Source organism: Methylobacterium sp. E-046 (assembly GCF_022829625.1).
Lineage (GTDB): Bacteria > Pseudomonadota > Alphaproteobacteria > Rhizobiales > Beijerinckiaceae > Methylobacterium > Methylobacterium longum.
Window position 1 is genome coordinate 1 of sequence record NZ_JAKSYP010000243.1, and the last position, 56,343, is coordinate 56,343.

The following is a 56,343-nucleotide window of genomic DNA, read 5'->3' on the forward strand; positions in this document are numbered from 1 at the left end:
GTGACGACCGGGCCCGGCCGCACCGCCAGGATGTCGCCGCGCACCCCGAAATCGCCCAGCGTCGCCTCGAGCAGCGTGGCGTTCTGTTCCAGGGAATCCGCCGAGACCAGGCTCGCCTGCGAGGGACCGCGGGGGGCGGCGAGCAGGTCGAGGGCCGGCAGGGTGTAATCCTCGGGATGGACCGGCGGCGCGGGTGCGCGCCGCGCCGGCACGGGCGCGGCGGCCGGCGGGGCGACGCGCGAGGCGGCCGGCTCCGGCCGGAGCGCGGCCGGGCTCGGGGGTGCGAGGGCGTCGGTCTCGTCGTCGTCGTCGTGCGCGAGGATCGCGCGGCGGTCCGGTTCGGCCGCCGCCGGGACCTCGTCGTCCCGGCCGAGGACGGGCTCGCGCCGGCTCGCAGGCCGGGTTCCCTCGGGCCGGTGCTCGGCCCAGGGCAGGTCCGCGTCCGTGAAGGCGCGCCGCGCCGCCAGGGCCGGCGAGGCCCCGTCGAACGGCTCGGCCCGGCCCCGGCGCCACGCGGCGATCCGGTCGCCCACGGCGAGGCGGAGCCCCATCAGGCCCTGCGCCAGGGTTCCGATGCCGACGAGGCCGAGGCCCGGCTCGTCGGCATCCTCGCGCTCGTCGCGGCCCCGCGCCGGCACACGCCGGACCGGGTAGGGCTCGTCGTGCAGGGACTCCTCCTCGACGACGCCGAAGCGGCAGGCGCCGGTCAGGCTGAGGATCGCCACGGCGGCGTAGCCGAAGCCGACGAGGTGCGCCGCCGCCGACGAGACCGCGCCGACGATCACCCGGGCCATCGACAGCAGCCCGTCGCCGGCCACGCCCCCGAGGCCGGTCGGGAGCGGCCAGCGCGTCGTGGGCGGCAGCGCGCTCGCCACCGCGCTCGCCGCGCAGAAGCCGATGATCCACAGAGCGATGCGCAGGCCGCCTTCCGGCAGGTCCCGCTCGCGCATCAGCCGCACGCCCCAGAGGGCCGGCGGCAGCACGAAGGCGAGGGAGCCCAGGCCGAGGATCTGCATGGCGAGATCGGCCACCACGGCGCCCGGCTGGCCGAGCACGTTGTGGGCGGCATGGTTGGTGGCGTGGTTCAGGCTCGGGTCGTCGATCGACCACGTGGCGAGCGCCACGGTGAACGCCACCGCGCCGGTGAAGAGCACGAGCCCGCCGAGTTCCGTCAGGCGCTTGCCCAGGAATGGGCGCACGCTGTCGACGAAGGTATCGTAGGGCGATGCGGGACGGCGAAGCGAGCGCATGCGGGACCGGACGCAGGACGGGGACTTGCCTGCGAGGCTAGGCATGGCCCCCTTAACGAGCCGCTAAGGTTGAGGAAGGCTGACCGGCCCGCGGCCCGGCATCCCCAAGCCGAGGCCGCCCCGGTCGCGGCGACCCTGTCGACCCGACCGGTCACCGGCGCCGGCCGCGGAGCGCGACCGGGGGCTCCCTCCCGCACGGGAGGGGGCCTCGCGCCATCCCGCCGCGTCGCCGATCATGCCGCGTCGATCCGCCGGCCGGTCCGGGAGGGTGCAAAATCCGTCCCGCTGTGGCACAGGACCGGCCATGAATATCGACGGCCAGCCCTACCGCACGATCTTCCCGGACCCGGACGGGCTCAGCGTCCACGTGATCGACCAGACGCGCCTGCCCTTCGCCTTCGAGCTGAAGCGCCTCGCCACCCTGGACGACGCCGCGGTGGCGATCCGCACCATGATCGTGCGCGGCGCGCCGCTGATCGGCGTCACCGCGGCCTACGGGCTGGCGCTGGCCATGCGGGCGGATGCCTCGACGGACGGGATCGACCGGGCGGTGGCGGTGCTCGCCGCCACGCGTCCGACCGCGGTCAACCTGCGCTGGGCGCTCGAGCGGGTCTCGGCCAACCTGCGGCAGGTGGCGCCGGACGACCGCTTCGCCCGCGCCTTCGCGGAGGCCGGCCGCATCGCCGAGGAGGACGTGGCGAGCTGCCGCTCGATCGGCGCCCATGGCGGCCGGATCATCGCCGACCTGCACAGGGCCAAGGGGAACGGGCCGATCACCGTGCTGACCCATTGCAACGCCGGATGGCTGGCCACGGTCGATTGGGGCACCGCGCTGGCGCCGATCTACGCCGCCCACGCGGAGGGCGTGCCGGTGCACGTGCTGGTCGACGAGACCCGGCCGCGCAGCCAGGGCGCGGCACTGACCGCCTTCGAGCTGAACGGCCACGGGGTGCCCCACACGGTCATCGCCGACAATGCCGGCGGACACCTCATGCAGCACGGCGAGGTCGATCTCTGCATCGTCGGCTCGGACCGGACGGCCGCGTCGGGCGACGTCTGCAACAAGATCGGCACCTACCTGAAGGCGCTGGCGGCCCACGACAACGGCGTGCCGTTCTACGCGGCCCTGCCATTCTCCACCATCGACTGGACGCTCGACGACGGCGTCAGGGAGATCCCGATCGAGGAGCGCGACGGGCGCGAGGTCACCCACATGACCGGGCGGCTCGCCGACGGCGGCTTCGCCACCATCGAGGTGGTCTCCCCCGGAAGCCCCGTGGCAAATCCCGCCTTCGACGTGACTCCGGCGCGCCTCGTCACCGGGATCATCACCGAGCGCGGCGTCTGCGACGCGAGCCACGAGGGCCTGTACGGGCTCTACCCGGAGCGCCGGAAGGCGGCGTGAGGGGGGCGGGTCCGGGGTTGGCCCCGGCCGAGCCAAGACAGTCCTGACCACGCCAAGAGAGTTCCTGGCCCCGCCAAGAGAGTCCCTGGCCAAGCGGGTGACGGCCTGCGCGGAACCCTCCGGCCCGCCCCCGCATCCTGAGGCGCCGGGAGCCCGGCGGAGCCCACGGAAGCGGCCCTCCGCCGGCCGCGCGACCTCTGAACGTCCCCCCCAGGTCGGCCGCGCGGCATCCCGGGATGGGTGCAGGCTCAATAGCGCCCGACTTCGATCCGGGTGACCGGGAAGCGCTCCGTCCTCCTTGCCGCCGCGACATCCCGGATCCGCGTGCGCGGTGTGGCCGAAATGGCAGCCCTGGACTCAATCCGTGCGCTGTATTCCCGCCTGCACTTTACCCGAGCGTACCGTGTCCGGCAGAACGGACACTGCACTGTCCCGGGATTGAGAAAGTCCAGGCCGGCGAGGGACTGTTCATCCCGTCAGGCCTGGTGGCTTTCGAGGTGGCCGTCATGGCGAAATTTCACTTCGTCGAGGATTACGAGACCTACGTACGGCAATTGAAGCGCGATCTGCCCCTCGATGAGGCGATGAGCGTTGCCGTGGGCGGCGATTACCAGCGTATCGGCGCGATCGAGTGCGAGATCCTCCAGCATCTCGGGCTCCGGGACGGCGACAGAATCGTCGATTTCGGCTGCGGCTCGGGGCGTCTCGCGGTCAACCTCGCGCAGACCTGCACGGTCGACTACCTCGGACTGGACGTCGTCCAGGATCTCCTCGACTACGCCAGGAGCCGGTGTCCCGGAACGTATCGCTTCGCCAGGAACACCGCGCTGGCGCTGCCGGTCCCCGAGGCGAGCGTCGATGTCTTCGCGGCCTTCAGCGTCTTCACGCACCTCCTGCACACGGAGTGCTACATCTACCTGGAGGAGATGTACCGGGCGCTGAAGCCGGGCGGGCGGGTCGTGGCCTCGTTCCTCGAGTTCAGCATGCCCTCGCACTGGGGGGTCTTCACCAAGACCGTGGGCGAGCAGCGCACCAGCACGGTGCCGCACCTCAACACCTTCATCGAGCGCAGCGTCTGGCAGACCTGGGCCGCCCATCTCGGCTTCGAGACCGTCCGGTTCATCGACGGCACGGCGGCACCGTGGCCGTCGGGCGTATATCTGGGTCAGTCCCTCGTGGTCCTCGGCAAGGGGGCGGCGTGACGGGCCCGCTCACGGCTCCCACTGGTGGAAGACCGCGCTGTCGAAGGAGAAGACCGGCTCGCCGCGCTGGTTCACCCCGGTGTTGCGCGCGAAGGCCAGCCCCCAGCCGGGCCGCGAGGTCGAGGCGCGCTTGTCGGTGAGCTTGGTGCTGAACCGCACCGTGTCGCCCGCGTAGACGGGCTTCAGCCATCGCAGGTTCTTGAACCCGGGGGAGGGACCCGCCTCGGGGACCCGGCCCCGGGCCGCCGTGCGGGCGGTGTCGCGGGCGCGGGTCGTGAGCATCCGGTTCATGTAGGCCGCCGCCGTGTGCCAGCCGGAGGCGCAGAGGCCGCCGAAATGGCTGCGCCGGGCCGCCGCGGGATCGAGGTGGAAGGCCTGCGGGTCGTAGGCCCGCGCGAAGGCCACGATCGCCTCGGCGCTGAACGGATAGGCGCCCAACTCGCGCACGGCGCCGATCTCGGCGTCCCGCAGGAACGGCAGGATCTCGGCATCGTCCGGCTCCGCGACCGGCCCGGGTACGCCGGTCTCCACCGGCCGGGGCGGCAGGGGATCGGTGCCGCGACGGGCCAGCATGAAGGTGAAGCGCTGGGTCAGCACCGTCTCGCCGCGCTGGTTGTCGAGGGCGATTTCGGCGGTCACGAAGCCGAGCCCGGGCTTGGAGGCGGAATCCCGCAGGCCCGCGACCCGGAAGGTCAGCGTCAGGGCGTCCCCCGGCAGCACCGGGGCGAGCCAGCGCAACTCGTCGATCCCCGGCGCGCCCAGCGACGAACCGCCCTGGAACGGTCCCTGCTGGAGCAGCCGCATGCCCAGGGCCGCCGTGTGCCAGCCGGACGCGATCAGCCGGCCCGCGAAGGTCGCCTCAGCGGCCGCCTCGTCGAGGTGGAAGGGCTGGAAGTCGAAGGCCTTCGCGAAGCCCACGATGGCGTCGCGGGTGACGGTGAGGGGCTCGCCGACGATCACGTCGCCGACGGCGAAATCCTCGAGGGCGGGATCGGGCATGGCGGGCTCGTCTCGGTGACCGGCAGGGGAACGGGGTACGGGGGAACGGGACAGGTCGTCCCGGCGCGCGAAGCGAAGCGATCCCGTCGGCGCGACGCTCGCCCGTGTCGCGCTGCCCTGGCTTGCTTCATCCCCCTCGCCGGGACGGCGGGCGGCCCAGGGCTGAGCGCGACCGAACTCACGTGGCGAAGCGGAAATGCAGCACGTCGCCGTCCTGCACCACGTACTCCTTGCCCTCCAGGCGGAGCTTGCCGGCATCCCGGGCGCCGGACTCGCCGTTCAGCGTGGTGTAATCCTTGAACGCGATGGTCTCGGCCCGGATGAAGCCCTTCTCGAAATCCGAGTGGATCACCCCGGCCGCACCGGGGGCGCGGGTGCCCTTGGTGATCGTCCAGGCGCGGGCCTCCTTGGGGCCGACCGTGAAGTAGGTCACGAGGCCGAGGAGATCGTAGCCGGCGCGGATCACCCGGTTGAGGCCGGGCTCGGCGAGCCCCACCGCCTCCAGGAACTCCGCCTGATCGGCCTCCGGCATCACGGCGATCTCGCTCTCGATCTTGGCCGAGACCACCACCGCCACGGCGCCCTCCGCCTTGGCGCGGGCGAAGACCGCGTCCGAGTAGGCGTTGCCCTTGTCGGCGTCGCCCTCGTCGACGTTGCAGACGTAGAGGACGGGCTTGGCGGTCATCAGGCCGAGCGACTGGAACAGCTTCTCCTCGTCGGGCTTGCGCTCCACCAGCCGCGCCGGCTTGCCCTCGCGCAGGAGCGGCAGCGCCCGGTTGACGAGCTCGAGGCTCTCCTTGGCCTCCTTGTCGGCGCCCTTGGCCTTCTTCTCCAGGGCGACGGCCCGGCGCTCCAGGCTGTCGAGGTCGGCGAGCATCAGCTCGGTCTCGATGGTCTCGATGTCGGCGGCCGGATCGACCTTGCCCTCCACGTGGGTGACGTCGCCGTCCGTGAAGCAGCGGACCACGTGGGCGATGGCGTCGACCTCACGGATGTTGGCCAGGAACTGGTTGCCCAGACCCTCGCCCTTGGAGGCGCCGCGCACCAGCCCGGCGATGTCCACGAAGGTCAGCCGCGTCGGGATGATCTCCTTCGACGCCGCGATCCGGGCGAGGTCGGTCAGCCGGGGATCGGGCACCGCCACCTCGCCGACATTCGGCTCGATGGTGCAGAACGGGTAGTTCGCCGCCTGGGCGGCCGCCGTCTGCGTCAGCGCGTTGAAGAGGGTCGACTTGCCGACGTTCGGCAGGCCGACGATGCCGCATTTGAAGCCCATGGATCGGTTCCGTGATCAGTTCCGTCGCAGCACTTCGTCGGGCGACGCGCGGAAAGGGTTGATGAGAATGAGACCTTCGAACACGGCGCCCCGCGCCATGGCCTCGGTCGGGACGTAGGGGCAGCCGGCGTCGCGCCGATGGATCGGCACGGTGGTGTCCACGAAGACTGGGTCAGTCATCGGAGATCCGGTCGCGCGTCGGTGCGCGTCCGTTCTCGTCGGTCAAGTTCATCGAGGGGCCGGCCAGGGATCGCTCGATCGCCTCGAACTGCGTCGGCGGCCGGCCGACGCGCCGCTCGACCGAATCGGCCACGAAGCGCGACAGGCGCTCGCCGTCGCGCACGGCGGCGACCGGCGCCCGCCGCAGCAGGGCCTCGCTCATCGGCCCGGTGACGTTCTTCATAGCAGCCTCTGCGGCCTATATCGTGTCCTCGTGTTTTCGTGTCAATTTCGCGCGCCCAGCGTCTTCACGTCGTCCCAGCCGCGGCCCGCCATGGCGAGGTGAACCTTGTTCTGGAAGCTCGCATCCTCGCCGGCGGCCAGCAGCGCGGCGTGGTCGGCCACGGCCCGGCAGAGGTCCTCGACCCAGGGCTGCTCGGCCTTGCCGAAATCGTTGAGCACGTACGAATGCACCAGCGCCTTGTCTCCGGGATGGCCGATGCCGAGGCGGACCCGGCGGTAGTCGTTGCCGCATTGCGCGGTGATCGAGCGCAGGCCGTTATGGCCGGCATTGCCGCCGCCCAGCTTCACCCGGAGCTTGGCCGGGGCGAGGTCGAGTTCGTCGTGCAGCACGATCACGTCGGCGAGCGCGATCTTGTAGAAGCGCTGTGCCTCCGAGACCGCGCGGCCGGACTCGTTCATGAAGGTCGAGGGCTTCAGCAGGATCGCCCGCTCCGGACCCAGCACCACCTCAGCGGCCTCCCCCTGGAAGCGGTGGCGGAACGGGCTCGCCCGGTGCTGGCGGGCGATGGCGTCGACGGCGAGGAAGCCGATATTGTGCCGGTTGCCCGCGTAGCGCGCGCCCGGATTGCCGAGGCCGACGATCAGCCGCATGGTGGTGCATCCCTTTCAGGCCGCGGTCTGTGGCACGCTTCGGCGCGGGACGCATCCCCGGCCATGTCCCGGCCATGTCCCGGCCATGTCCCGGCTTTGCCCCGGCCGTGCCCCCCGCGCGTTCGGTCTTCCGGCCCGCGGCCCGCACCCCCCGTGCGCCACCGCACGGCAGCGGGCGAACCCGGGGCGCAGTATCGCCGTTGAGAGGTCACATTCGGCCAAGCAAAGCCGGAGCGATCAAGACCGCCGACAGCACATCGCGACGACGATCTTCCTCACTCGACAGGATTGACCGGATGACTTCCCGATGAAGTCATACGAGAACGCTAGGAGATCATCATGACCGTCCGCATGCTCGCCGCCGCCGCCCTGGTCGCCGCGGTCGCCACGCCCGCCCTCGCGCAGGGCCTGGATTCGAAGCACGCGCCCTACCCGGCCTCGGCCTATTCGGGCTGGGTCGGCAACGCCCCGCTGGCGTCGCGGGTCCCGGCCGCCTACGGCCGGCCGCCCGCCTACCGCTACGCCGGCTCGCATGCCGGCGGCCCGGCCAACGCCCTGCCGCGCTACTGAGCCGGACCGGGGCCGCGGATCCTCCGCCCGCGATCCGCGGCGCATCACCGGGCCCGTGAGAGCTCGGAAGGCCCGGGGGGATGCCCGTCGCGGTCGGTCATCCTCGGCTCGGGATCGGGCGCCGGCCCGCCGGCCGCGCGAAGTTCCGCCGGGCGCAGGGTCCCGACCAGGAGTTCGACCTGGCTGACCAGCCGGACGAGCGATTGCCCGCGATCCCGGGCCGGCCGCTCCGGCACAGGCCGATCTTCGCTCACGGCCGCCAGGGTCGCGGCGATCCAGTCCCGCCAGGTCTCCGCCTTCGGATCGGCGGCCTCCGGCGCGTGCCGCAGCACGGTGAGCCGGGCGCTGATCCGGCGTAAGGTGGCGTCGGCCACGAGGGCGGCCTCCACCTCCGGATGGTGTCCGGCCCGGGGCTGCTGCAGGGCCCGCGACAGCGCCGCCTCCAGGTCGTTGAGGGCGAGGCCGGCCGCGCGGGTGGTGGCCAGGATCGCGGCCTCCCGCTCCGGTCCGGGCGGCATGCGCAGGACGGCCTCCGCGAAGGCCGCGTGGCCCCCGAGCGCCCGCCGCAGCTCCTGGCGGACCTGATCGGGCTCCCAGATCGGCCAGAGCACGAGGCAGCTCGCCACCGCGATCAGCCCGCCCAGCACCGTGAAGCCCGCCCGCATGGCGACGATCTCCCAGGAGCTGTGGCCGGGCTCGAGCAGCTCGACCAGCAGCACCACGAGGGGCGTCAGGCAGGCGACGAAGAAGCCGTAGGAGATCTGGCGCGCCGCGAAGCCCACGATGCTGAGCACCAGGATCAGCCCGGCCTCGCTGAGCGGGGTGGTGGCGTAGTAGGCCAGCACCGCGCCCACGAGGCCGCCCAGCACCGTGCCGCCGATCCGCTCCAGGGCCCGCTGCCACGTCGCCGCGTAGAAGGGCTGCATGGTCAGCACCACGGTCATCACCAGCCAGTGCGTGAAGGCGCCCGCGTAGGTCAGGGTGGCGGCCAGGGCCGGCGCCGCCACCGCGCTCGCCCGCAGGGCGTGCCGCAGGTTCGGCGAGGCGAGGGTGAGGTTCTGCCGCAGGGGCCCGACGTAGCGGGTCCACCGGTCGAGGCTGCCGCCCTCCGTGAGGGTTCCGCCGGGCCGGTAGCCCTCCGGCGTCGACAGCTTGGCGCCGATCCGCACCCGCCCGACGATCCGCTCGGCGAGGCGGGCCAGGGTCGGATCCGTCGACAGGCCCTCCGCGGCCCGGGTGATCGCGGGCTCCAGGCGGGCGAGGTCGAGGCTGGCATCGTCGCGGATGGCCCGGGCGATGGTCACCAGGAGGGGGCGCAGGCGCCGCAGGAAGATCTTGGCCAGCGCCCGGCGCTGTGGCTCGGGCCGGCTGTCGATCAATTCGCCGACGGCGATCAGGGCCGAGAAGATCTGCTCGGCGCTCTCCAGGCGCAGCAGGGCTTGCCCGGTGCGATCCGAGACGCGCTCGCGGGAGCGGGCGAGGTCGAGGATCATGGTCCGGGCGGTCTCGATGCTGGTCCGCACGCCCCGCCGGTGATCGCGGGCATGCCCGTCGAAGGCCTCCGCGTCGGGCTCCGGCAGGGCGACGAGCCGCTCGAGATCGCCGCAGAGCCGCGCGAGGCCGCGCCAGACCTCCGCCACGGCCCGGTGGGCCGGCCGGTAGGGGTGCAGCCGCCAGATGACCAGGGCCAGGAACGTCGCCCAGAGGCCCCCGGCCGCGAACATCAGCACGGTGGTTGCGGCCTGCCCCAGGGTGAGCGGCCGGTCGAGGGCGATGCACAGGACGACCACCAGCACGTTGCCGGCCGCCTGCGCCTGCACGCTCCAGACGCGGGCGTACGAGCAGGCGAAGATCAGCGCGCAGGCGACCGGGACCACGACGGGCAGCCCCAGGGGTTGGATCAGGCCCAGCCCCGCCCAGAGGAGGCCGCCCAGGAAGGAGAACGCGGTGAGGACCCGCAGCCGCGTCCGCGTCGGCCCGCCGTTGTCGCAGAAGCAGGCGAGGTTGGCGGCGAGCGCCATGGTCAGGAGCGGCGGCCACTGTGCCCAGATGTTGATCAGGATGACGGTGCCGAACGCGAAGGCGGCGCGCACGCCCTCCACGAGCCGCACGCCGCGCAGGTCGAGGCCGGTCGGCAGCCGCCGCAGGTCCGCGCCGGGCCGGCTGAGGCTGCCCCGTCCGGCCGCGAACCGGCGCCGGGCGCGATCGGGCGGCGATGTCGAGGGACTCGGCGCGGGCAACCTCGGTCTCCAGTCGGGGGCCCGCCGCGGGCGCGGTGGCCGGGCGTGAACCGCGCCCCGACCTGTCCGGATCCGCCGCGCCGCGCAACCCCGAATGGGCGGACGCGCGAGCGCCGGGCGCCCGCAGGGACCGGCGCGGATCCGGACTGGCCGGGGCGGCCACCCGACACCACGGCGCAACCGGCCCGGGCGGCAATCCTTTCAGAGGGGCGGTTCGGGACTCATCGCCCTCACTCCCGTCCGTCCGATGCAGGGACGGATCCCGCCCGACGGCGCCCGCCGACTGGTCCTGCGGTCGGCCGCGTCGGCCCCGGTGGAGGCGAATCCCATGGGGACGATTCGGCCGAGGCGGCCGATCGGCAGGCGGTCCGGGGGGGCGAGATCTACGCCGCCGTGCTCAGCCATTCGAGGAATCTGACGCGGTAAGATCGCTGGATAGCTCAGATATCGAAATATTTGATTATTATTCCAGATCCATTATGAGCGACATCATATCATATATTTACTTGTCAAGGAGCGATTTCCGTCTCGATTCATGTCCAACGCAGATCGATATGAGTATTAATATATCTATAATGATCATTATACAGAAATAGATTGTAAACAAGCTCGGCCGCATGTCTACTGGCATGAGATGTGCTCTATTCGGGGGAGAGGTGACTTGTGGCGATCCGACAAGGGGCTCCCGATGGAGCCGACACATTCGACCTGTGCGTCGTCGGATCGGGCCCGGCAGGTCTCGCCGTCGCACTTGCCTGCGGAGGCCGTGGTCATTCCGTCATTGTCTTGGAGGCCGGCGGCGGAGGAACGGGATCACCGGCGACGCACCCCGTCCTTATCGTGGACACGATCACCCACGCCCCCCTCAACATCTCGACCCGCGCAGGTCTGGGGGGCACGTCGTCGGCCTGGGGAAGGCTTTGCGTTCCCTACGACCCGATCGATTTCGTGGAGCGCCCGTGGGTCCCGGCCGCCGCATGGCCGGTCACCTACGCCGACGTAGCCAGGTGGCATGCCGAGGCCGGTCGGTTCCTCGATTGCGGGACCGTCTTCGAGGAGGCCGAGTCGGCACCGGCTGCAATCGACGCCGTCGATACCGGGCAACTCGGGCAACTCGCCCGCGATGTCGGGCTCGGTACGGCCTATCACCGTACGCTCGCCGCCTCACGACAGATCACGGTCTGCCTGGGAACCCGGGCCGTCGACGTCGTCTGCGACCCGACCGGGGGGCACGTCATCGGCGTCGATGTCAGTTCCGCGCAGGGCGCGAAGCGGGTTCTCGCGCGGCGCGTCGTGCTGGCCGCCGGTGGCCTGCGGACCACCCAGATGCTCCTCGCGCTCGCCCGGGCCTGGCCGCTCCACTTCGCGGCCGGTCGGGCTCCGCTGGGGAAATACTACATGGGACACCTGACGGGCGAGATCGCGACGCTCGTGTTCCGCGATCCGGGACGGGCCTCGGCCTTCCTGTACGGCTGCGACTCGCAAGGCCGGTGGGCCCAGAGACGCCTGAAGGTGCCCCCCCGATGTCAGACGGCGAACAGGCTCCTGAACATCGCGTTCACGCTCAGGGCGCCGCCGCTCGACGATCACCGCCACCGCGACGGCGCGCTCTCCCTGCTCGTGTTGCTGGCAGCCTGCCCGGGATTGGCCCGCCTGGTCCGGTCCGAGCGACTGCACGAGTCCCTCGCCGCCCTGCGCCGTGAGGATCGCCTGCACCATCTGCGCAACATCCTGCGCCAACCGGCCGCGACGCTGCGCGGCATCTCCCTATTGGCCGGGCTCCGAGCGAGAAATCTTCCGATCACGGCCCTGAATGGATCCGGCCGGTACTCGCTTCGCTACCATGCCGAGCAACTGCCCAATCCCGAGAGCCGGGTCTCTCTGGAACAAGACGCTTCGAGCCTCGTCGTGGATTTCCGCTACCATCCCGACGACTTCACGTCGGTCGTCCGCGCCCACGAACGTCTCGACGCCGCGCTGCGTACCGCGGGGGTCGGACACCTGGAGTATCATGCCGCGCGCGGTCAGCCGCTCGACCTCGTGCGGACCCTGGCCAGCGACGGCTACCACCAGATTGGAACCACGCGCATGTCGCGTGATCCCGCCTCCGGCGTCGTGGATCCGGATTGCTGCGTCCACGGATTTCCCAATCTGTATGTGGCCTCCGCAAGCACGTTTCCGACGTCGGGGAGCGCCAACCCGACCTTGCCGATCGTCACGATGGCCCTCCGCCTCGCCGACCACATCTGTGCAACGATCGGCCGGGACGCCGTCGCGGCGAGCCTGCCGTCGTGCAGACTCCTGGTCCCGGAACCCGCAACCGGCGCCGTCTTCTAGGGTATCCCGGCTAAGCCGCGGCCTCGGCGTCGATCCGGCCAAGCCACGGGCGTCCGGGGGCGTGGTTTGGCCTTGGCTCGGGCTTGACTCGGGCTTGGCAGGGCTTCCCGAAGGCTGGACGGCGTGTGGTGGCGGGTACGCTTGACCGCGGACCAAACCCGTGGCCTTTAACCCGCCTGGCTCTCAGACTCCGTAGCTCAGCTGGATAGAGCAGCCGCCTTCTAAGTGGCAGGTCTCACCTGGGCCGATCGTTGATTTCCCCTACGTAACAGCGGCGTAGGTCGTTCTGAGAACGGCTCGTCGGACGGCACTCGGACGGCCTTCGCGCCGTCATAGGGCGGAAAGGCTGTTTTGAGTGGCGCTTTCGCGGCGCGAGCCGTTTTCCGAGACGAGGGCGACGATGGCGGCCAGCCTTGGCGACATCGCTCGGTGATGGTCGGATCGATCGTTCCTTGCGGGGCAGCTTCGGGGGGGCGGCGCGCAACATCGCGATGGTGCGGCCCGCGCCTTCCGGAGCTTCGGCGTAAGCGATAGCTTCCTAACCCGGCACAGCGCCGCGCCCCGGAGACCCCAAGGTGGATCGACGGTTCACCCTGCATCCCGCCTCGAACCGATTTGAGCCTGTCCATCTTCGGAAGCGAGGCGGACGCGACGGAGAGTCCGGTCGCATACGTATGCGATGCTTGACGCCGATCGGCGGTCTCCCAAGGGCCGCGGCAAGGCGGCGTTCGTAGACATCAAGGAACTCACCGAGGAACCGCTTCTCCGTATCCTGACGATGAACGGCGTGAAGGCGGTCGTGGACCTGCGTCCGCTCCCGATCTTCGAGCGACCCCGCTTCCGGCACAGGCAGGTGGTCTTCTACCTGCATGATCGTGACATCAGGTACGTCGAGTTCGCCTTGATGGTGCGGCACCCCATGCGGATGGGGACCGCGTTGGCGGCGATGCACGCATCGGATCTTTATGGGAAGATCGAGCCTGCACTCGAAAACGGTCTGTCCCTCTGCCTGTACGACAAGGCTTCCGGGGACCTGAGCTGGTTGGACGAGATGCGACGCCTCGTGCGACTTTCGAAGGCGCGCCTGTCCGAGCTTCACCCCCGTGCGCTGATCGGGATGCCCCTTTGACCCCCTGGGCGTGACCAGCCCCCGCCTCGGCCCGATGCGAAATCGCTCCGAAGCGATTCCCGGCCTCGCGTGTTCGCCCGAGAAGCCGGCAATGCGTCGCGGACGTTTCTCGCCGTGGGGAAGGGCGACCATTCCATTGGGTGCGACACTACCGAAGCACGCCAAGCCGAACGCGTGTTTTCAGGCACCCCGGAGCAAGGGCAGGGACATGTGCCGGCGGGACCGTGCCTTGGACGTTCGCGGTCTTCGCGCGGGACCCGACAGGTTCGTCCCACGACGCCCACGGTTCATCGCATCGGCTCACCGAGCTGGTAACGCCACGATATTGGCGCCTTGTCTGGATCCCGCATCGAAATTGATGACCGAGCATGCGAGTTCCCGGTCGCGGAATACCGCGCGTCGGTAGCGAAGTGTTGTGCTTCGGCTTGCCCTCGTACTCTGTTCTGCCGATGCATGGCCTCGGCCACGACCGAAGGCTCGCTTCACGGGTCCGCGCATGCCGTCCGTACTTCGCCTGACCGCCTTGGCCGCCGGCGCCGTCCTGTCGCTGGTCGTGACGTCCGTCCACGGCCAGCAATCGGTCCTTACCCTTGCCGATTGGACGGCAACCGTTCCGATCGAGGGACCACGCACCTCGCATGCTGCGTTCGTGTCCGGGAATCGCCTCTACGTGCTGGGCGGCTTATTCGTCACGGGGAACGTGCCGACCTTGCTCGACGATGTGCAGGTCGCTGAGTTGGGCAACGACGGTTCGGTGCTCGGATCGGGATGGCGCGACGCCGGTCGCATCCCGGTCGCACGCTCCGGCCACGGCCTGATTGCCTTCGACGGTCGCGTCTACCTCGTGGGCGGATACTCCGCGACCGGGACGCTGGGCGATACGAACGTCGCCGCGCTTCGAGAGGACGGGAAGCTCGGTCCCTGGGTCCCGAGCCCCAATCGTCTCAACATCCCCAGGTCCAATCTCAGCCTGCAGATGTGGAAAGCTCCCTCGGGCCAGGCGCACCTGCTCGCGATAGGAGGGGTCAACCAAGTCGGATCCGACACGGTCCATTTCGACGAGGTGGAGGTCGCGACGGTTTCCGGCGACGGGTCCGTCGGGCCCTGGCGCGTCTGCCCCTTCCATATGAAGGGCGGTCGATCCGCACCCGGCACCGCGGTGCAGGGCGATGTCCTGATCGTGCTCGGCGGCTGGGGCGACCTCCTCGACGACGTCTTCGGGGATATCCAGACGAGCCCTCTCGGCGAGGATGGTTGTCCAGGCCCGTGGGCGACCTCGCCGCGCGCCTTGCCGCTGCCTGTCTATGGCCATTCGGTGGTCGTCATGGGCGCCACGGGTCCGATCACCGCGTTTGTGCTCGGCGGTAACGCGGGCCAAGGCAATTACTTGAAAACGGTGCAGACCGTATCCCTCGGGAAAGACGGCCGACCGGGAGGCGTCGGTCTCGACAGCCATCTTTTCGCGACGGCCCGCTGGGGCCACGCCACGGTTCGCTACAACGATTACGTCTACGTGATCTTAGGTGCTCGACGCGGTGAGGGCGGGTTCCTGTCCGACGTGCAATATACCCGCGTCCCTCACCCCTGAGATGGCGATCCGACCGACCTCCGTCGAATCGGAGAACTAGCCGGTGACCCTGGAGAGACGGTGTCCGGGGGGCAGGTCGCGAGTGGTGTTCGCGATGGTCCACAGGGCCTCGTTGGCCGCCGGTTCACGCGTGATGGTCCCGAATGGATCGAAGGCGCAATACATCAGGCCCTCCTCCTCGTCCTCATGGCAGAAGAGCAGCCCGATTTCCCTGTCCTCGCTTACCAGAACCGAATAGGCGACGGTCAGTGGCCGCGATAGGGCCTCCGCGATCTCCGCGGGCAAGCTATCGGGCATCGCGTAGGAAGCCCGATCCGCGATCTCCCGCAGGTCGCAATAGAAGGACATGTCATCGTCGGCCGTCGGGGAAAAGCTCGGCGGCGAGGTCGATATGCGGATCGGCAGACGCATGGTGAAATCCCGTGGTTGGAGGGTATCGGCGACCTGAAGGTCGGTCGCGAGAACAGGAAAAATTCTGGGTGTGGGAGCCTGGCGTCCGATTTCGACCTGAAGGGTTTGCTTCTTCAACTCGCGCGCTCGCAGAAGGCCCGGAAAACGACCTCGTCCCGCTGATCCGTGGTGGTCCATGCCGAAAGCCGTCCCAGGATGTGCAACGCCGCGTGACAGTCCATCTCGACGACCTTGTGCGGCCAGGCGCGATCGAGCGAGACGGTCAGCGCCAACGTGCCGTCCTCGGTATGGAAGCTCATGAGCGCCACGGGACCGACGATGCAGACGGCGACGACGAAACCACCGAGCGTGCGTAAACGGATCGAGGGATCGGTCGGCATTCCCTCGCCGTGAGCAACGATGGTGGCCGCGAGGCGCAGAGCTGCAAAACGGCGAACCGAGCGTCCCGTTCGGTGGATCGGGACATGTCTGCCGTACACCGGCCGCCCGATGCGTCGGGCGTTCCCCACCCGTTGTCCGGGTGCGGCCAGACCGTGCTTCCAGGACAGTACCAGGCAGGTGACCTGCGTGACCCAGTCTCCCGGCACATAGGTCCGGACTCGGACATGGTCATCTCCAGCATCCCCGTCCAGGACAAGATTACCATTCCACCACAGCCGGTGGCGGTCGATGCCATGCCTGTAACGCCGGCTCTTCAGAACGATCTCTGGACCGATCCGGCGCACTTCCACACCACGGTGTTTCTGGATCACCCCGGTGACGTCCGAAAGTTCTTCGACGAGGGCCAAGATCCTGCGTCCGGCCGGAAGATTATCGACCGATGATCTGACCATGACCAAATCCACTTGAAGATTGTCGGGCGCCGGAAGATCAGTCGATAGCCCGCCGATAAAGCGAACCGTCGAAGCGGACCATCTTGTCTCGCCGTAGCCGTCTGAGTGCTTTCGAGACCGTGTTGTCCCTCTGTCCACCATGAGGGGCGTCCCCGCGGAGCTTCACCAGGATTTCCGCGGCGGCGATTCCGGCGTCACCGGCGCGATCGATGACCGCAAGAGCGTCGTCCGCCGTGCTGGGCCGCTTCGTGCCGGCACGGCGCAGCACCGTCCGGGCCCGCCTAGGCTCGGCGGAGGCGTCCGGGGCGAGTGCGACGGGATCCGTGGTTCGTGGCTGGGCCGCCGCTTCGTGCCGCGCCATATCAGGCTCGGACGGACGTCCGTCCTTTCCTTCAAGCCTGCGAATGATGGCGTTACGTTCCCACTCCGCCCCGGCCAGGAACACCGCCTTCAAAACGTTGTGGAGCTGGTCGCCGAAGGATCGAGCGGCAGCGTCCGCAGCTCGATCGCGAAATTCCTCGTCTGTCATCCGCGGTGTCCTCCACGCCTTGTCGAGATAGGCCGCAGCACAGCCCATGTCCAGGAAATAACACATCAAGGAAGGAAGGGAATGCGCAGGCCGATCCCTTAAGGACATGCTTCGGCTTCAGGCCGTGTTCTCGGGCCCTGCAAAACACCGCTGCGACGGGACTTGACGACCTCCGGCCACGCCCAATTCGACGATACTCCGCAGCGATCGCGCCGCGGACATCGGACGCGTTCAGGCATCGGTCTGGCCGGGGGGACCGAAAGCGCGTCGGCGCCGGTCGACCGAGAGCGCAAAACGCCTTGACAGAAAGCTGTAGGCATGAATCCGTGGTGATTCTGCTTCGAGGAGGCTTGTCCGTGTTCACTCCGCCAGACCACCTTTACGCCGCCAGGAAGGTCGCACTGACCAAGCGGATGTTCGAAGAAGCGGGCCACCCCCTGTCGCAGGACGATTGTCGGCGCATCGTCGCTCTGGCGTGGGGGTACGCCAGTTGGAACCACGTGAAGACGGCGATGGATGAGGGGTATGCCCCAGGCCCCTTCGACGAGGCCCTCGCGGGCGAGGACTTCTTGATGGCGCCTGCGGATGCCCCGGGCGCCATGATCGTGGCCCGACGGCGCGGATCCACCGGCAACGCCGTACGGGCCGTGACCCGACTTCCCTTCAACGTGTGCGATTCCTTCTCCTCTCATGTACGCCTGACGAACGACCCGACCGCTCGGTCGGGAAGGAAGGAAGCGGCCCCGTCGTCGGAGGCATGGCTCACGCCGGTTCAGTTCGCCGAGAAAGTGAAGCGCGGCTCGCAACCGCCTCCGGCGATCCTTGCCGAATTCGCGCGGTCGCTTGCTTCGGCCACCCGCGACATCGCCCCGTTCGTTCCCCTCCTTCCCGGCCAGCGTCCCCACCGGTGAAGGCGGGGGCCGGCCAGGACGGCGTGTGATCGGTTGGCCCGCGGCACCGCCTAGCAGGTCCTCCGGCTGCGTCCGACGGCCCCGCCCTCCTTGCTGGGCGGACGCAACTCGGCGGGCGCTACGCCACCGTGACGTGCGTACCGAGACCTCTTGGGCGTCGAACCCCGCCATTCGGCCGAGCCGCGTTTCCGCTTCGCAAGGCGATCCACGTCGAGCCCATCGACCAGTGCGGGAAAGCTTTCGCGCCACATCGCGACCAGTCTGTCCCAGCTGCCGCTCGACACGAGCCGGCGCATGGCGTTTTCCACCACGCGTCCGTCGCCGAAACGCTGCGGCAGCCGCCGCCACGACATGCCCGTCCGCAAGGCAAGGATAACGGCCTCCAGAAGCAGGCGGGCGGGGAGCCCACGCGTGTTCTTGTAGGACAGCTCGACGCTGGGGTGCAGCAGCGGCGCGGAAGCCGCCCACTGCGCGTCGTCGAGTGCCGTCTGTCCGTCGAGCGCATGAAGGCGCGCTGCGCCACCGCGACGCTCGCGCCAATCCTCGGCTCCCACCTTCCACCGGGAGCGGGCGGATACCACCGGCCGCAGGTCGAGGCTTTCCACGAAACCGGGGTCCGATCCCTGCAGCGCGTCGAGGAGGATCTGGTCGCCCGCTGCGTAGATGAACCTGGTGATGGCACGTTCCATCTCGATGGAGTCCCCGCAAGCGGAGGACAGGACCGGCAGGCCGGTCCTCAGGCGGAGCAGGAGGGCGTCGACTACGTCGCGCGTCGAGAGATGCCGGGAATCCGCGCGGCGGCTCGTCACGTCAGGCAGCCGGTCGGCGACCAGTTCCCACCGCCTGTCGTCGATGCGGTGCTCGCCCGTGCTCTTGAGGGCGGCGGCGGCGTCGCCCAGACGCGCGTGGCGCCCCATCGAATGCTCGATGGCGACCTCGACGACATCGCTTTCGAGGCACGATGGGGCCGCGCGATCGTCGTCATGGAGGAAGGCGAAGAAGTCCAGTTCGATGCGCAGGTTCAGGGTCCCCTTCGGCTGTTGCGCGCGCCGGACGACGACCCGTCTCACGAGCCGTGCCAGGGCTAGCGAGAACTCCGACTCGCCCGCCGTGGTCGCCCTGAAGGGCAGGCGCGTCATGATGTGGTCGAGCGTATCGGACAGGGCGCGAAGCCGCTCGTCGGCGCCGAGCACCTCCGGCAATTCGACCAGCGCATCCAGTTTCCCCTCGGCTTCCTTGAGCTGCGCATTGAGCAAGGCGCGTTTCTCGGAGAGGATTTTCGGGGGGTAACCGCCTCGGATGTCCTCGTCGAGAAGGCGCATGAACTCCGCGTGCACGTTCTCGATCTCCCGCATGGCGTCGGCGCGCGCCGACCTGCGCCGGGCTGCCGTCTCGCGAAGGGAACGATCGACGGCGACGGCGAAGTCCTCCTCGTCGACGAAGGACCGTAGTTTCGCCCCGATCGCGTCCAGGACGGCCCGCTCGACGTGCGACGTGATGATCGAATGGGTGCGCGCCCGACAGCCGTCCCCTTCCTGGTAGCGGTTGCAGGTCATCTGCCGGGGCGACATCACGAACCGCTGGCCGGGCTCCCCGCAATCGCATGAAGCCTTGCCCGCCAGGAAGTGCGGGAAGGTACGGGGAGTGGACCCCCGCGGACGCCGGCGTGAATTGACCGCGTAGAAGAGTTCGTCTGGAACGATGCGAAGGTTCTCGAAGTGTGCCTTCGACATCTCGCTCGGATGTCGAAGGACCTGCTTCTGCGTGTTACTCTTGCGGTCGTAGACGGTCCTCGTGAAAGGGTAGAACCAACGGCCCGTATATGCGATCTGACCGAGCATGTTGGCGACGGTCGTTTTCGTCCATTTACAATCCTCGCTCGGCCCGGGAGCACCGCGGGCCTTCATCGCGATGCCGATCTTCCGGTAGGACACGCCGGTCGCCGCCATTTGGAAGACCAAAAGGATTATCTCCGCCTCCGGTCCATACACGACGAGAAAGCCCCTCTCCTCGCCGTAGCGGTAACCGAAGAACTCCCCCGAATGAGCGCCGCCGGCGGCCGCGTGCTGAAACCTGCCCATGCTCAAGATAAGGTTTCGTCGGTCGCGGTCGGCCTCGGCCTTGAGCGCGGCCTCGATCACCTCCTTCTTGGACAGCACCTTCCTGTCGCCTGCGCTGTGGAACTCGACGCCCAACCTCATCAACTCCTCGCAGAGCTCGACGGCGTCATACGTCTCGCGGGACCAACGGTCGAAGTCCTCGACCATGATGATCACGATCTTCCCGGCACGGCAGTCGGCCAACAGGCGCTGGAGACTTTCACGGTTCTTCGTCGTCCTCGCGCTGCGAGCGGGGTCGGCGTAGAGCACGTAGATGGCGTAACCCAGCGACAGCATGTACGCCGTCACGATGCTGATTTGCCGGTCGATGCTTTGCTGCTTCTGCTTGCCGGAAGAGTACCGGGCGTAGAGGGCGACGACGATCAGCTTGTCGGGCGCCGCGAACTTATCCTGCCGCTCCACGTCCAAGTTGGCGCGCAGCGCCATCTGGTCGAGCGGCGACAGGACGCGCGTCTCGTCCCGGTTCCTCAGGTCGACGGCACCGGGAAGCAGGGGAGCGGGCTTGGGATCGTCTTGAGCCATGGCCTTGCCTCCTTCAGGACTTCACGGGTCGGCCGGAGCGCGTGGCTCCGAGCGGGCGACGCGGTGTCCGGCACAGGGTCGACGCGACAGATTCGGACCCAGGATTTGCGGCCCCGCTTCCACCGACACGTTCGGCGCAGGGGCTGAGTTCGACGCCATCGAGAGGGCTTTGCGTTCTGTCGGGCTCAACGCACGGCGAGGCCGCGATCGCTCCGCAGCGGCCCGATGGACCGACGTGGTGCCGCGCCAGTTGCCGGCTTCGCTGGGCACGATACCGTTCCGCAAGTACGCCCGTGATGCGTTGTCCCTCGTCCTTCATGACCGCGGTCCCTCCTTGCGCGTCGACGATGGGACGTCGGCGTCCCCGCTGTCGCTCCGTGCTCGTCGGGGGGAACTAAGGCCCCGTTCCTGGACTGCAAGGTCGGGGGACAAATCCGTTTCCCCTCGTGTCGGGCTTGGGCTCTCTCCGCCGCCATTGCGACCAATCCTTCGAGCAGCGCATCCATCGCGGTCAGGGACGTGTCCGGCCCGGACGGCCCACGTCGAAAGCGTCTGATCCCCATAGGCAGACCAATCCTTTCTGTTTCGATGTAGCCAGGGCTCGGGCGGCGGGGGCTTGCGCGCAGGCATGACATGCCGCGAAAGCCCGCAGGGGCTCCGGCTCGGTCCACGAACTGATGCTGAGGAACGAATTATATCAGGAAGGATTACGGCCGGCAACGTTTCCTAAGCTGTTCCCTCCGGATCACGTCGCCGACACGATGGCCTAGACGCTTACGATTTATTCGGCGAAATCTCGAAGCCGCACCTCTTATGCTATAACATCAACGTGTTTCGATATTAAATCTGTGACGAGAATTTGTATCGCGATGCAAATCAGCGGTTTTCGTTATGGTTACCGGGTTTCAGATCCACACGCCACACGCGGGGGATCGAGATCATTGCCGGCGATGATGGACTTTCAAATCTGTCGAGCACGATCGACCGGCAACTTGCCTCTCAACTTCGCTTTGAAACCGATCGGTACCGCTTCCTGTAACGCCTGGGCCGAGCGCGAGCCCCTTCTCGTCGTCCGGCAAAAGGATGGCGCGATGCTCGATGTCCTCGCCGGGGCGAAACTGATGGTGAAGGCGTGCCGGTGCCGATTGGGCCAACGTCCGCAAGGCGAAACGAGGCGGCTCGATCCAGAGACGGTACGTGATCGAGATGTGTGCTACGAAGACCATCTCAGAGCTCATCGATGTTGCCTTCTCGGTGTCGCCTTTCATCGGTGCCTTCATTTAGTCTAACGCCGCATCCCACGATGTTCACATCCTCGGCCGCCCGAGCATCACGACGCCGGCACGGCCCTCGTTCATCTACGAAGGGATGCGCCTTCCTATCGGTCGGTCTCCGGCCTCCATGCCGCGATCCCTGGCGATGGTGGAGTCCGATCCCAAGGCTCGGAGCGTCCATGCCGATCCGCCGACACCCCCACGGCGGTCAGGGTGCGGCCATCCTGACATCGGTCGTGCGGAGCTTGTCGTTGAGTGTGGGCGGGTCCCCGGCCGAGCCAGCCCGAGGGATCGCGGGCCGAGGGCTCCCAGCCCGATCCGGGCGGCGACGGCCCTTGCGTGGATCGTTCATTACCGAAGGCTCGAAGGTGGACGGACAGATCTATGCGCGTGCTTTTGATCGAGGATGACCGGATGATCGGCGAAGGGCTTTCGCACGGCCTCTCGGCCGAGGGCTATACCGTCGATTGGGTCCGCGACGGCGCGACGGCCGAAACCGCGATGCGCGACGGCGGCCATGCGCTCGTCCTGCTCGATCTCGGCCTGCCGGGCGGGGACGGCCTCCAGGTCCTCCGATCCGCCCGGGCGGCGGGCATCGATACGTCGGTCCTCATCGTCACGGCCCGGGACGGCCTCGACAGCCGCATCGCCGGCCTCGACCTCGGGGCCGACGACTACCTGGTGAAGCCGTTCGAGTTGCGCGAGTTGCTGGCGCGGATGCGGGCCATCCTCCGGCGACGGGCGGGACGGGCGAGCGCCCGGCTCGTGGCCGCCGACACCGAGCTCGATACCGAGACCCACGCCCTGTCCCACGCCGGCACCGTCGCGTCGCTGTCCGCCCGCGAGTACGCCCTGATGCACGCCCTGATGGAGCGGCCGGGCCGCATCCTGTCGCGGGCCCAGATCGAGGAACGCATCTACGGATGGGGCGAGGAGGTCGAGAGCAACGCCGTCGACGCCATCATCCTCACCATCCGCCGCAAGGTCGGCAAGGGCGCGATCCTCAACGTCCGCGGCGCCGGCTGGATGGTGCCCAAGCCATGAGGCCCGTTTCCCTGCGCCGGACCGCGCTCGGGTGGATGACAGCCCTTCTCGCCGGCATCGGCCTTGCCGCCATGCTCGCGGCCTACGTCCTGGCGCAAAGGGAAGCATCCGATTTCCTCGACGGGCAGTTGCGTCAGGTCGCCCTCAACGCCGGCTCCGGACTCCCGGACGCGGACGCCCCACCGGCCGCCGACCAGGATCCGGAGGACCAGCTCGCCGTCACGATCTGGAAGGACGGGCAGCTCCTACGCAGCGACCGCGGCGTCGACGAACGGCGGCCCGAGCGCACCGGCTACGCGGACATTGTCATGGGCGGGGAAACCTGGCGCACCTATGCGACGGCCAACGGCACCACGATGGTCCGGGTCGCGCAACGCGAGGTGGTCAGGACCGAGTTCGCCCGGCACGCGGCACTTGGAGCCTTGGCCCCCCTGCTCCTCCTGATCCCGCTGTCGTGGATCGTGGTCGGGTGGGCGATGAACCGGGTCCTCGGGCGGCTGGACGATCTGGTGCAGGACCTGGCGGGGCGGGGCGCGACGGCGAACGGCCCGCTAGCCGCGCGTGGCGTGCCGGCGGAGGTCGCGCCGCTGGTCGAGGCCATGAACGGCCTGATCCTCCGTCTGCAGGCCGCGCTCGACGCCCAAAAACGATTCGTCGCCGACGCGGCGCACGAGCTGCGCACGCCGCTCGCCGCGATGCAGATCCAGATCGACGCCCTCGTCGGGGATGATGGCGAGCGCCGCACGGCGCTCGCGGGGGGCATCAATCGCGCGAGCCGCCTGGTGGATCAGCTCCTCCGCCTCGCCCGCCTCGACGACGACATCGCGGAAGGTCGAGGGTCCGTCGACCTTGGACAGCTGCTTCTGGACTGCGTCGCCGACCATGTCGTAATCGCGCAGGGCAAGGACATCGACCTCGGCGTGGAGATCGAGGCGCCTGCGCGGATTCCCGCCGATGGCGACGAGTTGGCGACCCTTTTCGCCAATCTGATCGACAACGCCCTGCGTTACACCCCGGCGGGGGGGCAGGTCGACGTCACGCTCCGGCTCGTCGATGGGGAGGCCGTCGTGTCGGTGTGCGATACCGGCTGCGGCCTGCCGCCGGGCAGCGCATCGCGTCTCTTCGACCGCTTCTTCCGGGCTGCGCCGCCGGGGATCGAGGGAACCGGTCTCGGCTTGGCGATCGCTCGCCGCGGCGCGGAGCGAAACGGCTTGAGACTGACGGTCGAGAACCGCCGCGACGGGCAAGGGGTTATAGCGGTGGTCTGTTCGCAGGCCTGAGAACTTCCCTGCGCTCCCCGGGGCCTGCGCTCATTCTGTCCTCATTCTGGCCGGCTATCACTCGCCACCACGACGACGGACGGGAGTCGGCAATGGGCGGGATACAGGGCCGGATCCTGAACAAGGTCCCGGAGGTCACCGCGGCCTTCTGGGTCATCAAGATCCTCTCGACGACGGTCGGCGAGACCGGTGCCGACTACCTCGCCGTCAACGTGGGCCTCGGCGCTGCGACCACGACCGCGATCACGGCCACCCTCCTCGCCGGGGCCCTCGCCCTGCAGGTCCGTGAGCGGCGCTACGTGCCCTGGATCTATTGGGTGACCGTGGTTCTCGTCAGCGTGGTCGGCACGCAGGTCACCGACATCCTCACCGACAAGCTCGGCGTCAGCCTCTTCGTGAGCACGGGCGTGTTCGCGTGTGCCCTCGCGGCGGTGTTCGCCGTCTGGTTCGCGACCGAGAAGACCCTTTCGATCCATGCCATCGTGACCCGCCGGCGCGAGGCGTTCTATTGGCTCGCCATCCTCCTGACCTTCGCGCTCGGGACGGCGGCGGGCGACCTCGCCACGGAGGCGCTCGGTCTCGGCTTCAATCTCGGCGTCGTCATCTTCGGCACGGTCCTGGCCGCCCTCGCGCTCGCCCGTAGCCTCGGCGCGAACCCGATGGCGACCTTCTGGCTCGCCTACATCGTCACGCGGCCGCTCGGCGCGTCTTTGGGCGATCTCCTCTCGCAGGCCCGTGAGTACGGGGGGCTTGGGTTCGGCACGGCCCATACCAGCCTCGTTTTCCTCGCGGTCATCGTCGCCTTGGTGGGGGCCCTGAGCCTGGTCCCGCGATCGCGCGAGCCCGAGGGACTGCGCGGGGGCTGAACTTTCCCCGCGAGCGGTCCGAACGCCCTCCCTTTTCCCTCCACCTGACGCCACACGAGCCGGAGCGAAGTCCATGCGAACGATAATCCTTGCCACGGTGGCCGCCGCGATCGTCGGCGGCACCGCCGCCCCCCTGGTCCTGCTGGCGGTGCAGGATGCCGGCGCGACACCGGCTACGCCTGCCGCGTCGAAGCTCGGCGACCTCTCGAAGTTCCGGGCCATCGTCGTCGAGGTGAAGGCCCTCGCCGACCGGGACGACCTTCCGGCCGCGAAGGCGCGGATTAAGGACCTCGAACTGTCCTGGGACGGGGCCGAGGCGGGTCTGAGACCGCGCGCGGCCGTCGATTGGCACGTCGTGGACAAGGCCATCGACGGCGCCCTCGACGCGCTGCGGGCGTCGCCTCCCGACCCCGTCACCTGCCGCCGCGCGGTCGACGAGCTGCTCGCGGTCATCGACCGGATGCAGGTCGCCTGAACCAACGCCGGCCACTCACAAGGCATCCCCATGCGACGAACCGAGCGACCCGCCCCCATGGAACCCGGCAAGGTGCCGGAAGCCACCGTCGGGTTCTGGGCGATCAAGATCGTGGCCACCACGCTTGGCGAGGTCGGCGGCAACGCCGTCGCCCTGACGCTCGGCCTGGGCTATCTCACGGGCACGGCGATCTTCGGGACCTTATTGGCCGTGCTGCTCGCGGCGCAGATCCGGGCATCCCGCTTCCATCCCACCCTGTACTGGGCCGTGATCACCGCGACGACGCTCGCCGGCACGACGCTGGCGGACTTCTGCGACCGATCCCTCGGCATCGGCTACCTCGGCGGATCGCTGGTCCTCCTCGCCTCGGTCGTCGCGACCCTCCTGTTCTGGAAGCGCACCCTGGGCACCGTCGCCGTGGAATCGGTGCGGACCCCGCAGGCGGAAGGGTTCTACTGGGCCACGATCATGTTCTCGCAGACGCTCGGCACCGCGCTGGGCGACTGGATGGCTGACAGCACCGGCCTCGGGTACAATGGTAGCGCGTTCCTGATCGTCCTCGCGCTCGCCGTCGTTACGGCGCTGTATCTGCGGACGCGCGTATCACGGCCGCTGCTGTTCTGGATCGCCTTCGTCCTGACGCGGCCGCTCGGCGCCACCCTCGCCAACTCGTTCGACAAGCCAGCCGCTTCGGGTGGCCTGGGCATCGACGACATCACGATCTCCGGGGTGCTGGCGCTCGTCATGGTGGTGCTCGTGCTCCTCATCCCACAGCGTGCCGGTCGCCATGCGGTCGGCGTCGACGCCGCCTGATGGCCTCCTCCAGCCGAAGGATCCTACCCGATGAACGGCACCCTTGAGCGCACCTTGAGCAAGGTCCCGGAGGTCACGCTCGGCTTCTGGGTCATCAAGATCCTGGCCACCACCCTTGGCGAGACCGGCGGCGATACCGTCACCATGACGCTCAACTGGGGCTACCTCGCCGGCACCCTACTGTTTGCCGTGGTGCTGCTCGGCCTCGTGGTCGCGCAAATCATGGCGAGACGGTTCAACCCCGTCCTCTACTGGTCCACCATCGTCGCCTCGACCACCTTCGGCACCACCATGGCGGACTTCGCCGACCGTTCGCTCGGCATCGGATACACCGGCGGGTCGACCCTGCTCCTCGCCTGCCTCGCGGCCGTGCTCTGGCTCTGGTACGCATCCGAGGGCACCGTATCGGTGGATACGGTCTCGACCCCTAGGGTCGAGGCGTTCTACTGGGGGGCCATCACCTTCTCCCAGACGCTGGGGACGGCGCTCGGCGATTGGCTCGCGGACACGGGCGGGCTCGGCTACCAGGGCGGGGCCCTCGTGTTCGCGGCCGCCCTCGCGGTGGTCATCGTACTCTACTACCGGATCTCGGTGTCGCGTGTCGCGCTGTTCTGGGCGGCCTTCATCCTGACGCGGCCGCTCGGTGCCATGGTGGGCGACTTCCTCGACAAGCCGGCCGCCGACGGGGGGCTGGACCTCAGCCGGCCTCTCGCCTCCGCTGTCATCGCGGCCTTCATCGTCGCCCTTATCGTCCTGCTGCCCCAAAGGGCTGGGCGGCATCCGGGCGCGGACGCGACGATGTCCTGATGCCCGGCGCCGCGGCCCTGCAACGCGAGGCATCGCCGGGACGCGAACGATAAGGCCCATCGTGGGCGTTGCGGTGGACGCGACCACGAAAGGGCGGTCCGGCCCCGATGGGCACGGCATCCGGTATCGCCTTCATCGCGATCGTCCGGTGCCGCGCGTCCGGCTTGCCTTCGCTATCGGAGGGTTCGTCGCGCCCGGTGACGGGACGGGTTCGTCGCCCCGGGGTTAGCCATCGTACCCCATCGAATTTGCGACCCCTCACCGGCCAGGAACCAGGATCGATGAACCGAGCCACTTCGCCCAACCCTGCGGGCATCGTCGCGCGTCTCGGCAAGAGGGAGATCGGCCTCATCGCGGCGCTGTTCTGCGTCGCAGCCCTCATCCTCGGCTTCGGCCTCCTTGCCGAGGAAGTCATGGAGGGCGACACGACGGCCTTCGACACCCGCATCGCCCACGTCTTCCGCCCCGTCGGCGCAACGGACGCGATAGGCCCGGCCTGGCTCCACGAGATGGCCCGTGACGTGACCGCGTTGGGCAGCATGGTCGTGCTCTGCTTCCTCCTGGCGAGCGTCGTCGGCTACCTGCTCCTGATCCGCAAGCGAGGGGCCGCCCTACTGCTGGTGGGCTCGATCCTCGGGGGAACGGTCGTCAGCTTCGGGCTGAAGCTGTTCTTCAGCCGGCCCCGTCCGGACATGCCCGACGGCATCCAGGTCTTCACGTCCAGCTTTCCCAGCAGCCATGCCATGCTCTCCGCGGTGACCTTCCTGACGCTCGGCGCGCTCATGACGCGCGTCGCCGCGGATGCTCGCCTGAAGGCGTACTTCACGGGATGCGCGGTCTTCCTGTCGATCGTGGTCGGGCTGAGCCGGGTCTACCTCGGAGTGCATTACGCCACGGACGTGCTCGCGGGTTGGTGCGTGGGTTCGGCTTGGGCGGCCCTGTGTTGGATCGTGGCCCTTCAGCTCCAGCGCCGTGGCCAAGTCGAGGTGCAGGGCGTCATGGTTGACGATGCTGGGAGTTGAATGACCGCTTCAGAGCGTCGTGCTGGGTGGCAGGTCCGCCACGATGGCGATGTCGAACAGCCCGCGCCGGTAGCTGCGCAGCAATCGATTGATAATGGTCGAGGAATGATGCGAGACCGTCGACACGATCGTGTCGGCAGGGCAACTCAGCCGGTAGACAGTAGAAGTGTGGTAAGACCTTTGGATGCTGATCCCAAGCGGCATCAGCTGGGGCGCGGACTACCGAATGCAAAGATGTAGCAACGCACCACGACAGACCAGAACGTGACCGTGCCTGCAAGCGCAAGGGCGATCAAGTTGTTGAGCCGTTCTAACGGGCCCGCGCCCTGAGCTTCTGGCCCTTTTTGAGCGCGCCTATTCCGGGCTTTCGGCAGCTACCTTTACGCACTCCTTCAAGCGTATGCCCGCCGCATGGAGCGACCTGTGAAGATCGCCGGTATTGACGTGCAGAAAGCGCGTGCACGAGAAAAGCTGGAGCTGCGCCCTGAATCGCAAGCGCCCCAAGTGGGGGGCTCGAATTTCATGGCGGTTGAAAAAGATCAACCCAATCAGATGGATATCATAGAGGGAAAACATTTGGGAGGTTAATCTGAGATGGCCCCCAAGCCTCTGCTTATGAGCCATCTGCGATAATCCGCCCAAAAATTTTCTCTTTCATCTCGGTCGAAGAAACATGGAGCTGTCACTGCATACGCTTGAGCGCGGCCATGTGATAGCCGGCCGCATCGATCCTTTCGCTGCGCACACCGCTCAGGCGGGGCCATCACGTGATAACCGACCGCGGAGCAATACTGTTGCAGATGCGCTGGAAGGGTTATCAATAATGAGTCGAAAGAAAATTGACCAACAATCGCCGATCCCCATAGGGTCTTGATCAAATTCTCGGCGTTATCCGGGATTGAGCAACATGGCGCTTCATGGCGGCCAAATCTCAGGCCTGCGAACGCGTCACCGCGGTCGATGCGGGGGCAGTGTCGGACGCTTGTCCCGATGGGCGACGATATCGTTCAGGAAGCCCTGCCACTCCGGCGACGGCGGCTGGCAACCGAGCCGATAATCCTCGCGGAATTGCTCGGGCGTACGCCAAACCTCCAAATAGGACGACCCGTCTGCCTTCGCGGGAAGGTTCCGCTTCCGGCAGACGGAAAGCGCCCTTTCCTGCGCCTCGGGATCGGGCTCGTGCCGCCCCGTGAATCGCACGATGGCGCAGAGCGACAGGGCCATCTCGGACGGCAGACCAAGCTCGCGACGCACAGCAAGGGCGGCAGTCGAGCATCGTCTCCCGTACACGCGCAGGTTATGCCTGTTCATCACTCCCCGACGGGCTACGGGCCCGATCAGGTCCTCGTCGAATTTTGAAGGCTCGCCCGGGGTCTCCAGTGCGGCTGTCAGTTCCGCCCACGACATCCATCCCCACGCTTGCGCCATGACCGACCGCGCGGCCTCCATCGAGATGGGATGGCCGGCGGTTTCGAGGTGACGCCGAAGTTCGGACAACTTGCGTCCAGCGTGGAAGATCGAGGGCGGCCGAAACATTCGTACTCTCCGTTTCCATGGGTCGCGCCATGGATTCAGGCAGGGGGGCGCCGGTCAAGACGGCGCTTCCGGCAGCTCAAAGCAGGACGGCGGCTGAGATGCGGGGAAGGCCAGGTCGTTGGGCATACCTGGCAAGCGACCCTGGAACGACCGGCCCGCCCCCAACGACCTGGGCTTCGTGCCAGTCGCAGAGCGGGGGCCGTTCCGAAACAGCGAAGCGGTGGCCGAAGATCGCGACCCGCGCTATCATCCCAGCTAACGTCCGCCGCCGGCATGACGTTTGCTGGACGTCCTGAAGATAGCTGTTGACAACTTTATCGTACGATAAGGCCTTGCGCCTGGCCGCTAGACTAACGTTGCCGCCAGTGTCACGCATGACGGGATGGAGGAGAAGGCGATGAATGATACGGAAAACGATAGGGAGCACGCAGAGGCTTTCTGGAGGGACGTGGCTCAACGACCGCTCCATGATCTTATCGTCGCGGCGCACATGGACGGGGCGAAATGGGGTCGCAAGCCCTTCGCGGATTGGCTGCAGACCGTGCCGGGCATCCGGATGCAGACGGTCAAGTCGCCCGTGAAGAAAGCTGCCGCGGCGAAGAAGAGGGTCGCTAAGAACTCCACTCGCTCCGTCGCACCAACGCAGACCCGGGCCCTTCGCGGTGCCGGCCTTGCGGCTTTCGATGCCGTCAGGAAGGCGGGTCCGCTGACCTCGCTGCAGCTTCTGGAAGAGCTGCGGAAACCGGACGGCGGTCGCGTGAGCGAACAGCGTGACAACACTTTGCTGGCGGCGATGCGGCGACTGCGTAACACAGGCCGACTTGCCTACGACGGCACCCACTACACGGTGCCGGAACAGATCAAGCCCGACGCATTCCCCCCCGAGAAACCGGATTCGACGGGGTAATCCGGCCTCCCGGGCCACCCTGCGTGGGACGAAGCCCCCACTAGGCCGGCCCTGGCACCGTGACGGCGTCGATGAAGGCGTTCCGCGGGCGAAAAAGGTCGATGGACGAGGGTCAACCATCCTGCGGCGGTGACGCCGAAAACCAGACCAAGACACTCTCACCCGTTCCAGGAGCGACCATGCCCAGTACCGCCCGTACCATGCGACGCAACCGACTCTTCGACGACATCACCCTCTTGGCGATCGTCATCCCGGCCGCCAAGAGGGCCCCGGACAGGCGGTACAGCGAACACCGCCTCGGCGACGGCATGCTCATCACGCGCCGTGTCGATGGGGAGGGGCGGCGCGTGGTCAGATTATTGGTCCAGGGCACGCCCGTCCTCATGCTTTTCGAGGGCGAATGCGGCAATGCGATCGGCTTCGCCCGCGACGGCCACTGGAACCTGATCGTCAAGGAGCTTGTCCGCCCCTGGGGCGACTTCCTCTGTGAGATCGAGACTCCGGGGCTCTCACCCGCCCGCCGCGTCCATTCGACGAGGTCGCCTTATGCCGCGCGTGGCCGGTCGCACACCAGGACGATGTCCGGGCCGGAAATCGTCCTTTTCGTCGCCCGATATGTCGCATCGCTCGGGGATGAGGATCCGGTCGACGGGAACGTCATGGACTTCGTGAACGAATCCGAGGGGTTCCACCTGAAGATCGTCCGTACGGCGCAGGATATCATCCTCCTGGCCGACGGAACCGGCCGCACACAGCTCGTGGGCGTGCTGCGGCGGCACGATCTCGACCGCCCGGCCGAGATCCGTCACCGCCTCGCCTCCCCCTGGTTGACCGAGACGATGATCTTTCTCCGGGCCGATGCGGAGAGCATCGATCCCGCGGATCTCGTCGCCTTCGCCAGGGCCGGCACCTAGTGGTCGAAATCTGACGGTTGGTACCCACCGCGCGGGGCTGCTTTCGACCCATGCACGAACCCGCTTCGCGGGATGGGCCCTTCGGGGAGGTTGAGTGCGGGCGCCGAGCGTCGATGAACAGTTGAGCGGGTCCGGGCCGGGCTCCCAGCATGATGGATCACCGTCATCTTGGAGCAGGCCCCGATGTCCCAGCCGACCCTCACGTCCCCCTGTTCATCCGTTAGCCCGCTGCGCCAGCGCATGCTCGACGACATGCGCCTGCGCGGCCTGCGGCAGGAGACCCAGCGCGACTACATCCGCTGCGTCCGAAGCTTCGCCGCCTTCCTCGAACGCTCGCCCGACAGCGCGACGCCCGAGGACATCCGCCGCTTCCAGGTCCATCAGGCCGAGACTGGCGTCCAGCCGCCCACCGTCAACGGATCCGTGTCGGCGCTGCGCTTCCTCTTCACCGTCACCCTCGACCGGCCGGACCTGTCGCGTCGCTTCGTCCTGGTGCGCCAGCCCCGCAAGCTCCCGGACGTGCTCAGCGTCGCGGAGGTCGGCCGGCTGCTCGAAGCGACGCCGGGGCTGAAGTACAAGGCGGCGCTCGGCACCGCCTACGGCGCGGGCCTGCGCGTCTCGGAGGTGGCCGCCCTCAAGGTCGACGACATCGACAGCACCCGCATGCTGATCCGGGTCGAGCAGGGCAAGGGCCGCAAGGACCGCAACGCCATGCTGTCTCCGCAGTTGCTGGGGCTGCTCCGGCTGGGGTGGCGCGATGGCCGGCGCCGCGGCGTGATGCTGCCGCACGGGTGGCTGTTCCCGGGCCGGAGCCCCGTCGAGCCGATCTCGACCCGCCAGATCAACAGCGCCGTGCACGAGGCCGCCGACGCCGCCGGCCTGCGCAAGCTGGTGACGCCCCATACCCTGCGCCACAGCTTCGCCACCCACCTGCTCGAACAGGACGTCGACATCCGCGTCATCCAGGTGCTGCTCGGACACGCCAAGCTCGACGCCACCGCGCTCTACGCCCGGGTCGCGACCAAGACGATCCGCGCCGTCACCGGGCCGCCGGAGCGCCTCGCGCTGCTGATGGAAGGACAGAGCACAACCGGCTGACTCGGCGTTCGACCCGCGCTGGAGGTCGCCGACGTCTTCCGCGCTGCCGGGCCGGCCTACCGGGCGACCCAGGCCGGGCACCTGAGCCTGCCCCAGCTCAAGGTGATGGCGGCCATCGAGCGGTGCCGCACCGCCTCCCTCGGTGGTCATGTCGAGGGCTGCGGCGACTGCGGCCACACGCGCATCGCCTACAACTCCTGCCGCAACCGGCACTGCCCCAAATGCCAAAGGGCGGCCGCTCGCGCGTGGCTGGCCGCGCGTGAGGCCGACCTGCTGCCGGTGGGCTACTTCCACGTCGTCTTCACGCTCCCGGCCCAGGTCGCCGACATCGCCCTGCAGAACAAGGTCGCCGTCTACGACCTGCTGTTCCGGGCCGCCTCCGAGACGATGCTGACCATCGCCGCCGACCCGAAGCACCTCGGCGCGAAGATCGGGCTGACCGCGGTGCTCCACACCTGGGGCTCGGCGCTGACGCATCATCCCCACCTGCACACGATCGTGCCGGGCGGCGGCCTCTCGCGCGACCGCGCGGTGGGTGTCATCGCGCCCCGCCTTCCTCCTGCCGGTGCGGGTGCTGGCCAAGCTGTTCCGCCGCCTCTTCCTGGCGGGGCTGATCGCCCTGCACGACGCTGGACGGCTCGACTTCTTCGGCAGTCTGGCGCCGTTGACCGACCGCCGCGCCTTCCGGCGCTACCTCGCACCGATCCAGACGACGCGCTGGGTCGTCTACGCCAAACCGCCCTTCGCTGGTCCCGCGGCGGTGCTGGCCTACCTGTCGCGCTACACCCACCGCGTGGCGATCTCGAATGGCCGGCTGGTGGCGTTCGACGGGACCGGCGTCACCTTCCGCATCAAAGACTACCGTCGCGACGGGCCTGAGCGCTACGGGACCCTGACGCTGAGCACGCACGAGTTCATCCGGCGCGTCCTGCTCCACGTCCTGCCCAAGGGCTTCCACCGCATCCGGCACTATGGCCTGCTCGCCAGCGCTGGCCGCAAGGCCAACCTCGCCCGCGCCAGGGACCTGCTCGCCGTCCCGCCACCGACCGAGACTGAGGCGGCGGAGCGATCGTCGGCGTGGCGCCCGGCGTGCCCGTGCTGCGGCGGGCGCATGATCATCATCGCGGCCATCCCGAGCCCGGCTCAGCCGCGCGCCCCCCCCACCGCGCCGCGCTCCTCCGCGATGAGGGCGTCGTGACCCGGCCTGATCCAGTCCAGCCCCGCGTCGAAGCTGCGTCGCTTCGGCCAGCGAGCCGCCGCGTGCCGACCCCGGCCGTGGCCATCGCCATCGTGCCGATCGTCGCTCCTCCGGCCCGCCGCCGCTGCGCCACGCCCCCGCAGGCGCGTCGAAACCCGTGTGTTGGCCGCCCCACCCCGCCCGCCAGGGGCAGCTCCGTGCCACCGCCTGACCCCGCGCTCAGTCCGCAGATCTTCGAATCCCCATAGGCGGTGCGCTCACACCATCGCGGGTTCGTGCTTGGGCGGTTTGCGGACGCCGGCCCTCAGCCCAGCCGCATGACCTGCGCCGGCCAGCATCCGAAAACCTTCACCTACTCGGTCATAGAAGCGAGCCAATGGCGGCCTTGAAAGCAGACGTTGCAGCCGGACGCGCGCTGCGAACGCATGCTCTCGGATTCCCGCTTCCCGCGCTCGTGAGGCCGCCCGTTCAATCCACAGTCTGCATCTGGACGACGCCGCCGAGTTCACCGGGCTTTCCCGAGACCACCACGAGGTAGCGCCGGCTCGCGCCGGCATCCGTGCGGGTGATCTGGCGGATCGGGCCGATCGCGTTGACGATGGCCGCGCCGGCCGGGTTGGTCATGAAGGCGGCGAGCGGCTCCAGGCCGGTCGCGCCCTTCGAGTCGGCGGCCAGCGCCAGCACGAACGGCATCTTCGAGGGCAGTCCCGTTACCGCGGCCTGCAGCGTCTGCAACACGCCCTGGTCGAACAGGGTTACCTGCGTCGCCGGCTTGCCATCGGTACCCGCGAGCGTCAGCGCGCTGGTCTTGTCGGCTGCGCCCAGCGCTTGGAGGTTCTGCTTTCCGTCCCCCTCCGGCACGGCGTTCGGGACGTAGGCGACGCCCTGCGGACCCTGGCCGATCGGCACCTCGGCGATCACCGTGTTCGACGCGGTGTCGATCACCGCGGCCTTGTCGGCGTTCTCCAGGCCGACATAGACCCGGCTGCCGTCGCCCGAGGGCCAGAGCCCGTGCGGCAGGGCGCCGGTCGGGATCGTTGCGAGCTGGGAGAAATCGTCGGTGCGGAACACCTTGACCTGGTTCAGGCCGCCAATCGTCACATAGGCGAACTGGCCGGCCTTGGTCGAGACGATGTTGACGTGGTTGGTAATCGGCCCGGTCTCGATCGTCTTCAGCGGCGCGAATGGCGGACGCGCCGAAAACACCTGGGTCCGGCCGACATCCTTGAGGGTGAACCACACCTGCTTGCCGTCCGGCGTGGCGGCGATGTCGGGGCAGAACGGGCTCTCCTGCTTCACGCGGCCGACGATGGCGTGGGTCTTGATGTCGATGACGACGGTCTCGGGGCTGAAGCTGGAGCAGACGTAACCGTAGGTGCCGTCCGGCGAGAAGATCGTCATGCCCGGCCCGTTCGGTACGGTGATCCGGCGGGTCTCCATGGCGGTCGCGGCATCGAGCACGGCGATATAGTCCTCGCCGCGCACGCTCACCCAGACCTCTCGGCCGTCCGGCGTGAAGAAGGCTTCGTGCGGCGAGCGGCCGACATAGGCGGTGTGGCGGACCGCGTTGGTCGCCGTGTCGATGAAGCTCACGGAGTTCGAACCGATCGAGACCGCGAGCAGGGTCCTGTGGTCCGGCGAGAAGCCCATGCCGTGAACCAGAAGCTGCCCGCGATAGAGCGGGCTCAGGTTTATCGGCGTCGGGTCGCCGAGCCGGATCACCCCGAGCAGGGTGTTGGCGGCGGGATCGACCACAGAGACCGTATTGGAGAACTGATCGGAGGTGTAGAACCGGTCTTTGCTGCTGATGGGCACGTCGGGCGCCGAGGCGGGGCCCGGAGCCTGCCCGGCGAAGGCCGAGCCGGAGAGCAGCACAAGGGCGAGAACGGTCAGGGCGGTCTTCATCGGCGGTGCTCCGAAGGCATCTCGGCGGCAGGTGCCGCGCCATGGTGGTGAACGGGAGGGGCGCCGGCGGACCGACCCGGCATCGCGGGGCGATCGGCGAGCGCGCGGCGCATCACATCGATCTCCTGGCCCTGCTCGACGACGATCCCCTGCGCGAGGCGGCGCAGGACCGGATCCTTGCCGTGGAGCAGCTCTGCCTTCGCCATCGCGATCGCGCCTTCGTGGTGCGGGATCATCATCGCGGCGAAGTCGCGGTCGGGGTCGCCCGAGGGCGGGACCATCATGTCGGCATGCATCTGCGCCATCGACTGCGCCATCATCGCGTCGAAGGACGCGGACGGAGCTGCCGCTGGCTCGGTGGCGGCCAAGGTCGGGCGCATCATCATCCGGCCGCCGACGAGGCCGCTCGCCATCAGCGCCGCCGTCACGGCAAATCCCAGTGCTCCGCGCATGCGGCTTCCTTTTGATCCGGTGTCGATGGGAAGGATGCCTGGGGCGCGGCTTTATTCCGCGGATGTGGCTGAGAGCCCGTTCACGCCTTCGTGATCTGTCGTCGAGAAGACGCGTGGAATAGAGGCGCCTCTTCGGCATCCCTCCCGATGCGGTCATGCTCGACCGCGGGAGACCTCACCCATGCGCACTCTGCTGATCCGCGCCGCCTTCGCGGCTGTCGCCTTCTCCGCCTTAGCCGCCCAGGCCGCCGCGCCTGCCATGACGGCCGAGACCGCCAAGGGGCCGGCGCTCGTCGATGCCAAGAGCATGACCCTCTACACCTTCGACAAGGACATGGGCGGCAAGTCGATGTGCAACGGCCCCTGCGCCACCAACTGGCCGGCCCTGATGGCCGCCTCCGGCTCGGCCGCCAGCGGCGACTGGACGATGGTGACGCGGGACGACGGCACGATGCAGTGGGCCTACAAGGGCAAGCCGCTCTACACCTTTGCCAAGGACACCAAGCCCGGCGACATCACCGGCGACGGCTTCCTCAACGGCGCGTGGCACATCGCCAAGCCTTGATCGGTGAATGCCTTGATCGGCCCCCTCTGACCGGGAAACGTCGTTGGACGAGATCGCCGCCCTCATCGAACCGCAGATCCCGGCGTTGCGGCGCTACGCCGTCGCGCTGTTGCGGGACCGCGAGGCGGCCGACGACCTCGTTCAGGACACGCTGGAGCGGGCATTGTCCGCCTGGTCCGGGCGTCGCCGCGACGGCGACTTGCGGGCGTGGCTGTTCACGATCGAGCGCAATCTGTTCCTCGGCGCCGTCCGGCGCCGGGGCCGGCGCGGCGTCGATGTCGGCGCGGAAGCACTGGAGCAGGTGCCCGATCCGGGTATCGACCCGGAAGCCGCGTTGGGAGGCCACGACGTACTCGCCGGGCTCGACACCCTGCCCGAGGAACAGCGCTCGGTGCTGCTGCTCGTCGCGGTGGAGGATCTGTCTTATGCCGAGGCGGCCCAGGTGCTCGGGGTACCGCTCGGCACGGTGATGTCGCGCTTAAGCCGGGCGCGGACACGGATGCGAAGTTTTCTGGAAACTGGCCGGACCGGCCTCTTGAGGAGGGTGAAATGAGCGGGGATCCACGCCCGGTCGGCGAGGACGACCTGCACGGCCTGATCGACGGCCGCCTCGAACCGGAGCGGCAGGCGCTGGTCGAGGCATGGCTCAAAGGAAAACCCGCGCGTGCGGCCGAGGTCTCGGCGGATCGCGCCCTGCGCGAGCGCCTGCGTGCCCGCCTCGCGCCGATCGCCGAGGAGGCGATCCCGGCGCGGCTCCGGGTGGCCAACATTCGCCCGCGACGTCGGTTCGTCGGCGGGGGCTGGTTCCCCATGGCAGCTGCAGCCGTGCTCTGCCTTGCGCTCGGCGGTGCCGGCGGCTGGGTTGGCCATGCCCTGCGCGGCGGACCCGCGACGGCGATGGTGGCGGAGGCACCGGCGACGCAGGACGCGGTCGCGGCCTTTCGCACCTTCGTGGTCGAGGTGGTGCATCCGGTGGAGGTGCGCGCCGACGAGAAGCTCCACCTCGTGACGTGGCTCTCGAAGCGCCTCGGTCACGCGGTCGCGGCCCCCGATCTCGCGGCCCAAGGGTTTCGCCTGATGGGCGGGCGGCTGCTGCCGGCCGGCGCCGAATCCGCAGCGATGCTAATGTACGACGACGACCGCGGAACCCGCCTGTCGCTCTACAGCCGTGTCGGAGACGGCGATGGGCGAACGCTCTTCCGCTTCGCTCGCGAGGGCGATGTCGCCGCCTTCTCCTGGGTCGATGGCGGCATGTCCTACGTCGTCACCGGTCGAACTGATGAGGCCCGGCTGCTCACTGTCGCGCAGGCGGTCGATGCGCAGGTGCGTGGCCTCGCGCCTGATCGTCGGCAGCCGTGACCCTCGACCAGCTCCGCATCTTCGTGGCGGTGGCCGAGCGGCAGCACGTGACGCGGGCTGCCGAGGCGCTGAACCTCGTCCAGTCGGCGGTCAGCACGGCGATCGCCAACATCGAGGGGCGGCACGCGACGAAGCTGTTTCACCGGGTCGGCCGCGGGATCGAGTTGACCGAGGCGGGGCGCGTGTTCCTCGTCGAGGCCCGCGCCGTGCTTGCCCGCGCCGACGCGGCCGAACTGGTGCTCGCCGACCTCAGCGGCCTGCGGCGCGGGACGCTGGCGCTCTACGCCAGCCAGACCATCGCCAGCGACTGGCTGCCTCGCCACCTCGTCGCCTTCCGCCGGGCCTACCCTGAGATCGCTATCCGGTTGGCGGTGGGCAACACCACCGACGCCGCCGACGCGGTGCGCGCCGGGCAGGCCGAACTCGGCTTCGTCGAGGGGGCGCTCGACGACCCGACGCTTGCGAGCACCACCATCGCGCAGGACCAACTGGTCCTCGTGGTCGCCCCTGGCCATGCCTTCGCCGGGGCGACCGACCTCGAACCCGAAAATCTCGCCGGGGCCGACTGGGTGCTGCGCGAGGCGGGATCGGGAACCCGCTCGGCCTTCGAGGCGGCCCTGGGTGCGGCCGGCCTCGCAGCCGCCCAGCTTCGGGTCACGCTCGAACTGCCCTCTAACGAGGCGGTGCGCGCCGCCGTCGAGGCCGGGGGCGGGGCCGCCGTCCTGTCCGAGACCGTGGTCGCCGCAGCGCTTCGGGCCGGAACCCTGGTTCGGGCGGCGTTCGCCCTGCCGAGCCGGCCGTTCCGGGTGCTGCGCCACAAGGAGCGCTACCGCAGCCGGGCCGCCGACGCGTTGCTCGACCTGATCGCGACGGCGGATGCCGGATGAGCGATCCTGCGAAACCCGTGCACCCCGACGATCCCCGGGTGAGGCTCGCCGAGGACCGGACGGTTCTGGCAGCCGAGCGCACCTTCGTGGCGTGGCTTCGCACCGGGCTCGCCTTCCTCGGCGTCGGCCTGGCCGCGCAGCGCTTCCTGCGGGAGGTGCTGGCGGTCTGGCCGCTAAAGGTGCTGTCGCTCACGTTGATCGCCTGCGCGCTTGCCTCGTTCGCCGGCGCCGCATGGCGGGACCGGGCGATTCGGGCGCGTCTCGCCGATGCCGAGATCCCGATGATGCCGCGCATCCTCACCGTCGGGATCGCGGCCTTGCTGATCGCGATCTCGGGCCTTGCGGCCACCGCCCTGCTCTGGGCGTGACTGTTAGGCCACCGTGACCCGTACCCGGTGCCAGGCGGCGCTGAGGTAGCCCTTGTAGTTCCAGGTGTCGTCGGGCGCCGCCGGCTGGGTCTGGCCGGCGGAGTCCCAGGCCCGCACCGCGAGTTCGTGTTCGCCCGCGGTCAGCTCGCGGTCGATCTCCCAGAACGTCCAGGCGTAGGGCGCGTCGGCATCGCGGTCGATCCGGGCCTGTGCCCAGCTGCGACCGCCATCCGTCGAGACGTCGACGCGGGCGACCGCGCGGTCGCTGGCGATGGCGTAGCCGCGGATCGCGTGCCGGCCGGCCTTCAACGCTGCGCCGCGGGCGGGCTCGCAGATCGCGCTGTTGAGCGGCATCGCCTCGATGGTGATGCCGTGGGCCGGGTCGGCGGTCTCGGCCGTCACGTCGGGCGGGAATAGCTTGTAGTCGTCGGCCTGCATCGGATTGTCGGAGGGCTGGTCCTGCACCGTGATGCGGGCGAGCCATTTCGGGCTGCGGATGCCGGCAAATCCTGGAACGACCACACGTAGGGGATGGCCGTGCTCGGGGGCGAGAGGCTCGCCGTTCATCGAGAAGGCGAGCAGCGTCTCGGGGGCCAGTGCCTTGGCGAGTAGGATCGAGGCGCCGAAGCGCGTGTCCGTGTCCGCGATCCGGTCGTGGCTCTCGAAGGCGACGTGGCGCGTACCGCCCGCATCGATCCCGGCGGCGTGCAGGACGTCGGCGAGCCGCACCCCGGTCCATTCCGCGTTGCCGATGGCGCCGGGCGCCCACGGGTCGCCGGAGACCGGGGCCACAGCCAGCATGTCGGCCCGGCGGTTGCCGGCGCATTGCATCACCGCCGTGACGGTGACGTGCGCGAAGCGTGCCTTCAGATCGGCGACGGACAATTCGAGGGGCGTCGCGACCATCCCGTCGACAGTCAGGCGGTAGCCGTCGGCGTCGAGGTCCGGGATGTCGCCGTGGCTGCGGACGTAGAAGTCGGCCTGGTCGGTGAGGAAGGCCGCCCGCAGGCGATCGAGCGGCGGCTCGGCATTGTAGGGCGCCTCGCCGTGGACGATGAGGCGGTCCTTGCGCTGGAACAGGCCGAGCATGGGGTTTTTGTCCTGCGTTCGTGACGTGTCGACGACGAGAACGCGCCGGGGGCGATAAGGCCCCCGACGCGCGTCGCTTCACGGCTTCATCGTCGAGACGACTACGTTCTTCGCCCGGTCCACCACGGCGACGCTGAGGTCGCGGTTGAGGACGTAGGCGTGGGCGTTGTCGGCCGAGAACGCGATCGCCTGGCGCGGCTCGTTCAGGCCGGTCACCGTGGCGACGACCTTGAGGGTGCCGGTGTCGATCACCGAGAGCGAGTTGTCCTTCAGGTTGCCCGAATAGACGAAGCGCCCGTCCGGGGTCAGCGCGGCGCCGTAGGGGTCCTTGCCCACTGCCACCTCGGAGGTGACCTTACGGGCGGCGACATCGACCACGCCGATGGTGTTACGGCCGCTGTTGGCGGCAAACAGCGTCTTACCGTCCTTGGTGATCGAGATGGCGCGCAGCTTGTCGAACCCGGCGATCTCGCCGGTGATCTTGTTGGTGGCGGTATCGACCAACGTGATCTTGTCGCCGAGGAAGTTCGTCACGAACACGGTCTTGCCGTCCGGCGACAGCTTCACGCCCTGGCGCGGCTGCGCGAAGCCGGGGATCACGGCCTCGGCGAGCATGGTCTTGGTGTCGAACACGGTCAGCGTGCTCGCGGCCTCGTTGTTGACGTAGAGCTTGGTCCCGTCGGCCGAGAGCACCGTGCCGAACGCGCCGGGGCCCGCGGCGAGAACGCCGGCCTCCTTGCCGGTGGCGGTCTCGTAGACCGTGATCCGGCCGGTGCCGCTGTCGGAGATGTAGAAGCGGGCGCCGTCCGGTGCGAACACGATGTTGCGCGGCGTGACGAAGCCGTCGAGGCGGCGCAGCACGGTGCCCTTGGCGACGTCGTAGACGACGACGGCGCTCTCCTCGCTGTTCGACACAGCGGCGACAGTCCCGGCGGCGTTCAGCGCCAGGGCGTTGTTCTTGATCGCGCCGTCGAAGCCGGCGGCGAACCCGGGCTGGCCCTGGGCGAGGAGCAAGGCGGCTCCGGCGAGGAGGGTGCGGAGGCTGGTGCGGATATGGTTCATGAAGCGGGTCTCTCGGGCATGCGCACTCGTTCGGCGGCCAAAGGCCGGCCGCGAGGGCTGGTTCGAAATCGGAAATCCGTGGTGCAAGGCCGGGCCGGCCGTGCATCGCCCTGAGGAGATGCCGGAAGGCTCGGTCTATTCCCCGAGGCCGGCGAAATAGCGCGGCGGCCTCGGGATTCGGGGGTTCAGGGCGTCGGCTTCAACGCCGTGAGGTAATCGACGATGGTCTGCACGTCGGCCGGATCGACGGGCGCCTTGTAGACGTGAACCATCTTGTTCACGGTCTCGGTCCACTGCGCCTTCGTGAGCTTGGGCTGGGTCAGCACCATCCCGGCCGAGTGGCAGGCGAGGCAGTTGTTGTTGACCGCCTCGGCCCCCGGCCCGTCCGGGAAGATCCGGTCGGAAGTCGGGAATTCGATCGATTGCGAGCTGAAGCGCATCGGCTCGGGAGCCGAAGCGGCGAGCGCCACCGGGGGAGACAGTATGAGGGCGGCGATGAGGGCCGCAGGGCGGATCGGGTTCATGGCTGTTCTCCTCAAGCGGCCTGGAATGACACGGCCTCGATGCCGTTCTGCATGAAGCCGGCGCCGTTCCAGACCCGGTCCATGGGCTGCGCGACGCCGTTGGTGTTGGTGCAGCGGACCCGGACCGTGTGGGTGCCGGAGGCCAGCGCCGGTAGGCTGCCCTCGAAGCGGCGGAAGCTGTAGGGGCCCTCGTCCGCGCCGAGCTGCGCCGGGAACCACGTCGCCCCGCCGTCGCCGGAGAACTCGACCGCCTTCACCCCGCAATCGCCGCCGAAGGCGATGCCGCGCAACGCCACCGGCGTTCCGGCCGCCACCTTGGCGCCGTCCTGCAGGTTGGTTACGAACGAGCGCGGCACCATCCTGTTGATCGGCACCGTCTTGAAGCCGGTCTGACCGGGCTTGATGTTAGCGCCCGGCACGTCAGGAATGCGGTAAGCGGTCTTCATCCAATATTGGTCGTCGGGCTTGTCCAACACCTCGATGTCGGACAGCATCTTGACCCAGTAGGTCGAGTACCAGCCCGGCACCACGAGCCGGAGCGGGAAACCGTTGAGCAGCGGCAGTTGCTCGCCGTTCATCGCGTAGGCGATCATCACCTCGCCATTGTTGGCGTGGTCGAGATCGAGCGACTTCTTGAAGTCCGGCGCGTCGTCGACCACGGGCTCGTCGAGGCCGCTGAAGCGCACCTGCAAGGCACCGGCCTTCACCCCGGCCTTTTCGAGCACGTCCTTGAGGCGCACGCCGGTCCAGCGGGCGTTGCCCATCGAGCCGTTGGCCCATTGCGCGCCGGGCACACGCGGCTCGAACAGCCCGCGTGAATTGCCCGAGCACTGGTTCACCGCGGCGATCTCGAAGCGGGGCAGGCCGGCGATGGCGTCGAGCGAGAGCGAGAGTTCCTTCTCGACATGACCGTGGACCTTGAGCCGGAAGGTGCCGGCATCGACCTCGGTCGGGATCGAGGCCCAGTGCCAGCGCACGTAGAAGCGGTCGTTGGGGGTGAACACGCCCTCGTCGAATACCGAGAACGGCGTCTCCAGCAGCGGCGGATGGGTGCGTTGAAGGATCATCTCGCCCTTGCCCGGAAAGGCCGTGGTCAGCGTCCGCTCGTCTGGGCCGCCAGGCAGCGGAAGCTTCACCGAGCCCGCCGCCCAGGCCGGTATGGCGGCGCCGAGGCTGCCGAGCCCTAGGCCACCCAGGACGAGGCGGCGGTTCATCGGTCTGTCCAGTCCGTGCATGGTCTCTCCCCTAAGAATGTCGGTGTCGATGCGTTCGAAGGCATCGGACCCGTCGCGATCCCTCGCGACCAGGGAGATGCTACGGGATGCGGTTTATTCCCACCAACGGTCTTTCGCGATACGAATGATCTCCAAACGCGATGATTTGAGAAGTTTCAATCTCCGATGGGACGATCAAGGACGCCGTCTTGGCGTCACGCCGCCGGCGCGCCGACGGGCGCGGTCCTGCGAAGCCCGAACAGGGCGTGACGCTCTGAAAAACCGCGCAGGGCGACGGTGCCGAGAGGTTCGAGGGCATGCGCCAATCCGTCGATGAAAGTGTCGGTGGCGATCAGCGGCGTGTCGTAGGTCTTGCACAGGCGCTCGACGCGAGCGAGCACGTTGAGATCGCGGCCGATCGCCGTGAAGTCGACCCGGTCGCCGCCGCCGATATTGCCGTAGGCGACCTCGCCGACATGAAGTGCGACGCCGACCTCGAAGGCAGCTGTGTCACCGTCGCGCAGGGTCGCAAGCGCAGCGAGTGCGGCCTCGGCGGCACGCAAGGCGGCACGGCGCGCCGCGGCCTCGTCGCGATCGGCATCGAACACGGCCAGTAGCCCGTCGCCGATATACTTCAGCACCTCGCCGCCTTCCGCCTCGATGGCTGGCACGATGGCATCGAACATCCGGTTGAGGGCGGCCACGACACGGTCGGGGCTCTGCCGGTCGGACAGTTCACCGAACCCGCGCAAGTCAGTCAGCATCATCGCGGCCCGCATCAGACGTACATCGCCGCGCCGCACTGTGCCGGCCAGGATTTGCCGTGCCGGGTCGCGCCCGACATAGGCGCTCAGCACCGCGCCGAGCATGTCGTCGAGCGCTTTGATCTCGAACAGCAGCGAGAACGGCTCGACCAGCGCCAGCAACGTGTCGATCTCGATCAGCGTGAAGCCGCCCGGTCTCGCCGTGGCCCAGGAGGCGGCGCCCATGCGTCCACGCGCGGCGCGCAGCGGCACGATGAGGTAGTCGGTCAGACCCTCGTCGCGAAGCTCGCCGAGCACGGGAAACGGCAGCGGCCCATCCCCGTCGAGACGGTATCGGAACGGGGTACGGGTCTCGACCACGTGCTCGACGGTGTTGCCGTGAAAGGTCGGCGTGCCCTCGATGCCGTGGCGGCGACGCAGGGCTAGGCTCGACGCTCCTGGATGCCAGACGCGCATCACCCACCGGAACGACGGATGCAGGGTCGGCGCGTGGGTGGTGGCGCGGGCCAGTGGCAGGCCGAGCCCCGAGAGGCACGCGCTGAACCCGTCGAGAAGGGCTGCCGCGTCCGCCGCTTCGCGACCCGGCCCCATCAACCATCCCGTCGCCTGCGCAACCGCCTCGGACGAAGATTGGGACGAACGTGTCACGGCAGTTCTTTCATCAAGAATTCGGATCGATGCCATAGCGCGGATCAGACGAGGCCGAGCACGTGGATCAGGCCGAGGCTGACGGCGCCCAGCGCAAGGAGCGAGGCGACCACCGCGAGGGTCACCCGCGCGCCGGCCTTGGCGACGCTGCGCACGTCGACCCCGAGGCCGAGCGCCGCCATCGAGACCACGGTCAGCACGTTGGCGGTCTCCGACATCGGCGCGAGCGCAACCTGCGGGACCAGCCCGGCCGAGCGAAGGCCCGCGAGCGCAAGGAAGGCGAGGATGAACCACGGCACCAGGCGGTGGATCGCGAGGCCGCCGCGGGCCGGGCGGTCGCCGGCGGTGACGCCGGGGGCGGCCTCGTCGGTCTCCTCGCGCAGCCGGCTTGCGCCGAGCGAAAGCACCAGGACGACCGGGCCTAGCATCAGCACCCGGACGAGCTTCACCAGGGTTCCGACCTGGACGCTGAGCGCCGCGACCGGCGCAGTGGCGGCGAGGACCTGTGGCACGGCGTAGACGGTGAGGCCGGCAAGCACGCCGTACTGCATCGGCGACAGACCGAGCAGCGGCACCAGCAGCGGCAGGCCGAGCACCACCAGCACGCCCAGCACCGCGGTGAAGGCGATGGAGGCGGCGACGTCCTCGCCGTCGGCGCCGATCACCGGTGCCGTGGCGGCGATCGCCGAGTTGCCGCAGATCGAGTTTCCGCATGCGACGAGGATCGCCATGCGCGGATGCAGCCCGAGCGCTCGGCCGATGCCGTAGCTCGACAGGATCGCGGCCACGACGACGCCCGCGATGCCGAAGAGCAGGCCCGGTCCGGCGGCGAGGATCGTCGCGAGGCTGAGCGACGCGCCGAGTAGTACGACCGCGATCTCCAGCACGGTCTTGGCCCCGAAGGCGATGCCGGGAAAGAAACGCTGCGACGGGGTCCAAATCGTGCGGATCGCGCTGCCGAGCAGGATCGCCAGCACCAGGGCTTCGAGCCAGGCACGACCGAACAGATGCGTCTGGGCGGCTTCGAAGCCGATCGCTGCGGCGGTGACCGCCACGCAGAGGCCCAGTCCCGGAAGGATGGCTCTCGTGCCGGCCAAGGCACGCGTCGAACGAGAGTGGGAGAAAAGTCTTGGCGCGGACATGGATGGCTCCGATGTGATGCCGGAGGATCCCAGGTCCCGTTCATTCACTCCAGCGGAATGATTAGATGCTTTTCATCACTGAAATAGATGAGATGAGGACCCCCTCAGAGTTTGCGGAGACGCATTGTGGGGGGGCGACAGGCGGATTCACCCGTCGATCCAGCTGGCCGTGATCGTCGTGTCCGCAGCAAGCTCATAGATCCTGACGGAGCCCGTCGCGAGTTCGAGGTGCTCGACCTCCGCGGGGCTCAGGTCTTCAAGCGCCATGACAAGCGCCCGCAGGCAATTGCCGTGGGCGACGACGAGCACGTCCCCGCACATGACCGCCGGCAGGATGGTTCGGAGGTAGCATGGCACGATGCGGGCGACGGTATCGCGCAGGCTCTCACCGTTCGGCGGCGCCTCGGCGTAGGAGCGGCGCCAGGTCTCGATCCGCTCCGCCCCCCAGCGCGCATCGGCGGCAATCTTGTCGAGCCCGCTGAGGTCGCCGTAGTCTCGCTCGTCGAGCGCGGCGAAGCTTTGGGGGACCGATCCGGGTTGCCCGAGCGCATCGAGGATAAGCCGGCCGCTCACGACGGCCCGCGTCAGCGTCGAGGTGAAGGCAGCGGAAAAGCGCCAGTTGCACTCTGCCAAACGCCGGCCGGCTGCCTCGGCTTCCCTCCGGCCCTGCTCGGTCAAGGGCGAGTCCAGCAATCCCGTGAACAGGCCGGATCGGTTGGCTACGCTCTGGCCATGCCGGACCAGCACGAGATGTCGCGTGACCGGGGCTTTGCAATCGTGAATCACGCTGTCTCCCGAGGCAGAGCACTTTCGTGCCGGTCGCATCGCCTCTGATGATGTCGGCATCCGACTTTAACGAACTTCGACCATTCGATGGGTTGGACCGTCCATCCGGAGACTGCGGGTCATCCTAGGTCCGCTTATGAACGTCTTGCGACTGAAAGCAGCCAAGCTGCTTCCCATCCTTCTCTGACGGTCAGGAATGGGTACCAAGCGTCAGATTTCCACCACTAGCTTCGAGCGGCCGGATGGATGACCCGCGACCCGGCCGGGTTGATATCAGGTGCCGTCCACCGCGCATGGCCTGCCGACGTAGACACCGACGGCCCCGCCGAGCACGCAGAAGCGCGCTCCCTGCGCCTCCAAGGTCTCGCGCAACGCCCGAAGGATACGACCGCCCGGTTCCGTCTTCATGTTCTCGAAGTCGTTGATGGTCTTGCGACTGACCTGCGCCGATGTCGCCAGGTCTTGCTGCGTCAGCCCGAGCATCTCTCGCGCCGCCTGGCAGGCCCCGCCCGGAAACACCGCGCCGGCCGCCAGTTCGTTAACCAAGAGATCCGAAAGCTCCATCGGCGGCTTGCTATGCTGATGATAAAATTTTATACCTGTGGCATAATTCCATTTCCTTGATCGGAACCGCCCTGCCGTCGTCGCCGGATCCAAGTCCGCCGCGCCGTCGAGGCTCCGTTCCATCCTCGCGGAATGGGATCGCTCCATTGCTCTTCACCTTTCACGGACTGGACGGTCGCGCGGCCGCGACACACGCTGCCCTGACCACGGGTTTCGCCCTCGCCATTTCCGGGCGACCCGCCATTGTCCTGCGGATCGCCGGTCCGAACGACGGCGTCGCGCGGCTCCCCCGGACGATGCCAGAGGGCCTGACCTTCGTCGAGAGGACCGCTTCGGCGCACGGTTTCTCGGCCGACGACCTCGGGGACATGCTGGGCGATGGCGATCCGCAGGCCTGCGACGTCGTCCTCGACCTGCCGCTCCACCTCGTCAACGATTCGGACCTGTCGGCGCTGGCGGACCTCTCGATCCTCGTCGTCGGACCGGGCGCGCTCGAAGAGCGGCTTGCCGCCTCCGCAATCGACCGGCTCAACTACGAAGGGCTCCGGCAGCCCTTCTGGCTGCTCGGATGCGGCCGTTCCGGCGGCGGTCCGGATGCGAAGCGCTTCGAACGGTCGATGCGTTCGCTCCTCGGCTGCAAGGCCCACGACCCGTCCGTGCGCTGCTCGTTCCTGCCCGTCACGCTGGCTGCGCCCTCGCGGTCCGAGGCCGACGCGCTCGCGGACGGGTGCCCGCAGCCCAAGACCGTGCGTCAAGGCGTCCTGCTCCTCGCCGCGGTCGAGGTCGCCGCCTCGAACCCACACGCGGCGCGGCTCGACCAGGACGCGTTCGTCGAGGCGCTCGGCCTCGGCGAACGCACCCTCGTCTCCGCCGATCAAAGGCGGCTCTCCGAACGGCTGCGGGATCTGGCCGACGATCTGGAGACCTTGGAGGAAGGAGGTCCGTCTCCGGAAGATCTCGACGACGCGCCGGTCATGCGCGGATGGTCGTTCCAGGTCGGCCGCACCCGGGTGATCGCCGGTCATGTCGTCGATCACCCGACCATCCCGTCGGGCCGGGCGGCGCTGACGTCCGACGTCTACGCCACCGACGGCAGGACCTGGGCGCGCACCCTTTCTAGACTGTACAAATTGGACTCCCCCGCCGTCGCGATGCGACCCGCGGGCCTGCAGTAGCCCGGCACCACGCCGCAAACCTTCCCATCACCTCCGGAGATACCGAGCATGAGCCGTGAAAGGCTTGGGCGTGACCGTGCATGTCCACCGTCGAGAACCGACCCACCCCGCGCCGACCGGGACCCGGCGCGACACACGGCTGCAACGCCCCTGTTGCGCCTCTGGCGGGTCGTCGCACCCCGCGCCCTCGGCCCCGCCACGGCGCGGTCCCTGCGCCTGGTCCTCGGCGGCATCGAACCGCCCTTCGGGCGCCGGCACTGGGACGCCGTGATGCGTGGGGACCCCGCAGCGATGGCGCGGGTCTCCATCACCGCCCTGCGCGTGGGTGGCCCGGCAGGTGCCGGTGCGGACGCGGTCGCCAGCGCCCTGCTGATGCGGGCCCTGGCGGGTGACCGAACCGCCCCGGCGATCCTGGCCGGCGCGCTGCGGAAGCTCGCGCGTCTCCGCCCGGACGACACCCATCTCCCCGTGCTCGCGGAGCAGTGGACGGCGTGGTCGCCCCGCGTTCCCGGGCCGAACCCCTACGACCCGGGTCGCCATCGCGAAGCCCACGCCTGAGCCATCCGCCCGTCGCGACCGCGCGGCCGCCGATACGGGAACTTCCGCACGAGGATCGAACCATGCGCATCTGGATCCTGTCTGATCTGCACCTCGACATCGGGCGGAAGCCCTGGAGCCCTCCCGACATCCCCGATGCGGACGTGGCCGTGATCGCCGGGGACGTGTGCCAAGGCCTTCCCGAGGCGATCGGGTGGGCCGCGCGCACCATCGGGCCGCACATGCCGGTCGTGATGACCGCGGGCAACCACGAGTTCTACAATCGGGTCCACGACATCGAGCTCGCCCGTGGACGCGAGGCCGCCGCGGCCGCCGGCGTCCACTTCCTCGAAGACGGGGTCATCGAGCTCAATGGCGTGCACTTTTGCGGTTCCACCCTGTGGACCGACTATGCCCTCGACGGCGTCGGCCGCCGCGCGGTCGCGATGGAGGCGGCGCGCCGAGGCCTCAACGACCATCGCCGCATCACCGCGACGTTGCATCCCGAGTGGCGTCGCTTCCGTCCGGAGGAGGCGCTCTCGATTCACCGGGCGTCGCGGCGTTTCCTCGACGGCGCGCTCGATGGAGATGCGAACGGTTCGCCGCACGTCGTGGTCACGCATCACGGTCCCGCTCCCGCGTCCGTCCACCCGGCCTTCGAAGGTGATCCGTTGAACCCGGCCTTCGTCTCCGACCTCCGCGAGCTGATCGAGGCGCGGCGTCCGGCGCTCTGGGTCCACGGGCACGTCCATGCCAACCGCGATCACACGGTCGGCACGACCCGGATCGTGTGCAACCCGCACGGCTACCCCTCCGAGAATCCGGGCTTTCGCGACGATCTCGTGATCGAGGTCGGGTCCTGAGGCGGCCCGCCCTCCGGAGCATGGCCGATAAGCCGGGGGCGAAGCGATGACGGCCTACCTGCCCGACGACCTCCCCGAGCGAATCGCCGCCCTGCGCATCCTGGTCTCGCGCCTCGAACGCGTGGCGGCCGGCGCCTCGCCGATCGCGAGGGAGCTGGCATGGGCGCCCCGGCTGGAGGGGTGGGAGGCGGCGTCCCTGCCTTCGCCGGCCGTCCTCGGCGCGGTCGACGGTCGGGCCGTCATCACCGGCAGGATGTGGGCGCTCGATCCGCGGCTGGCATGGGCACTGACCGAGGAAGGCTGGGTGCGGCTGGGGAGCCGCGCCGATCCCTGAAGGCCGAGCGGCCGGGCACGCCCGACGCGACCGCGAACATCCGAGAGACGATTGGAGGCACCTGCCCTTGAGCGCACCCACCGTTCCGCCGAAACTCGCCCGCCGCATCGTCCTGCGTCACCTGCCGCGCCTCCTGCGGGCCGGGTTGGACGAGGACGGGATCTTCGGCCGCGTCCCGGTCGCGCTGGCGCTGGACGCCGGCGCGCTCGATGCCGGCCTCGGCGGAGCCTTGGCCCATTGGGCCGAGCAGGGTCCGATCCAGAATTGGCCGGACCATCCGGCCCCGGACGACGAGGAAGCCGGTGCACCCCGGGGTCCCCGGGCGATCCTCGGCCGCTTCCTCCGTCGGACGCGTCGCCGGTCCCTCGCGCCGGCCCCCGGGGGCCGCCAGCCGGACGTGAGCGCCGAGGTCGTCGCGCTCCTCGACCGTTTCTCGGCCGGGAACGACTGCATGGCCGCGCGCGAGATCGCCGATGCGGTCCTGATCCTGTCCACGCCCCCGACGAACCGGACCGTCGCCACCCGTCTCGCGGCGGCGGCATGGCGCGACCTGGAGCGCGTCGACGAGACCGCCGCGATCCTGCGCGTCATGGATCTCGCCGCCGCGTTCGACGACGACGACGACGACTTCGTGCAGGCCGATGCCGGTCGCCTGCCCGCCGCCTCGGACGGGGAAGCGGCGGATGCGCTCCGTCGGGCCTGGCACGAGGCGGTGGACGCGGCCATGGTAGAGGTTCGCGTCCAGGTCAACGCGCTGGCGCTCGGCCTTTCCGCCATCGCCGTCGGCGAGGCGCCCCGCCATCACGGGAACGAGCGCATCGGGGGCGTCGCGCTGCGGTTCGGCGAGGACGCGCTCCAGCCCGTCGAGCGTCGCGCGCGCGCCGCCGAGCGCAAGCGCCTGGATCGCGAGGCGACCGTCAGGTCGAGCCGGCTCGATGCCCTCAAGGGCAAGGAAGCGGAGCCCGACGAGGACGTCGGCGTGCCCGACGGCCACGTCCTGGTCTGCCGCGCCCTCGGCACCACCGGCAGCGGAAAGGGCAAGGACGTCACCAAGGGCTACGAGAAGGCCATCGGACGCCCGCTGCCGCTGGTCCGGACCCCCAACCTCGCCGTCGTGAGGAAGGCGCTCCTGGCCGAATTCCCCCAGGCCGGCGATGCCATCGATTTCATCCTGCGCGACCTCGTCGGCCGGACCTACGTCCGCCTCGCCCCCCTGCTGATCCTCGGTCCGCCCGGGAGCGGGAAGTCGCGGTTCGCCAGGAGGCTGGGCGAGACGCTCGGGATCGGCATCCTACGGGTCGACGGCTCGAACGACGGTGGGGCGAGCTTCGGAGGAACGGAGCGGCGGTGGTACTCGTCGGAGCCGTGCCGGCCGTTCATGGCGGTGAACCGGTTCCTCCAGGCGAACCCGTTCGTGCTCGTCGACGAGGTCGACAAGGCGCCGACGCGCAGCGACTACGGACGCCTTTGGGACGGAATAATTTCCTTCCTCGAACCCGAGACGGCCGTCCGGTTCCCGGATCCGTGCGTCCAGGCCGAACTCGACCTATCGTGGGTGTCGGTCGTCGCCACCGCCAACGTGGACTGGACGCTGCCCGCGCCCCTTCTCGACCGGCTGCGCGTGGTCGATTTCGCGATGCCGCGGGCCAGTCACCTCGAAGCCCTCCTGCCGGCGCTCCTCGACCAGGTCGCCGCCGAGCGCGGCCTGGATCCCCGGTGGTTCCCGCCGCTGGATGCCGTCGAGACCATGGCCCTTCGCCGGTCGTGGCGGGGCGGCTCCGTGCGCCGCCTGCGCCGGATGCTGGACGGCGTCCTGCGGGTCAGGGACCGCGCCCGCCTCCATCACTGAGCCCGCTCCCTTGGCCGAAGGCCGAGCCCGATGTCCGTAACCGAAACCGTTTCGAGGGGACGCATGCCGCAGCGACGCGAGAGCGATGACCATGTCCTGCCCCGGGTCTTCCGGGAAGGGCCGCCGGCCTGGAAGAGTCGACGTCGCCCCGACCCCACGTCGGTCGCGAACGCCCGCTTCCCTGCCTCGGTCGGTGCGGCCGGGGGCATGCGGCTATGGATCCTCTCGGACCTCGCGGTCGGCCGGGACGACGACGGCTTCGTCCTTCCGGACCCGCTCCCGCGCTTCGACGCGATGCTGGTCGCCGGCAACGTCGCCGACGACCTCGCCGCATCGCTCGAATGGCTCGCCGCGGCGCTCCACGACCGGCTGAGGGGCCGCCCCGTAATCCTGGTCCCGGGGACCCGCGACTATCGGAGCGAGCTTCCCCCTTCGGAGACCCTGCGGCGCGCCCGGGAAAAGGGAAGCGGCCTCGGCATCGTGGTCCTCGCGGACGAGGCGATCCGGTTGCCCGACGGACGGGGTGCCGCGGTCCACGTGATCGGGGCCACCTTGTGGACGGATTGGTCGTTGAACGGCGCGGTCCATGCCCAGGCGGCGCGCGGATACGCGCGCCATGGCTGGACCGGCGCCTGCGGCCTCCTGGCCGAGGACGGCCGGCCCTGGGGACCGCACGACGCGGCCGGCGCTCATGCCCGATCCCGCGCCTTCATCGAGGATGCGCTCGGCAACGCCGTGTGCCAGCGCCTCGGCTTCGGCACGTCGCCCACGGCCCTGGTGAGCGGGGTCGGACCCGGCGACCGCGTGGTAGTCATGACGCACCACGCCCCGTCCCCGTTCTCGCTGCCTCCCGATTGGGAGGGGTGGTACGGCGATCCCTGGCTGGCGGCTTCCTACGCCACCGACCTGGAGGACGTCATGGACGCCTGGGGCGCACCGGCCCTCTGGGTCCATGGCTGTGTCCCCGCCGCCGTCGACTTCCGCCTCGGGAAGACCCGCGTCGTCGCCAATCCGCGGCCACGCGACGATCGCGGCAAAGCCTTCGATCCAACCCTCGTCGTCGAGGTCTGACGCCGGGGCCGCCCCCTTGACCACGTTCCCTCACGCTGAAGCACGGTGATTCGATGCGCCATGAGACCATGCTCTGCCTCGACGTCGAGACGATCCCGGATCCCGATCTCATCCCCGCGGACTGGCCGCCCGAGAAGTTCGTCCCGAAGGCGATCTGGCACAAGGTCGTCGCGGTATCCTTCGTCGAGGCGTCGATCCTGCCGGGTTCGGCCGGCGGGGAACGCTACGAGGTCCGCTGCTGCCGCAGCGGCGGCGAGGCAGGCTGGGACGAACGCCGCCTTCTCCAGGCCTTCTGGGCGTACTTCGCGTCCCTGCGTCCGAGGGTCGTGAGCTGGAACGGGCGCAGTTTCGATCTGCCGGTCCTGCGCCTGCGCGCGATGATGTACGGCATCGCCGCCGACGCTTGGTTCACCGCGGGCGACCGCTGGAACGGCTACGTCTACCGGTACGCCGCCGACTGGCACTGCGACCTGATGGAGCAGATCTCGGACCATGGCGCCGCGACGAAGCTCGGCATGCAGGACGTCGCGGTCGCCATGGGCCTGCCCGGCAAGCTCGGCGGACACGGCTCGGAGGTGGCCGCGATGGTCCAGCGCGGCGAGTTGGGCGCCGTCCGCGCGTACTGTGAAATCGACGTCGTCAATCTTTTCGCCCTTTACGTCCGCTGGGCGCTGCTGACCGGCAAGACGGACGCCGCTGGCCACAACGCGTCGATGGACAGCCTCGCGGCCTGCCTCGAAGCCGGACGCGCCGAGCGTCGGCACTTCGGCGAGTTCCTCGATCTCTGGCGGCGCTCTGGACGCCCGATGCCGTCGACGGTGCCGGTCGCCCGGTGCAGGACCGAGGCGGCCGTCGCTTAGGCGCCCTGGCCGGCCTTCGCTCGTACGGATGGCGGCCGTTGGAAGATCCAACCCGAGGCTTGGTTCCCCCGGGGACCCTGTTTCGACCACGGCCACACCGTCCGCCTCCGCCGTCGGGTCCCTTCGTGACGGTGCGGTCGCGCACGCCCGATTCCCGGACCTGACCAGGAGGATCGCGCCCCGCGCCCGCCTCCGCTCTCGCGAAAGGTGCAAGATGCCCCGGATCCACTTCACCGCGGACAGCCATTTCGGGCACGCCGGCATCCTTTCCCCGCGAATGCATGCGCCACGCCCGTTCGCCTCAATCGAGGAGCACGACGAGACCCTCGTCGCCTCCTGGAACGCCGTCGTCGGGGCCGAGGACACGGTCTGGCACCTCGGCGACTTCGCGTATCGGTGCAACGAGGCGCACGCCGCGCGGATCTTCGCCCGCCTCAAGGGCCGCAAGTTCCTGGTCCGTGGCAACCACGAGAAGCTCGGGGCCCGGCTCCCATGGGACGCTGACGTCGTCGACGTCGCCAGGGTCCAGGTCCCGCTTCCCGAAGGCGGGACGCAGGGGATCTGGCTCAGCCATTACGCCCACCGGACCTGGCCCCACCTCCATCGAGGCGACATCCATCTCTACGGCCACTCGCACGGCAGCCTGCCTGGGACGGCGGCCAGCACCGACGTCGGCGTCGATTGCTGGGACTGGCAGCCCGTGACGCTAGAACGCATTCTTCATCGCCTTTCCAATGCCGGCAGTGACGGTGCGTCGTGAGTTTGCGCAGCGCCCGCCTTGCACCTGGACGAAATCGGACATCGGAATTGAGAGGCTCACGACAGCGCGCGGACGGCGGTGGCGAAAGCGCATGATTTGGCCCTGTCGGGCAGGCCATCCGTGCACACGGAGGTGTGCGCGTCGAAGCCGGCGGGCCGACATGTCCGCCAAAGGTCGGCAACGTTGCCAGGGGTGAATCCCCCTGCTGCCACGACCGGCTTCGAAACGGCATCGACGACGGCTCGAAGAGCGGGCCAGTCGCTCGTTCGGCCCGAGCACCCGAACCTGTCGGGTGTGTCCGCCTCGGTGATGGTGTCTGTCGTGAACCAATCGGCTACGGCTGCGTAGCGCCTCGCTTCCTCGACGGGGTCGTATGTCGTGAGCGAATTCCGCGCGACCGGTATGCCGACGGGGACCATGACCCCTCCGACCAGTCCGGACGCCTTGACCGCCATCAGCGTGCCGACGTCGCGTTCCGCGCTCGCCATGAAGATGTCCGGGCGCAGGGCGTCGAGCAAGGCCATCATGCGCGCCGCGTCCGTGCTGGGATGCAACAGGAACACTGAAATTATGCCGAGGCTCGACAGCCTCCTGGTCATGGCGGCGCCGGCCTCGGCTGCGCGCGAGAGGTCATCGTGCGAAGCCTTGGCGAGGTTGACCTTCCAACCGACATGGTCCGGCTCGGCATGCAGGAAGCCGTCCAGGTTCGAGGGTGCCAGCTTCTTGCAGTAGAGCTGAACCAGCGGCGATCCGGTCAACGCCTTCCCGTCGGTTCGGGAGCGCGCGCCGGCATCCCAGGGGCGGGCGATGGGGTAAGCCGGCTTCCGAGCTCATAGCCGACCACGTAGTCGCGGTCGCTCGAAAGGCGCGGCGTCCCGCGCCTGCCGTCGTCTATGCCTTGTCCCCGCCTGGAGCTGGGGCTGGAGGCAGCGAAGGCCTGCGAAAGCTGCTGGTGCCTGGTCATTTCGCTCTCAGAATCCCTCACGGTCGAAGATCGTCGCGAATCCGTTGTTGTGCAGGTAGCGTAGCACGCGGCTCCGGGCCGTATCGAAAACGCCGACCGGGCTTTCGTAGTCCTTGCGCGAGTAACTCCTGGCGTAGGGCGTCTCGTGCAGGAAGCCCATCAGGCCGGCGTTAAGATAGGGCGTAGCGTTCGTCCGATCCGGGTCCCGACGCCCCGAAGCCGAACGGCAGGTCGAGGCGGAACGCGGTGAAACCGTTCCGCCTCGACGATCCAGGCGCAACCCTGGAAACGGCGTTCCCTAAAGGCGCACAGCACGCAGTCGCAGCGCATTCCCAATCACGCTGACGGAAGACAGCGACATCGCCGCCGCGGCGATGATGGGCGATAGCAGCAGGCCGAAGGTCGGGTAGAGCACCCCGGCGGCAATCGGGATGCCGGCGGCGTTGTAAGCGAAGGCGAAGAACAGGTTCTGCCGGATGTTGCCCAACACGGCGCGCGAAAGCCGACGGGCCCGCACGATCCCCGTCAGGTCCCCTTTTAGAAGCGTGATCCCGGCGCTCTCGATGGCGACGTCCGTACCGGTCCCCATGGCGATGCCGACATCCGCCGAGGCCAGGGCGGGCGCGTCGTTGACCCCGTCACCGGCCATGGCGACGACCTGACCCGCCGACTTGTGGCGCTCGACCACCGCCGCCTTCCGGTCGGGCAGCACGTCGGCCTCGACCTCGTCGATCCCGAGCTGCCGGGCGACGGCCTCGGCGGTGGTGCGGTTGTCGCCGGTCAGCATGACCACGCGGATGCCCTCCGCCTTGAGGCCGGCCAGGGCCTCGGCGGTGGTCGCCTTCACCGGGTCCGCGATGGCGATGACGCCGGCCACCCGCCCGTCGATGGCGGCGAAGATCGCCGTGGCCCCGTCCCGGCGCAGCTCGTCCGCCACGGCATCGAGATCCGCCGTCTCGACCTTCTCCCCGGCGAGGAAGTTTGCGTTGCCG

Annotated in this window: 57 protein-coding genes and 1 pseudogene (1 of these 58 only partly in view); 32 read left to right on the forward strand and 26 right to left on the reverse strand. The window is 68.9% G+C overall.

All coding sequences use genetic code 11. From position 1 onward, the window contains the following. Positions 1-1,250: DNA translocase FtsK (locus MKK82_RS25890; RefSeq protein WP_243987317.1), on the reverse strand; the 1,250-nt coding region annotated here is incomplete at its 3' end. A gap of 304 nt (positions 1,251-1,554) precedes the next feature. Between MKK82_RS25890 and mtnA the strand changes: the two genes are divergently transcribed. Continuing rightward, positions 1,555-2,655: an S-methyl-5-thioribose-1-phosphate isomerase gene (mtnA, locus tag MKK82_RS25895; RefSeq protein ID WP_238293850.1), complete on the forward strand. Its 1,101-nt coding sequence runs from the start codon at positions 1,555-1,557 to the stop codon at positions 2,653-2,655. Between the two features lie 506 nt (positions 2,656-3,161). Then, positions 3,162-3,857 carry a class I SAM-dependent methyltransferase gene (locus MKK82_RS25900; RefSeq protein WP_238293852.1) on the forward strand — a complete coding sequence of 232 codons (696 nt, stop codon included), beginning with the start codon at positions 3,162-3,164 and terminating at the stop codon, positions 3,855-3,857. Positions 3,858-3,866: 9 nt separating this feature from the next. Here the strand turns inward: MKK82_RS25900 and MKK82_RS25905 are convergent, their stop codons facing one another. From MKK82_RS25905 to pth, 5 genes are all read right to left on the reverse strand, one after another. After that, positions 3,867-4,856 (reverse strand): MaoC family dehydratase, encoded by a 990-nt coding sequence (locus MKK82_RS25905; RefSeq protein WP_238293853.1) that lies wholly within the window; start codon positions 4,854-4,856, stop codon positions 3,867-3,869. A 178-nt stretch (positions 4,857-5,034) separates the two neighbouring features. Then, positions 5,035-6,132 carry a redox-regulated ATPase YchF gene (gene ychF / locus MKK82_RS25910; protein ID WP_238293855.1) on the reverse strand — a complete coding sequence of 366 codons (1,098 nt, stop codon included), beginning with the start codon at positions 6,130-6,132 and terminating at the stop codon, positions 5,035-5,037. 15 nt (positions 6,133-6,147) lie between these two features. Then, positions 6,148-6,312: a hypothetical protein gene (locus tag MKK82_RS25915; protein ID WP_238293857.1), complete on the reverse strand. Its 165-nt coding sequence runs from the start codon at positions 6,310-6,312 to the stop codon at positions 6,148-6,150. After that, positions 6,305-6,535 (reverse strand): hypothetical protein, encoded by a 231-nt coding sequence (locus MKK82_RS25920; RefSeq protein WP_238293859.1) that lies wholly within the window; start codon positions 6,533-6,535, stop codon positions 6,305-6,307. The genes MKK82_RS25915 and MKK82_RS25920 overlap by 8 nt, the downstream gene beginning before the upstream one ends. 41 nt (positions 6,536-6,576) lie before the next feature. After that, complete coding sequence (gene pth / locus MKK82_RS25925) at positions 6,577-7,185, reverse strand: aminoacyl-tRNA hydrolase (protein WP_238293861.1); 609 nt, start codon at positions 7,183-7,185, stop codon at positions 6,577-6,579. A gap of 339 nt (positions 7,186-7,524) precedes the next feature. Between pth and MKK82_RS25930 the strand changes: the two genes are divergently transcribed. After that, positions 7,525-7,755, forward strand: a complete 231-nt coding sequence (locus tag MKK82_RS25930; RefSeq protein WP_238293863.1) for a hypothetical protein — start codon at positions 7,525-7,527, stop codon at positions 7,753-7,755. A 44-nt stretch (positions 7,756-7,799) separates the two neighbouring features. On the opposite strand, the gene MKK82_RS25935 is transcribed toward MKK82_RS25930, so the two are convergent. Further along, on the reverse strand, positions 7,800-9,995 hold the full coding sequence (locus tag MKK82_RS25935; RefSeq protein WP_238293865.1) for an FUSC family protein: 2,196 nt from the start codon (positions 9,993-9,995) through the stop codon (positions 7,800-7,802). A gap of 663 nt (positions 9,996-10,658) precedes the next feature. Between MKK82_RS25935 and MKK82_RS25940 the strand changes: the two genes are divergently transcribed. The 3 genes from MKK82_RS25940 to MKK82_RS25950 all read left to right on the forward strand — a co-directional run bounded on the left by MKK82_RS25940 (position 10,659) and on the right by MKK82_RS25950 (position 15,049). Beyond that, on the forward strand, positions 10,659-12,332 hold the full coding sequence (locus MKK82_RS25940) for an FAD-dependent oxidoreductase (RefSeq protein ID WP_238293867.1): 1,674 nt from the start codon (positions 10,659-10,661) through the stop codon (positions 12,330-12,332). Positions 12,333-13,011: 679 nt separating this feature from the next. Continuing rightward, a complete protein-coding gene (locus tag MKK82_RS25945) occupies positions 13,012-13,461 on the forward strand; it encodes a hypothetical protein (protein WP_243987280.1) in 450 nt (149 codons plus the stop codon). Between the two features lie 523 nt (positions 13,462-13,984). Next, entirely contained in the window at positions 13,985-15,049 is a 1,065-nt protein-coding gene (locus tag MKK82_RS25950; RefSeq protein WP_152997459.1) for a hypothetical protein, read from the forward strand. 36 nt (positions 15,050-15,085) lie between these two features. Here MKK82_RS25950 and MKK82_RS25955 read toward each other — a convergent pair whose 3' ends face one another. The 3 genes from MKK82_RS25955 to MKK82_RS25965 form a co-directional block, all read right to left on the reverse strand. Continuing rightward, positions 15,086-15,577: a hypothetical protein gene (locus tag MKK82_RS25955; protein ID WP_152997460.1), complete on the reverse strand. Its 492-nt coding sequence runs from the start codon at positions 15,575-15,577 to the stop codon at positions 15,086-15,088. Continuing rightward, positions 15,574-16,248 (reverse strand): hypothetical protein, encoded by a 675-nt coding sequence (locus MKK82_RS25960; RefSeq protein ID WP_152997461.1) that lies wholly within the window; start codon positions 16,246-16,248, stop codon positions 15,574-15,576. The genes MKK82_RS25955 and MKK82_RS25960 overlap by 4 nt, the downstream gene beginning before the upstream one ends. 82 nt (positions 16,249-16,330) lie before the next feature. Then, positions 16,331-16,822, reverse strand: coding sequence for a hypothetical protein (locus tag MKK82_RS25965; protein ID WP_152997462.1), 492 nt, complete (start codon positions 16,820-16,822; stop codon positions 16,331-16,333). Positions 16,823-17,178: 356 nt separating this feature from the next. On the opposite strand from MKK82_RS25965, the gene MKK82_RS25970 reads away from it, so the two are divergent. Then, on the forward strand, positions 17,179-17,733 hold the full coding sequence (locus MKK82_RS25970; protein ID WP_152997463.1) for a hypothetical protein: 555 nt from the start codon (positions 17,179-17,181) through the stop codon (positions 17,731-17,733). Between the two features lie 50 nt (positions 17,734-17,783). Here MKK82_RS25970 and MKK82_RS25975 read toward each other — a convergent pair whose 3' ends face one another. Both MKK82_RS25975 and MKK82_RS25980 read right to left on the reverse strand, forming a co-directional pair. Then, positions 17,784-20,375, reverse strand: a complete 2,592-nt coding sequence (locus tag MKK82_RS25975) for a recombinase family protein (protein WP_058191630.1) — start codon at positions 20,373-20,375, stop codon at positions 17,784-17,786. A gap of 938 nt (positions 20,376-21,313) precedes the next feature. Then, the gene (locus MKK82_RS25980; RefSeq protein WP_152997464.1) at positions 21,314-21,643 is read right to left on the reverse strand and encodes a hypothetical protein; all 330 of its coding nucleotides are present in this window, start codon (positions 21,641-21,643) and stop codon (positions 21,314-21,316) included. Positions 21,644-22,033: 390 nt separating this feature from the next. Here MKK82_RS25980 and MKK82_RS25985 point away from each other — a divergent pair, with 390 nt between their 5' ends. The 8 genes from MKK82_RS25985 (at position 22,034) to MKK82_RS26020 (ending at position 28,544) form a co-directional block, all read left to right on the forward strand. After that, the gene (locus MKK82_RS25985; RefSeq protein WP_058191631.1) at positions 22,034-22,693 is read left to right on the forward strand and encodes a response regulator transcription factor; all 660 of its coding nucleotides are present in this window, start codon (positions 22,034-22,036) and stop codon (positions 22,691-22,693) included. 71 nt (positions 22,694-22,764) lie between these two features. Then, positions 22,765-23,973 carry an ATP-binding protein gene (locus tag MKK82_RS25990; protein ID WP_243987281.1) on the forward strand — a complete coding sequence of 403 codons (1,209 nt, stop codon included), beginning with the start codon at positions 22,765-22,767 and terminating at the stop codon, positions 23,971-23,973. A gap of 92 nt (positions 23,974-24,065) precedes the next feature. Further along, entirely contained in the window at positions 24,066-24,839 is a 774-nt protein-coding gene (locus MKK82_RS25995; protein WP_058191633.1) for a hypothetical protein, read from the forward strand. 73 nt (positions 24,840-24,912) lie between these two features. Beyond that, complete coding sequence (locus MKK82_RS26000) at positions 24,913-25,314, forward strand: histidine kinase (RefSeq protein WP_243987282.1); 402 nt, start codon at positions 24,913-24,915, stop codon at positions 25,312-25,314. A gap of 57 nt (positions 25,315-25,371) precedes the next feature. After that, positions 25,372-26,127 (forward strand): hypothetical protein, encoded by a 756-nt coding sequence (locus MKK82_RS26005; protein WP_152997465.1) that lies wholly within the window; start codon positions 25,372-25,374, stop codon positions 26,125-26,127. A 30-nt stretch (positions 26,128-26,157) separates the two neighbouring features. Continuing rightward, complete coding sequence (locus tag MKK82_RS26010; protein ID WP_243987283.1) at positions 26,158-26,934, forward strand: hypothetical protein; 777 nt, start codon at positions 26,158-26,160, stop codon at positions 26,932-26,934. Between the two features lie 281 nt (positions 26,935-27,215). Next, positions 27,216-27,956: a phosphatase PAP2 family protein gene (locus MKK82_RS26015; RefSeq protein WP_058191637.1), complete on the forward strand. Its 741-nt coding sequence runs from the start codon at positions 27,216-27,218 to the stop codon at positions 27,954-27,956. A 423-nt stretch (positions 27,957-28,379) separates the two neighbouring features. Then, on the forward strand, positions 28,380-28,544 hold the full coding sequence (locus MKK82_RS26020; RefSeq protein WP_160329317.1) for a hypothetical protein: 165 nt from the start codon (positions 28,380-28,382) through the stop codon (positions 28,542-28,544). Positions 28,545-28,904: 360 nt separating this feature from the next. On the opposite strand, the gene MKK82_RS26025 is transcribed toward MKK82_RS26020, so the two are convergent. Then, entirely contained in the window at positions 28,905-29,492 is a 588-nt protein-coding gene (locus MKK82_RS26025; RefSeq protein ID WP_058191639.1) for a hypothetical protein, read from the reverse strand. A 397-nt stretch (positions 29,493-29,889) separates the two neighbouring features. Between MKK82_RS26025 and MKK82_RS26030 the strand changes: the two genes are divergently transcribed. The 4 genes and pseudogenes from MKK82_RS26030 to MKK82_RS26045 all read left to right on the forward strand — a co-directional run bounded on the left by MKK82_RS26030 (position 29,890) and on the right by MKK82_RS26045 (position 33,609). Continuing rightward, positions 29,890-30,399: a hypothetical protein gene (locus MKK82_RS26030; RefSeq protein WP_147725103.1), complete on the forward strand. Its 510-nt coding sequence runs from the start codon at positions 29,890-29,892 to the stop codon at positions 30,397-30,399. Between the two features lie 179 nt (positions 30,400-30,578). Then, on the forward strand, positions 30,579-31,313 hold the full coding sequence (locus tag MKK82_RS26035) for a hypothetical protein (protein WP_147725105.1): 735 nt from the start codon (positions 30,579-30,581) through the stop codon (positions 31,311-31,313). A gap of 183 nt (positions 31,314-31,496) precedes the next feature. Then, positions 31,497-32,411, forward strand: a complete 915-nt coding sequence (locus MKK82_RS26040; RefSeq protein WP_058191642.1) for a tyrosine-type recombinase/integrase — start codon at positions 31,497-31,499, stop codon at positions 32,409-32,411. Between the two features lie 18 nt (positions 32,412-32,429). Then, a pseudogene (locus MKK82_RS26045) lies at positions 32,430-33,609 on the forward strand (IS91 family transposase). 468 nt (positions 33,610-34,077) lie between these two features. Here the strand turns inward: MKK82_RS26045 and MKK82_RS26050 are convergent. After that, a complete protein-coding gene (locus MKK82_RS26050; RefSeq protein WP_058191643.1) occupies positions 34,078-35,514 on the reverse strand; it encodes a YncE family protein in 1,437 nt (478 codons plus the stop codon). Further along, positions 35,511-35,966: a DUF305 domain-containing protein gene (locus tag MKK82_RS26055; RefSeq protein WP_056250477.1), complete on the reverse strand. Its 456-nt coding sequence runs from the start codon at positions 35,964-35,966 to the stop codon at positions 35,511-35,513. The genes MKK82_RS26050 and MKK82_RS26055 overlap by 4 nt, the downstream gene beginning before the upstream one ends. 181 nt (positions 35,967-36,147) lie before the next feature. On the opposite strand from MKK82_RS26055, the gene MKK82_RS26060 reads away from it, so the two are divergent. From MKK82_RS26060 to MKK82_RS26080, 5 genes are read left to right on the forward strand one after another with little or no spacing between them, the layout of a single operon-like run. Beyond that, a complete protein-coding gene (locus tag MKK82_RS26060; RefSeq protein ID WP_056250476.1) occupies positions 36,148-36,531 on the forward strand; it encodes a hypothetical protein in 384 nt (127 codons plus the stop codon). A gap of 43 nt (positions 36,532-36,574) precedes the next feature. Next, positions 36,575-37,084, forward strand: a complete 510-nt coding sequence (locus MKK82_RS26065; protein WP_056250474.1) for an RNA polymerase sigma factor — start codon at positions 36,575-36,577, stop codon at positions 37,082-37,084. Beyond that, on the forward strand, positions 37,081-37,890 hold the full coding sequence (locus tag MKK82_RS26070; protein WP_058191644.1) for an anti-sigma factor family protein: 810 nt from the start codon (positions 37,081-37,083) through the stop codon (positions 37,888-37,890). Before MKK82_RS26065 ends, MKK82_RS26070 begins: the two co-directional genes overlap by 4 nt. Beyond that, on the forward strand, positions 37,887-38,777 hold the full coding sequence (locus tag MKK82_RS26075; protein ID WP_058191645.1) for a LysR family transcriptional regulator: 891 nt from the start codon (positions 37,887-37,889) through the stop codon (positions 38,775-38,777). The genes MKK82_RS26070 and MKK82_RS26075 overlap by 4 nt, the downstream gene beginning before the upstream one ends. Beyond that, positions 38,774-39,145 (forward strand): YidH family protein, encoded by a 372-nt coding sequence (locus tag MKK82_RS26080; RefSeq protein ID WP_056250466.1) that lies wholly within the window; start codon positions 38,774-38,776, stop codon positions 39,143-39,145. The genes MKK82_RS26075 and MKK82_RS26080 overlap by 4 nt, the downstream gene beginning before the upstream one ends. Before the next feature lie 3 nt (positions 39,146-39,148). Here MKK82_RS26080 and MKK82_RS26085 read toward each other — a convergent pair whose 3' ends face one another. The 8 genes from MKK82_RS26085 to MKK82_RS26120 all read right to left on the reverse strand — a co-directional run bounded on the left by MKK82_RS26085 (position 39,149) and on the right by MKK82_RS26120 (position 47,061). Continuing rightward, positions 39,149-40,234, reverse strand: coding sequence for a molybdopterin-dependent oxidoreductase (locus tag MKK82_RS26085; protein ID WP_147724547.1), 1,086 nt, complete (start codon positions 40,232-40,234; stop codon positions 39,149-39,151). Positions 40,235-40,312: 78 nt separating this feature from the next. Beyond that, on the reverse strand, positions 40,313-41,296 hold the full coding sequence (locus MKK82_RS26090) for a beta-propeller fold lactonase family protein (RefSeq protein ID WP_058191647.1): 984 nt from the start codon (positions 41,294-41,296) through the stop codon (positions 40,313-40,315). A 185-nt stretch (positions 41,297-41,481) separates the two neighbouring features. Further along, complete coding sequence (locus MKK82_RS26095; protein ID WP_058191648.1) at positions 41,482-41,820, reverse strand: c-type cytochrome; 339 nt, start codon at positions 41,818-41,820, stop codon at positions 41,482-41,484. Between the two features lie 11 nt (positions 41,821-41,831). Next, entirely contained in the window at positions 41,832-43,055 is a 1,224-nt protein-coding gene (locus tag MKK82_RS26100) for a molybdopterin-dependent oxidoreductase (protein WP_058191649.1), read from the reverse strand. 194 nt (positions 43,056-43,249) lie between these two features. Beyond that, the gene (locus MKK82_RS26105; protein ID WP_058191650.1) at positions 43,250-44,389 is read right to left on the reverse strand and encodes an adenylate/guanylate cyclase domain-containing protein; all 1,140 of its coding nucleotides are present in this window, start codon (positions 44,387-44,389) and stop codon (positions 43,250-43,252) included. Between the two features lie 101 nt (positions 44,390-44,490). Beyond that, on the reverse strand, positions 44,491-45,588 hold the full coding sequence (locus tag MKK82_RS26110; protein WP_058191651.1) for a YeiH family protein: 1,098 nt from the start codon (positions 45,586-45,588) through the stop codon (positions 44,491-44,493). Positions 45,589-45,735: 147 nt separating this feature from the next. Next, positions 45,736-46,374, reverse strand: a complete 639-nt coding sequence (locus MKK82_RS26115) for a 2,3-bisphosphoglycerate-dependent phosphoglycerate mutase (protein WP_058191652.1) — start codon at positions 46,372-46,374, stop codon at positions 45,736-45,738. Between the two features lie 273 nt (positions 46,375-46,647). Then, entirely contained in the window at positions 46,648-47,061 is a 414-nt protein-coding gene (locus MKK82_RS26120) for a helix-turn-helix domain-containing protein (RefSeq protein WP_187275989.1), read from the reverse strand. A 23-nt stretch (positions 47,062-47,084) separates the two neighbouring features. Here MKK82_RS26120 and MKK82_RS26125 point away from each other — a divergent pair, with 23 nt between their 5' ends. The 8 genes from MKK82_RS26125 (at position 47,085) to MKK82_RS26160 (ending at position 54,387) form a co-directional block, all read left to right on the forward strand. Next, positions 47,085-48,113: a DUF6634 family protein gene (locus MKK82_RS26125; protein WP_243987284.1), complete on the forward strand. Its 1,029-nt coding sequence runs from the start codon at positions 47,085-47,087 to the stop codon at positions 48,111-48,113. Positions 48,114-48,266: 153 nt separating this feature from the next. Continuing rightward, positions 48,267-48,671, forward strand: a complete 405-nt coding sequence (locus tag MKK82_RS26130; protein ID WP_147724553.1) for a hypothetical protein — start codon at positions 48,267-48,269, stop codon at positions 48,669-48,671. Positions 48,672-48,733: 62 nt separating this feature from the next. After that, a complete protein-coding gene (locus MKK82_RS26135) occupies positions 48,734-49,513 on the forward strand; it encodes a metallophosphoesterase (RefSeq protein WP_058191656.1) in 780 nt (259 codons plus the stop codon). A gap of 46 nt (positions 49,514-49,559) precedes the next feature. Next, positions 49,560-49,847: a hypothetical protein gene (locus tag MKK82_RS26140; protein WP_058191657.1), complete on the forward strand. Its 288-nt coding sequence runs from the start codon at positions 49,560-49,562 to the stop codon at positions 49,845-49,847. Between the two features lie 67 nt (positions 49,848-49,914). Then, a complete protein-coding gene (locus MKK82_RS26145) occupies positions 49,915-51,696 on the forward strand; it encodes an AAA family ATPase (RefSeq protein WP_243987285.1) in 1,782 nt (593 codons plus the stop codon). Positions 51,697-51,759: 63 nt separating this feature from the next. Further along, positions 51,760-52,767 (forward strand): hypothetical protein, encoded by a 1,008-nt coding sequence (locus tag MKK82_RS26150; RefSeq protein WP_058191658.1) that lies wholly within the window; start codon positions 51,760-51,762, stop codon positions 52,765-52,767. A gap of 53 nt (positions 52,768-52,820) precedes the next feature. Next, positions 52,821-53,627: a 3'-5' exonuclease gene (locus tag MKK82_RS26155; RefSeq protein ID WP_058191659.1), complete on the forward strand. Its 807-nt coding sequence runs from the start codon at positions 52,821-52,823 to the stop codon at positions 53,625-53,627. Between the two features lie 214 nt (positions 53,628-53,841). After that, the gene (locus MKK82_RS26160) at positions 53,842-54,387 is read left to right on the forward strand and encodes a metallophosphoesterase (protein WP_058191660.1); all 546 of its coding nucleotides are present in this window, start codon (positions 53,842-53,844) and stop codon (positions 54,385-54,387) included. A gap of 56 nt (positions 54,388-54,443) precedes the next feature. On the opposite strand, the gene MKK82_RS26165 is transcribed toward MKK82_RS26160, so the two are convergent. From MKK82_RS26165 to MKK82_RS26175, 3 genes are all read right to left on the reverse strand, one after another. Continuing rightward, positions 54,444-55,145 (reverse strand): hypothetical protein, encoded by a 702-nt coding sequence (locus tag MKK82_RS26165; protein ID WP_058191661.1) that lies wholly within the window; start codon positions 55,143-55,145, stop codon positions 54,444-54,446. Positions 55,146-55,358: 213 nt separating this feature from the next. After that, positions 55,359-55,511 (reverse strand): hypothetical protein, encoded by a 153-nt coding sequence (locus tag MKK82_RS26170; RefSeq protein WP_160329318.1) that lies wholly within the window; start codon positions 55,509-55,511, stop codon positions 55,359-55,361. Positions 55,512-55,649: 138 nt separating this feature from the next. Beyond that, on the reverse strand, positions 55,650-56,343 hold the end of the coding sequence (locus MKK82_RS26175) for a heavy metal translocating P-type ATPase (protein ID WP_279603294.1). The gene runs 1,694 nt beyond the window's last position; only the last 694 of its 2,388 coding nucleotides appear in the window; its start codon lies beyond the right edge, outside the window; its stop codon occupies positions 55,650-55,652.

Coding starts and splice junctions, on each gene's coding strand:
- mtnA (WP_238293850.1), top strand. CDS start 1,555: ATGAATATCGACGGCCAGCCCTACCGCACGATCTTCCCGGACCCGGAC.
- MKK82_RS25900 (WP_238293852.1), top strand. CDS start 3,162: ATGGCGAAATTTCACTTCGTCGAGGATTACGAGACCTACGTACGGCAA.
- MKK82_RS25905 (WP_238293853.1), bottom strand. CDS start 4,856: ATGCCCGATCCCGCCCTCGAGGATTTCGCCGTCGGCGACGTGATCGTC.
- ychF (WP_238293855.1), bottom strand. CDS start 6,132: ATGGGCTTCAAATGCGGCATCGTCGGCCTGCCGAACGTCGGCAAGTCG.
- MKK82_RS25915 (WP_238293857.1), bottom strand. CDS start 6,312: ATGACTGACCCAGTCTTCGTGGACACCACCGTGCCGATCCATCGGCGC.
- MKK82_RS25920 (WP_238293859.1), bottom strand. CDS start 6,535: ATGAAGAACGTCACCGGGCCGATGAGCGAGGCCCTGCTGCGGCGGGCG.
- pth (WP_238293861.1), bottom strand. CDS start 7,185: ATGCGGCTGATCGTCGGCCTCGGCAATCCGGGCGCGCGCTACGCGGGC.
- MKK82_RS25930 (WP_238293863.1), top strand. CDS start 7,525: ATGACCGTCCGCATGCTCGCCGCCGCCGCCCTGGTCGCCGCGGTCGCC.
- MKK82_RS25945 (WP_243987280.1), top strand. CDS start 13,012: ATGCTTGACGCCGATCGGCGGTCTCCCAAGGGCCGCGGCAAGGCGGCG.
- MKK82_RS25965 (WP_152997462.1), bottom strand. CDS start 16,822: ATGACAGACGAGGAATTTCGCGATCGAGCTGCGGACGCTGCCGCTCGA.
- MKK82_RS25975 (WP_058191630.1), bottom strand. CDS start 20,375: ATGGCTCAAGACGATCCCAAGCCCGCTCCCCTGCTTCCCGGTGCCGTC.
- MKK82_RS25980 (WP_152997464.1), bottom strand. CDS start 21,643: ATGAAAGGCGACACCGAGAAGGCAACATCGATGAGCTCTGAGATGGTC.
- MKK82_RS25985 (WP_058191631.1), top strand. CDS start 22,034: ATGCGCGTGCTTTTGATCGAGGATGACCGGATGATCGGCGAAGGGCTT.
- MKK82_RS25990 (WP_243987281.1), top strand. CDS start 22,765: ATGCTCGCGGCCTACGTCCTGGCGCAAAGGGAAGCATCCGATTTCCTC.
- MKK82_RS25995 (WP_058191633.1), top strand. CDS start 24,066: ATGGGCGGGATACAGGGCCGGATCCTGAACAAGGTCCCGGAGGTCACC.
- MKK82_RS26000 (WP_243987282.1), top strand. CDS start 24,913: ATGCGAACGATAATCCTTGCCACGGTGGCCGCCGCGATCGTCGGCGGC.
- MKK82_RS26005 (WP_152997465.1), top strand. CDS start 25,372: ATGGAACCCGGCAAGGTGCCGGAAGCCACCGTCGGGTTCTGGGCGATC.
- MKK82_RS26010 (WP_243987283.1), top strand. CDS start 26,158: ATGAACGGCACCCTTGAGCGCACCTTGAGCAAGGTCCCGGAGGTCACG.
- MKK82_RS26015 (WP_058191637.1), top strand. CDS start 27,216: ATGAACCGAGCCACTTCGCCCAACCCTGCGGGCATCGTCGCGCGTCTC.
- MKK82_RS26025 (WP_058191639.1), bottom strand. CDS start 29,492: ATGTTTCGGCCGCCCTCGATCTTCCACGCTGGACGCAAGTTGTCCGAA.
- MKK82_RS26030 (WP_147725103.1), top strand. CDS start 29,890: ATGAATGATACGGAAAACGATAGGGAGCACGCAGAGGCTTTCTGGAGG.
- MKK82_RS26035 (WP_147725105.1), top strand. CDS start 30,579: ATGCCCAGTACCGCCCGTACCATGCGACGCAACCGACTCTTCGACGAC.
- MKK82_RS26040 (WP_058191642.1), top strand. CDS start 31,497: ATGTCCCAGCCGACCCTCACGTCCCCCTGTTCATCCGTTAGCCCGCTG.
- MKK82_RS26050 (WP_058191643.1), bottom strand. CDS start 35,514: ATGAAGACCGCCCTGACCGTTCTCGCCCTTGTGCTGCTCTCCGGCTCG.
- MKK82_RS26055 (WP_056250477.1), bottom strand. CDS start 35,966: ATGCGCGGAGCACTGGGATTTGCCGTGACGGCGGCGCTGATGGCGAGC.
- MKK82_RS26060 (WP_056250476.1), top strand. CDS start 36,148: ATGCGCACTCTGCTGATCCGCGCCGCCTTCGCGGCTGTCGCCTTCTCC.
- MKK82_RS26070 (WP_058191644.1), top strand. CDS start 37,081: ATGAGCGGGGATCCACGCCCGGTCGGCGAGGACGACCTGCACGGCCTG.
- MKK82_RS26080 (WP_056250466.1), top strand. CDS start 38,774: ATGAGCGATCCTGCGAAACCCGTGCACCCCGACGATCCCCGGGTGAGG.
- MKK82_RS26085 (WP_147724547.1), bottom strand. CDS start 40,234: ATGCTCGGCCTGTTCCAGCGCAAGGACCGCCTCATCGTCCACGGCGAG.
- MKK82_RS26090 (WP_058191647.1), bottom strand. CDS start 41,296: ATGAACCATATCCGCACCAGCCTCCGCACCCTCCTCGCCGGAGCCGCC.
- MKK82_RS26095 (WP_058191648.1), bottom strand. CDS start 41,820: ATGAACCCGATCCGCCCTGCGGCCCTCATCGCCGCCCTCATACTGTCT.
- MKK82_RS26100 (WP_058191649.1), bottom strand. CDS start 43,055: ATGCACGGACTGGACAGACCGATGAACCGCCGCCTCGTCCTGGGTGGC.
- MKK82_RS26105 (WP_058191650.1), bottom strand. CDS start 44,389: ATGGGGCCGGGTCGCGAAGCGGCGGACGCGGCAGCCCTTCTCGACGGG.
- MKK82_RS26110 (WP_058191651.1), bottom strand. CDS start 45,588: ATGTCCGCGCCAAGACTTTTCTCCCACTCTCGTTCGACGCGTGCCTTG.
- MKK82_RS26120 (WP_187275989.1), bottom strand. CDS start 47,061: ATGGAACGGAGCCTCGACGGCGCGGCGGACTTGGATCCGGCGACGACG.
- MKK82_RS26135 (WP_058191656.1), top strand. CDS start 48,734: ATGCGCATCTGGATCCTGTCTGATCTGCACCTCGACATCGGGCGGAAG.
- MKK82_RS26140 (WP_058191657.1), top strand. CDS start 49,560: ATGACGGCCTACCTGCCCGACGACCTCCCCGAGCGAATCGCCGCCCTG.
- MKK82_RS26150 (WP_058191658.1), top strand. CDS start 51,760: ATGCCGCAGCGACGCGAGAGCGATGACCATGTCCTGCCCCGGGTCTTC.
- MKK82_RS26155 (WP_058191659.1), top strand. CDS start 52,821: ATGCGCCATGAGACCATGCTCTGCCTCGACGTCGAGACGATCCCGGAT.
- MKK82_RS26160 (WP_058191660.1), top strand. CDS start 53,842: ATGCCCCGGATCCACTTCACCGCGGACAGCCATTTCGGGCACGCCGGC.
- MKK82_RS26170 (WP_160329318.1), bottom strand. CDS start 55,511: ATGGGCTTCCTGCACGAGACGCCCTACGCCAGGAGTTACTCGCGCAAG.